The sequence below is a fragment of the Flavobacterium glucosi genome (assembly GCF_048286535.1).
GTDB lineage: Bacteria > Bacteroidota > Bacteroidia > Flavobacteriales > Flavobacteriaceae > Flavobacterium.
This window is the reverse complement of record NZ_JBLVPK010000007.1, coordinates 57,672-115,342: the sequence shown is the minus strand read 5'-3', so window position 1 is coordinate 115,342 and position 57,671 is coordinate 57,672. Positions and strand designations below refer to the sequence as shown.

General features: G+C 32.7%; 45 protein-coding genes and 1 pseudogene (1 of these 46 only partly in view). 45 read left to right on the top strand and 1 reads right to left on the bottom strand.

Annotation, left to right across the window (positions count from 1 at the left end; genetic code table 11):
* The 4 genes from ACNQGD_RS13030 to ACNQGD_RS13015 all read left to right on the top strand — a co-directional run.
* Positions 1–482, top strand: partial view of an RNA polymerase sigma factor gene (locus tag ACNQGD_RS13030; protein WP_417975215.1) — the 3' portion only. 34 nt of this gene lie to the left of the window's left edge; only the last 482 of its 516 coding nucleotides appear in the window; its start codon lies off the left edge, out of view; the stop codon is at positions 480–482.
* A gap of 61 nt (positions 483–543) precedes the next feature.
* Positions 544–1,458, top strand: a complete 915-nt coding sequence (locus ACNQGD_RS13025; protein ID WP_417999581.1) for a FecR family protein — start codon at positions 544–546, stop codon at positions 1,456–1,458.
* Positions 1,445–3,982: a TonB-dependent receptor gene (locus tag ACNQGD_RS13020; RefSeq protein WP_417999580.1), complete on the top strand. Its 2,538-nt coding sequence runs from the start codon at positions 1,445–1,447 to the stop codon at positions 3,980–3,982. Before ACNQGD_RS13025 ends, ACNQGD_RS13020 begins: the two co-directional genes overlap by 14 nt.
* Positions 3,983–4,685: 703 nt before the next feature.
* Entirely contained in the window at positions 4,686–5,171 is a 486-nt protein-coding gene (locus ACNQGD_RS13015) for a cupin domain-containing protein (RefSeq protein WP_417999579.1), read from the top strand.
* 126 nt (positions 5,172–5,297) lie between these two features.
* Here the strand turns inward: ACNQGD_RS13015 and glmM are convergent, their stop codons facing one another.
* Entirely contained in the window at positions 5,298–6,686 is a 1,389-nt protein-coding gene (glmM, locus tag ACNQGD_RS13010) for a phosphoglucosamine mutase (protein ID WP_417997295.1), read from the bottom strand.
* A gap of 119 nt (positions 6,687–6,805) precedes the next feature.
* On the opposite strand from glmM, the gene ACNQGD_RS13005 reads away from it, so the two are divergent.
* The 41 genes and pseudogenes from ACNQGD_RS13005 to ACNQGD_RS12805 all read left to right on the top strand — a co-directional run bounded on the left by ACNQGD_RS13005 (position 6,806) and on the right by ACNQGD_RS12805 (position 57,612).
* Positions 6,806–7,390 carry an acyl carrier protein phosphodiesterase gene (locus tag ACNQGD_RS13005; RefSeq protein WP_417999578.1) on the top strand — a complete coding sequence of 195 codons (585 nt, stop codon included), beginning with the start codon at positions 6,806–6,808 and terminating at the stop codon, positions 7,388–7,390.
* Entirely contained in the window at positions 7,387–9,072 is a 1,686-nt protein-coding gene (gene ggt / locus ACNQGD_RS13000; protein ID WP_417999577.1) for a gamma-glutamyltransferase, read from the top strand. Before ACNQGD_RS13005 ends, ggt (ACNQGD_RS13000) begins: the two co-directional genes overlap by 4 nt.
* Before the next feature lie 14 nt (positions 9,073–9,086).
* Positions 9,087–10,772, top strand: a complete 1,686-nt coding sequence (gene ggt, locus ACNQGD_RS12995; protein ID WP_417999576.1) for a gamma-glutamyltransferase — start codon at positions 9,087–9,089, stop codon at positions 10,770–10,772.
* Between the two features lie 19 nt (positions 10,773–10,791).
* Positions 10,792–11,487 (top strand): annotated as a pseudogene (locus ACNQGD_RS12990) (DNA alkylation repair protein).
* Between the two features lie 35 nt (positions 11,488–11,522).
* Positions 11,523–13,307, top strand: a complete 1,785-nt coding sequence (locus ACNQGD_RS12985; RefSeq protein WP_417999575.1) for a chloride channel protein — start codon at positions 11,523–11,525, stop codon at positions 13,305–13,307.
* An 87-nt stretch (positions 13,308–13,394) separates the two neighbouring features.
* The gene (gene uvrA, locus ACNQGD_RS12980; protein ID WP_417999574.1) at positions 13,395–16,226 is read left to right on the top strand and encodes an excinuclease ABC subunit UvrA; all 2,832 of its coding nucleotides are present in this window, start codon (positions 13,395–13,397) and stop codon (positions 16,224–16,226) included.
* Between the two features lie 115 nt (positions 16,227–16,341).
* The gene (locus tag ACNQGD_RS12975; RefSeq protein WP_417999573.1) at positions 16,342–17,070 is read left to right on the top strand and encodes an LOG family protein; all 729 of its coding nucleotides are present in this window, start codon (positions 16,342–16,344) and stop codon (positions 17,068–17,070) included.
* 188 nt (positions 17,071–17,258) lie between these two features.
* A complete protein-coding gene (locus ACNQGD_RS12970) occupies positions 17,259–20,006 on the top strand; it encodes a gluzincin family metallopeptidase (protein WP_417999616.1) in 2,748 nt (915 codons plus the stop codon).
* 186 nt (positions 20,007–20,192) lie between these two features.
* Positions 20,193–22,601, top strand: coding sequence for an alpha-ketoacid dehydrogenase subunit alpha/beta (locus tag ACNQGD_RS12965; RefSeq protein WP_417999572.1), 2,409 nt, complete (start codon positions 20,193–20,195; stop codon positions 22,599–22,601).
* Positions 22,602–22,723: 122 nt separating this feature from the next.
* Positions 22,724–22,981, top strand: a complete 258-nt coding sequence (locus ACNQGD_RS12960; RefSeq protein ID WP_417997304.1) for a hypothetical protein — start codon at positions 22,724–22,726, stop codon at positions 22,979–22,981.
* Positions 22,982–23,145: 164 nt separating this feature from the next.
* Positions 23,146–23,823 (top strand): peptidoglycan DD-metalloendopeptidase family protein, encoded by a 678-nt coding sequence (locus ACNQGD_RS12955; protein ID WP_417999571.1) that lies wholly within the window; start codon positions 23,146–23,148, stop codon positions 23,821–23,823.
* 2 nt (positions 23,824–23,825) lie between these two features.
* Positions 23,826–24,299, top strand: coding sequence for a hypothetical protein (locus ACNQGD_RS12950; RefSeq protein ID WP_417994932.1), 474 nt, complete (start codon positions 23,826–23,828; stop codon positions 24,297–24,299).
* A gap of 501 nt (positions 24,300–24,800) precedes the next feature.
* A complete protein-coding gene (locus ACNQGD_RS12945; RefSeq protein ID WP_417994943.1) occupies positions 24,801–25,352 on the top strand; it encodes a helix-turn-helix domain-containing protein in 552 nt (183 codons plus the stop codon).
* Positions 25,353–25,360: 8 nt separating this feature from the next.
* The gene (locus tag ACNQGD_RS12940) at positions 25,361–27,397 is read left to right on the top strand and encodes an ATP-binding protein (protein ID WP_417999615.1); all 2,037 of its coding nucleotides are present in this window, start codon (positions 25,361–25,363) and stop codon (positions 27,395–27,397) included.
* Positions 27,397–27,831: a response regulator gene (locus ACNQGD_RS12935; RefSeq protein ID WP_417994931.1), complete on the top strand. Its 435-nt coding sequence runs from the start codon at positions 27,397–27,399 to the stop codon at positions 27,829–27,831. The genes ACNQGD_RS12940 and ACNQGD_RS12935 overlap by 1 nt, the downstream gene beginning before the upstream one ends.
* Positions 27,832–27,927: 96 nt before the next feature.
* Complete coding sequence (locus ACNQGD_RS12930; RefSeq protein ID WP_417999570.1) at positions 27,928–28,752, top strand: CheR family methyltransferase; 825 nt, start codon at positions 27,928–27,930, stop codon at positions 28,750–28,752.
* A gap of 2 nt (positions 28,753–28,754) precedes the next feature.
* Entirely contained in the window at positions 28,755–29,315 is a 561-nt protein-coding gene (locus ACNQGD_RS12925) for a chemotaxis protein CheB (protein WP_417999569.1), read from the top strand.
* Between the two features lie 37 nt (positions 29,316–29,352).
* Positions 29,353–33,132: a response regulator gene (locus ACNQGD_RS12920; protein ID WP_417999568.1), complete on the top strand. Its 3,780-nt coding sequence runs from the start codon at positions 29,353–29,355 to the stop codon at positions 33,130–33,132.
* An 89-nt stretch (positions 33,133–33,221) separates the two neighbouring features.
* Complete coding sequence (locus ACNQGD_RS12915; protein ID WP_417999567.1) at positions 33,222–35,651, top strand: response regulator; 2,430 nt, start codon at positions 33,222–33,224, stop codon at positions 35,649–35,651.
* Positions 35,652–35,856: 205 nt separating this feature from the next.
* Complete coding sequence (locus ACNQGD_RS12910; RefSeq protein WP_417997309.1) at positions 35,857–40,032, top strand: CheR family methyltransferase; 4,176 nt, start codon at positions 35,857–35,859, stop codon at positions 40,030–40,032.
* 224 nt (positions 40,033–40,256) lie between these two features.
* A complete protein-coding gene (locus ACNQGD_RS12905) occupies positions 40,257–41,087 on the top strand; it encodes an ice-binding protein (RefSeq protein WP_417999566.1) in 831 nt (276 codons plus the stop codon).
* Positions 41,088–42,312: 1,225 nt separating this feature from the next.
* Positions 42,313–42,957, top strand: a complete 645-nt coding sequence (locus tag ACNQGD_RS12900; protein ID WP_417995378.1) for a hypothetical protein — start codon at positions 42,313–42,315, stop codon at positions 42,955–42,957.
* A 169-nt stretch (positions 42,958–43,126) separates the two neighbouring features.
* On the top strand, positions 43,127–43,903 hold the full coding sequence (locus tag ACNQGD_RS12895) for a ferritin-like domain-containing protein (protein ID WP_417995377.1): 777 nt from the start codon (positions 43,127–43,129) through the stop codon (positions 43,901–43,903).
* Positions 43,904–43,936: 33 nt separating this feature from the next.
* The gene (locus tag ACNQGD_RS12890; RefSeq protein WP_417995376.1) at positions 43,937–44,737 is read left to right on the top strand and encodes a ferritin-like domain-containing protein; all 801 of its coding nucleotides are present in this window, start codon (positions 43,937–43,939) and stop codon (positions 44,735–44,737) included.
* Positions 44,738–45,329: 592 nt separating this feature from the next.
* Positions 45,330–45,779, top strand: a complete 450-nt coding sequence (locus ACNQGD_RS12885) for a ferritin-like domain-containing protein (protein WP_417999565.1) — start codon at positions 45,330–45,332, stop codon at positions 45,777–45,779.
* 308 nt (positions 45,780–46,087) lie between these two features.
* Positions 46,088–46,282: a hypothetical protein gene (locus ACNQGD_RS12880; RefSeq protein ID WP_315207589.1), complete on the top strand. Its 195-nt coding sequence runs from the start codon at positions 46,088–46,090 to the stop codon at positions 46,280–46,282.
* Between the two features lie 351 nt (positions 46,283–46,633).
* A complete protein-coding gene (locus tag ACNQGD_RS12875; RefSeq protein WP_417997312.1) occupies positions 46,634–46,969 on the top strand; it encodes a DUF892 family protein in 336 nt (111 codons plus the stop codon).
* A 325-nt stretch (positions 46,970–47,294) separates the two neighbouring features.
* Entirely contained in the window at positions 47,295–48,383 is a 1,089-nt protein-coding gene (locus ACNQGD_RS12870) for an alkene reductase (RefSeq protein ID WP_417999564.1), read from the top strand.
* Between the two features lie 58 nt (positions 48,384–48,441).
* On the top strand, positions 48,442–49,503 hold the full coding sequence (locus ACNQGD_RS12865) for a class I fructose-bisphosphate aldolase (RefSeq protein ID WP_417999563.1): 1,062 nt from the start codon (positions 48,442–48,444) through the stop codon (positions 49,501–49,503).
* 242 nt (positions 49,504–49,745) lie between these two features.
* Entirely contained in the window at positions 49,746–50,219 is a 474-nt protein-coding gene (locus tag ACNQGD_RS12860) for a Dps family protein (RefSeq protein ID WP_417999562.1), read from the top strand.
* A gap of 408 nt (positions 50,220–50,627) precedes the next feature.
* Entirely contained in the window at positions 50,628–51,011 is a 384-nt protein-coding gene (locus tag ACNQGD_RS12855) for a hypothetical protein (protein ID WP_417995370.1), read from the top strand.
* A gap of 35 nt (positions 51,012–51,046) precedes the next feature.
* Complete coding sequence (locus ACNQGD_RS12850; protein ID WP_417997316.1) at positions 51,047–51,268, top strand: hypothetical protein; 222 nt, start codon at positions 51,047–51,049, stop codon at positions 51,266–51,268.
* Positions 51,269–51,435: 167 nt separating this feature from the next.
* Positions 51,436–51,891 carry a PA2169 family four-helix-bundle protein gene (locus ACNQGD_RS12845; protein ID WP_417999561.1) on the top strand — a complete coding sequence of 152 codons (456 nt, stop codon included), beginning with the start codon at positions 51,436–51,438 and terminating at the stop codon, positions 51,889–51,891.
* Positions 51,892–51,989: 98 nt separating this feature from the next.
* The gene (locus ACNQGD_RS12840) at positions 51,990–52,748 is read left to right on the top strand and encodes an MlaE family ABC transporter permease (RefSeq protein WP_417994613.1); all 759 of its coding nucleotides are present in this window, start codon (positions 51,990–51,992) and stop codon (positions 52,746–52,748) included.
* A gap of 1 nt (position 52,749) precedes the next feature.
* Positions 52,750–53,526, top strand: coding sequence for an ABC transporter ATP-binding protein (locus ACNQGD_RS12835; protein ID WP_417997318.1), 777 nt, complete (start codon positions 52,750–52,752; stop codon positions 53,524–53,526).
* A gap of 19 nt (positions 53,527–53,545) precedes the next feature.
* Positions 53,546–54,430 (top strand): MlaD family protein, encoded by an 885-nt coding sequence (locus ACNQGD_RS12830; protein WP_417999560.1) that lies wholly within the window; start codon positions 53,546–53,548, stop codon positions 54,428–54,430.
* Positions 54,431–54,629: 199 nt separating this feature from the next.
* Positions 54,630–55,394 (top strand): DUF4382 domain-containing protein, encoded by a 765-nt coding sequence (locus ACNQGD_RS12825; RefSeq protein WP_417999559.1) that lies wholly within the window; start codon positions 54,630–54,632, stop codon positions 55,392–55,394.
* Between the two features lie 170 nt (positions 55,395–55,564).
* On the top strand, positions 55,565–55,783 hold the full coding sequence (locus ACNQGD_RS12820) for a hypothetical protein (RefSeq protein ID WP_417999558.1): 219 nt from the start codon (positions 55,565–55,567) through the stop codon (positions 55,781–55,783).
* A gap of 187 nt (positions 55,784–55,970) precedes the next feature.
* Positions 55,971–56,156: a CsbD family protein gene (locus ACNQGD_RS12815; protein WP_417994607.1), complete on the top strand. Its 186-nt coding sequence runs from the start codon at positions 55,971–55,973 to the stop codon at positions 56,154–56,156.
* A 167-nt stretch (positions 56,157–56,323) separates the two neighbouring features.
* On the top strand, positions 56,324–56,788 hold the full coding sequence (locus tag ACNQGD_RS12810; RefSeq protein WP_417999557.1) for a sll1863 family stress response protein: 465 nt from the start codon (positions 56,324–56,326) through the stop codon (positions 56,786–56,788).
* A gap of 188 nt (positions 56,789–56,976) precedes the next feature.
* On the top strand, positions 56,977–57,612 hold the full coding sequence (locus ACNQGD_RS12805; protein ID WP_417999556.1) for a porin family protein: 636 nt from the start codon (positions 56,977–56,979) through the stop codon (positions 57,610–57,612).
* Positions 57,613–57,671: the final 59 nt, after the last annotated feature.

The window sequence follows — 57,671 nt, the reverse complement described above, 5'->3', positions numbered from 1 at the left end:
ATCACTTTAGAGACTTTTACTTAAAGCATGTGCAATCAGCAAATAATTTTGCATACTACAAATGTGGTGATGACGAAGCTGCATTGGATTTGGTTCAAGATGCATTTACCAAAATTTGGGAAAATTGTTCCAAAATCGACTTTAGCAAAGTCAAAACATATTTATTTACCAGTATTAATAATTTATTTCTAAATAACATAAAGCATCAAAAAGTGGTATTACGATATGCCAAAGATGCGCCTAACTTAGATACAAATAATCAAAGCCCAGAATATTTATTTGAAGAAGAAGAATTCAAACAAAAACTCACAAAAGCTATCGCATCATTAAGTGAAGCACAGCGTGAAGTATTTCTATTGAATCGAATCGATGGAAAAAAGTACAGAGAAATAGCTGAACTGCTTGATATTTCCCAAAAAACCGTAGAAAAAAGGATGTCCGGTGCGCTGCAACTATTAAGAGCCCAAATAGAAAATATATAATTAGCCATTTATCTATAGGGTAATTTAAAAGTTAGTTGTCTTATAAACATAGAGATATAAAATGAAAAAGGAAAAAGAGATATTAAAATGGTTCAACAATGAGCTTTCAAGCAAAGAAATTGAAGATTTGAAACAATCTGAAGGTTTTGATACACATGAAAAAATTGCTCATTATGCATCACAATTGGAAGCCTCAAAAGTAGATGCTCACGTTGCCTTGGAAGCTTTTAAAGCCCGAAATCATTCTAAAAAGAAAACAAAAGTAAGAGCTTTAAACTTCAAAACATTCTACAGCGTTGCTGCCGTTCTGGTTGTTATGTTAACCTCAGCCTATTTTTTGTTTTTTAACAACACTACATCTTTTGAAACTCAAATAGCACAAACAAAAACAGTTACACTACCGGACAATTCTGAAGTGATATTAAACTCCGCTTCAAAATTAACTTTTAACGAAAAAAAATGGGCTGACAAAAGAGCTTTAACTTTAGAAGGAGAAGCTTATTTTAAGGTACAAAAAGGACAAACTTTTAGTGTAAACACAGCTGCAGGAGTTGTTAAAGTTTTAGGAACTCAATTTAATGTAAAAGAACGTAAAAATTATTTTGAAGTGCATTGTTACGAAGGTTTAGTAAGTGTGACTTACAATAATGAAACCGTTAAATTACCTCCTGGTAAAACCTTCCGAGTTATAAATGGTACTATTGAAAATGTTGACGATTTTAATGCCCAAAATCCTTCGTGGATGCAACAAGAATCAAGCTTTAATAAAATCCCTTTAGATCAGGTAATTGCAGAACTGGAGCGTCAATACGATATGAAAATTAAAGTGGAAGGTGTCGATACTTCAAAACTATTTACGGGAAGTTTTACACATACCAATAAAGAAATAGCGCTTCAAGCCGTTACAATTCCGCTTAAATTAAGTTACAAGATTCAAGGCAAAACCATTATATTTTACAACTATGGTGTTAGATAAATGGCTGGTTTATTTATTACTTTCTATTGGCAGTATTTGTTGTGGACAAAATACTGCTAACAAGATTCCTTTAACCGATGTTATTGTTGCCGTCGAAAAACAATTTAGCATCAAGTTTTCGTATGCCGTTGAAGATGTAGCCTCCATTACAATTAACAAACCAAGTGCGTCTTTTACATTACAAGAAACTATTGATTACCTAAACTCGAAAACACTTTTAAATTTCAAGGCTTTAGACGATCGATATGTTACCGTTTCTGTTTTAAACAAAACAATATCAATTTGCGGCATTGTTTTTTCCGATGAAAAGAAATCTCGTTTAGTTGGTGCTTCTGTACTTGTAAACAATATTGAAAGAAGCACAGTCACTGATGAAAACGGTAAATTTAGCTTAACAAATATTCCAACAACTGCAACGCTTACTGTTTCTTATGTGGGTTTTGAGTCCAGGCAGTTTTCAGCTAACGAATTGTTTTCAGCACAAAATAATTGTAAAGAAATTGTTCTTTCCACAAAAAAAGAGGAGTTAAATCAGGTCCTGATAAATGTTTATTTAACGCCCGGATTACAAAAATACCTAGATGGAAGCACGGTTTTAAACACTAAAAAATTCGGTATTCTTCCCGGATTAATAGAACCCGACATTTTGCAATCTATTCAATCGCTTCCCGGTGTTGAAAGTACTAATGAAAGTATTGCTAACATCAACGTGCGCGGCGGAACTAACGATCAGAATTTAGTGCTTTGGGATAATATCAAAATGTATCATTCCGGTCATTTTTTCGGGTTAATATCTCCTTACAATCCTAATCTTACGAACAAAGTTATCGTTAGTAAAAACGGAACAAGCGCTGAATACAGTGATGGCGTTTCCAGTACTATCAATATGTATACGAAAGATCTGGTAACCAATACCTTTTCTGGTGGCGCAGGAATTAACTCCATTAGCGCCGATGCCTTTTTAGAAATCCCAATAACTAAAAAATTAGAACTTCATATTTCAGGACGTCGTTCGATTACTGATTTATATAAATCTCCTACGTATATTAAATACTTTGATCGTAGTTTTCAAAATACTGAAATCAATGCAGATAGTGACCAGAATAATACGTCTTCTGATTTTTATTTTTATGACTATACTACTAAATTACTTTTTGATTTGAATGAAAAACATCAATTTAGAGCGAATATCATTGGCATCAATAACGCTTTGGATTATTCAGAAAGCCGCATTATAAATCCAAACGAAACCCAATCTAAAGCCAGTACTTTATCCCAGAAAAATATTGGTTACGGAGGAAATTGGAAAGCACAATGGAATTCAAAATTAAGTTCAAACTTCATCACTTACTTTTCCAGATACAATATTGACGCTGGGGATTACAGAGTGGAAACAGATCAGCGCTTGACAGAAGCTAATGAAGTACAGGAAACTGGAGTAAAATTAAATACCTATTACAAAACAAATGACAAGTTAAATTTCTTGTTTGGGTATCAATTTAATGAAACGGGAATGTTAAATCAAACCACCGTTAGTGCTCCGTTTTACTCTAGCACTAAAAAAGATGTTTTATTAAATCATGCCTTATTTTCTGAGGTGGAATACAATAAGAATAATACCTATTTTAGAGTTGGATTGCGTTTGAATTATTTTCAAAAATTTGAAAAGCTTTTGGTTGAACCAAGAATAAACATTCGACAAAAATTATCAGATCAATTTGCTTTAAAATTAGAAGGGGAATTCAAAAATCAATCTACTACTCAAATCGTGGATTTTGAAGATGATTTCTTAGGGGTCGAAAAAAGACGTTGGGTATTAGTCAACGATAAAGACATCCCAATTGCAACGAGTAAACAAGGCTCTTTTGGTGTGGAGTTCAATCAAAAGAAACTGAATATTGAGGCTACAGGGTTTTATAAACTTGTAGATGGGATTACGGCTTCTAATCAAGGTTTTTATAACAGCTTTCAGTTTAGTAATGCTCACGGGAGTTATACTGCAAAAGGTTTGGAATTTTTAGCCAATAAAACGGCTCATCAATACAGTGTTTGGGTAAGTTACACGTTTAGTACAAATGACTATGAATTTGATACTTTTGCACCTTCAACCTTTCCTAATAATGTAGATATAAGGCATTCTGTATCACTTGGTTTTTATTACAATATTCTTAAAAATCTAAAAATAGCAGTTGATGGTATTTGGAGAAATGGTCAGCCGTATACAAAACCAATTGAAGGTAACGAAACCATACAAAACGGCAATAATACCGTGGTGAACTATGATTCGCCTAACAATGAAAATTTAAATAATTTCATGCGTTTAGATGCTTCTTTAAATTACAATTTCAATCTGTCGGAATCAATTAAAGCGTCCTTTACTGCCGGTGTAATTAACGCTACCAATCAAGATAATGGTATCAATCGGTATTACAACGTCAATCTAAATGACTCGAATGATGCCGTTCAAGTAGATAATAAATCACTTGGCTTAACGCCAAATATAAGTTTTAGAGTGAATTTTTAATATTTATTTTAACGTGAGTAGATTTACAGTTCTGGCTTTTCAACCTTTAATTATCCGTCAGATTAAATCATAACCTTGCTGTTTTTATACGTTTTCTGAATATGTTTTGTTCAATTATAAATCAGTTCCAAATAAGTTATTACTGACTTAATTTTGAGATAAATTCAAGCTTCGTTTTTTAATTAAAAAACACTTTGTTTCCTTAATTTTCCATTTACTCTTACAGAAACATTTTACTTAACAATGTTTTAATACTACTTTTTTCATTTAAAGTAATTAAATCAAAAAAAATAAATACATTTACTTAACAATCAATACGTTAAATTTTAAATAATCGTATTTTTGTTTAGCTTTTTATCATCTAAAAATATTAGATTTGAAATGTGTTCAAGAGTATATGCAATCCAAATGTTCTTTATAAAATTCTTTTCTTTTAATTCATTAAACAGAATAAAATAATACACTTAAGCACTCCTATCATGAAAAGTTTAAAACCTAGAACTAATTAATCGATAATTATTACCCATAAAAGTGGAAACCAGCAGCCAATAAAAAAAACGGGTGTAGTAGAATAAAAAATGGCAAATATGAAAAAAATAATAGTTCAAAATCCAAAAAGTTTTGAATAATGTTCCCATTTATCTTTTAGTTCTTAATCCCAAATCGAACTTTCTTAAAAAAAAATCTTAAAATAACAGTGAAAATGAAAGCAATACAAAAAACAGCAATCTTGATAGTATTAGGTGTTTTCTTCATAGTTGGGCAAGTTCAGGCACAAAACATGAAAATGGCCGGAAATAATATCATTGTGGCCAATGAGATTAATTGGACAGCTGCGCCTCGAGGTTTGCCACCAGGGTCACAAGTAGCAGTAATAGGAGGCAACCCTGGCGCAACAGAATTATTTACGATGCGCGCAAAAATTCCAGCCAATTATACGATAATGCCGCATTGGCATCCAGCCGATCAATATATTACCGTTCTTGAAGGATCCTGTTATATGGGAATAGGAGATAAATTTGACGAAAAAACAGCAACGAAAATGTCAACAGGAGGATTTGTTGTGATGAAAACTGGCACTCAACATTATTTTTACACCAAAGAAGCATGCGTTATTCAAGTACATGGCATGGGACCTTGGGGAATCGCTTATGTCAATCTTGCCGATGACCCAAGAAATAAGAAATGAATTTATATAAAGAAATGAAAAGTAATTTATTAAAAACAAAAAGTGCTCTTAGATAAAAAGAGTACTCATAAATTTAGAACCCTTTCAAATTTTATTTCGAGAGGGTTCTTTTGTAAAACTGCTGAATTATATTCCGGCAACTGCTTTTATTTCATCAATGATTCGTAATGCCAAAGCATCTGCTTTTTCTTGCGAAGCCGCTTCGGTATATATACGAATGATTGGTTCTGTATTCGATTTTCTGAGATGAACCCAATTTTCAGCAAAATCAATTTTTACTCCGTCAATAGTGGTAATATCTTCATTTTTGTATTTCTCTGTCATAGCAACAAGAATCGCATCAACATCAATTTGTGGTGTCAATTCAATTTTGTTTTTGCTCATGTAATATTCAGGATACGAAGCACGCAAAGCAGAAACAGTCATTTTTTTGTTGGCCAAATGCGTTAAAAACAACGCCACTCCCACCAAACTATCGCGACCGTAATGCAATTCCGGATAAATGATTCCGCCGTTTCCTTCGCCGCCTATCACCGCATTATTCTTCTTCATCAATTCCACAACATTCACCTCACCTACGGCACTGGCTTCGTAATTTCCGTTATGCGCATTTGTCACATCACGCAAGGCACGAGACGACGACATATTTGACACGGTGTTTCCTGGTGTTTTACTCAAAACATAATCGGCGCAAGCCACTAAAGTATATTCCTCTCCAAACATTTCACCGTCTTCACAAATGAAAGCCAAACGATCCACATCGGGATCAACCACGATACCTAAATCCGCTTTTTCTTTGACAACCAATTCCGAAATATCAGTTAAGTGTTCTTTTAAAGGTTCCGGATTATGCGGAAAATGTCCGTTTGGTTCACAGTATAATTCGACTACTTCAACGCCCATTAATTCCAATAATCTTGGGATAATAATCCCTCCTGAAGAATTTACACCATCCACCACCACTTTAAATTTAGCCGCTTTTACAGCATCAACATCAACTAATGGTAAATTTAAGACCTCGTCAATATGAATATCCATATACGCATCGTTAATCATAATAGCGCCTAAATCATCCACATCCGAGAAATCGAAAGCTTCCGCCTCAGCGATTTCCAGAATTTTTAGTCCTTCTTCGCCATTTAGAAACTCTCCTTTTTCATTCAATAATTTCAAGGCATTCCATTGTTTTGGATTGTGAGAAGCAGTAAGGATAATTCCACCTTCGGCTTTTTCTAATGGAACAGCAACTTCAACAGTTGGTGTTGTGGAAAGTCCCAAATCAATTACGTCGATTCCTAAACCAATCAATGTATTCACCACCAAATTATGAATCATGGGTCCCGAAATACGGGCGTCACGACCTACAACAACAGTAATTTTTTCTTTTCCAATATATTTTTTCAACCAAGTTCCATACGCCGAAGCAAATTTAACCGCATCAACTGGAGTAAGATTATCACCTACTTTACCTCCTATTGTTCCCCTAATTCCTGATATTGATTTTATTAAAGTCATTGATTATTATTTTAATTTTTGAAATATAAATTTTAAATTGCTCACAAATATAATAATTGAAGGTTTATAAAAGTCATTTAGAATTCAAAATTCATCATTTAAATTCCTAAATTAGGCGAATGAATTTTCTAGCACACATCTATCTTTCCGGCGATAATGATTTAATCAAAATTGGCAATTTCATGGCCGACGGAATTCGTGGAAAACATTTTGAGAGTTATCCATTCGAAATTCAAAAAGGAATCATTCTGCATCGCGCCATTGACACTTTTACAGATGCACATCCCATTTTTAGACAAAGCACAAAAAAACTACATAAAAATTACCACCATTATGCTGGTGTAATTGTAGATGTTTTTTATGACCATTTTTTGGCAAAAAACTGGACGAAGTATTCCGATGAAAATCTAGAGGATTTTGTAGAACGATTTTACCAATCTTTGCATTATAATTACGAAATGCTGTCAGAACGAACCAAAGGACTAATGCCTATCATGATAAAAGAAAATTGGCTGGTGAGTTATCAAACGGTTGAAGGAATTGAGCATATTTTGACTCAAATGGATCAACGTACCAAAAACGAATCTAAAATGCGCTTTGCCACTAATGAACTTTCAGAATTTTATACGGAATTTGAAAAGGAGTTCACTGAATTTTTTCAAGAATTAATCCTATTTTCGAATACTAAAATAATCACTTTATGAAAAAAATACTATTCCTACTTGCCTTTACCATTTTAGGTTGCAAATCGAATGAAAAAACTGTTGAACCAACTGGTTTAGTAACTTCAAAAGCCATGGTCGTTTCGGCACGGGAAGAAGCTTCGCAAATTGGAGTTGAAATTATGAAAAAAGGCGGAAACGCTTTTGACGCTATGGTAGCGACTGAACTGGCTTTGGCGGTTTCACATCCACAGGCAGGAAATATTGGCGGTGGCGGTTTCATGGTTTTCAGAAAAGCCAATGGCGAAACCGGAGCAATCGATTATAGAGAAAAAGCACCTTTGGCGGCGTCTAAAAATATGTTTCTGGACGAAAAGGGAAATGTAATAGCAGGGAAAAGTAGGGAAACTGCTTTAGCTTCCGGAATTCCGGGTACTATTGCAGGTATATTTGAAGTGCATAAAAAATATGGTTCTTTACCCATAAGTGAAATTCTAAAACCTGTAATTGCCTTGGCAGAAAGAGGCGTTGTTGTTACTAAATTTCAAGCCGAAAGTTTGGCTTATTACAGAGCTTCCTTTATCAAAAGCAATGGTAAGAAGAGTTTGTTTTCTAAAGCATATAAAGAGAATGACACCATAAAATATACCGCTTTGGCAGCAACCTTAAAACGAATTGCCCAAAACGGTCAAGATGAGTTTTACAAAGGAGAAACCGCTCAAAAGCTAGTTGCTTTTCTTGCTAAAAAAGGTGGGAATGCAACATTAGAAGATTTGAACAGTTATAATGCCAAATGGAGAACTCCAATTACTTTTCAATATAAAAATTTAAAAATCACTTCGATGTCTCCACCAAGCAGTGGCGGAATTTGTTTGAATCAAATCATGAAAATGATTGAGCCTTTCAACCTTTCACAAATGGGACACAATAGTGTAAAAACGATTCAAGTAATTACAGAAGCTGAACGAAGAGCCTATGCCGACAGGAATTATTTCTTGGGTGATCCTGATTTTGTTAGACTTTCAGTAAAAGAATTAGTTAGCCCTGCGTATTTAGAAAAAAGAATGAGTAATTTTTCATTTGATAAAGCTTCTAGATCTTCGGATATTGCCCATGGAACAATCAAAGGATATGAAAGCAACCAAACCACGCATTATTCTATTGTTGATGCTGCTGGAAATGCTGTTTCGGCAACGACCACTTTAAATGATAATTATGGTTCCAAAATATATTGCGACGAATTGGGTTTCTTTTTGAATAATCAAATGGATGATTTCAGTGCCAAACCAGGAGTTCCAAACTTATACGGATTGACTGGAAGTAAAGCCAATAGCATTGCTCCCGGAAAAAGAATGTTGAGTTCCATGACGCCAACAATTGTTGAAAAAGACAATAAACTGTTTATGGTTGTAGGTACGCCGGGAGGTTCCACCATTATCACATCGGTTTTACAGACGATATTGAATGTGTACGAATTTGATATGAGCATGCAAGAAGCCGTAAATGCCCCACGTTTTCATCATCAATGGTTACCGGATGAAATTACTTTTGAACCGAATTCATTCGATAAAGAATTGTTAACCAAATTGAAGAAAAAAGGATATTTACTCAATGAAAAAAACAAAGAAATCATTGGCGAAGTCGATGCTGTTTTGATTCTTCCAAATGGAAAATTAGAAGGTGGAGCAGACAAAAGAGGTGATAATAAAGCCGTTGGTTTTTAAATTTTAATATTCGAATGAAAAAAATTATAATTCTATTAAGTGTTCTTTCTATTGGTTGTAAAACCCAAAATGTAATGGTTCAACCTACAGGACTTGTTGCCAATGAAGCAATGGTTGTTTCGGCACGTGAAGAAGCTTCAAAAATTGGTGTTGAAATCATGAGAAAAGGCGGCAATGCTTTTGATGCGATGGTGGCAACCGAATTGGCGCTTGCAGTGGCGTACCCATTTGCAGGAAATCTTGGCGGTGGCGGTTTTATGGTGTATCGAAAAGCTAACGGCGAAATTGGTTCATTGGATTACCGAGAAAAAGCACCATTAGCAGCCACTAAAGATATGTTCCTTGACGAAAAAGGAAATGTTATAAAAGGAAAAAGTACAGAATCTCCGCTAGCCATTGGAGTTCCCGGAACCATAGCCGGCGTTTTTGCTGTTCATGAAAAACTGGGTTCATTGCCTATTGAAGAAATCCTGAAACCGGTGATTGCATTGGCCGAAAGAGGAGTCACTGTTACCAAAAAACAAGAAGACCGATTGGCTGTTTATCGAGCTAAAATTATAAAAGTAAATGGTGACAAAACGCTATTTGCAACTGCTTTTAAAGAAAATGATGTTATAAAATATCCTGCGCTGGCTGCTACATTGAAAAGGATTTCAAAAAATGGCAGAGATGAATTTTACAAAGGGGAAACCGCTAAAACATTAGTTAATTACCTACAAGAAAAAGGAGCCATAATCACTTTGGAAGATTTGGCTCAATACGAAGCCAAATGGAGAACGCCACTCACTTTTGATTATAAAGATCTAAAGGTGATTTCTATGCCTCCACCCAGCAGTGGCGGAATATGTCTGGCTGAAATTTTCAAAATGATAGCACCTTATGATTTGGCTAAAATGGGACATAATTCCACAGAAGCCATTCAAGTGATTGTAGAAGCTGAAAGAAGAGCATATGCCGACAGAAGTTATTATCTGGGTGATCCTGATTTTGTAAAAATTCCATTGAAAGCATTAATGGCTGATAATTATTTAAAACAAAGAATGTCGAATTTTAGTTTTGAAAAAGCCACTTTATCATCGGAAATAAAAGAAGGAAAAGTAAATTATAATGAAAGTACCGAAACTACTCATTATTCAATTGTAGATCAATTTGGCAATGCGGTTTCCGCCACCACAACATTAAACGACGGCTATGGTTCTAAATATTATTGTGACGAATTGGGCTTTTTTCTAAATAATGAAATGGATGATTTCAGTGCCAAACCGGGTGAACCCAATATGTTTGGATTAGTAGGAAATGAAGCCAACAGTATTGCACCACAAAAACGAATGTTGAGTTCAATGACTCCAACAATTGTTGAGAAAAAAGGCAAATTATTTATGGTTGTGGGTTCCCCGGGCGGTTCTACAATAATCACATCAGTATTGCAAACCATATTAAATGTTTACGAGTATCGTTTGAGTATGCAGGAAGCAGTAAATGCGCCTCGTTTTCACCACCAATGGCTTCCGGATTTAATTACTTTTGAGCCTAATACTTTCAATACTAAAACCTTTGAAACTTTGAAATCAAAAGGATATCTTATCAACGAAAAAACAACACCTGTAATAGGAAAAGTGGATGCGATTTTGGTTTTACCAAATAAAAAACTAGAAGGTGGCGCTGATTTTCGAGGAGACGATAAAGCGGTGGGATTTTAGCTCTTCGTCTGCGCTCAGGATGACAAAAAATTTACTATTTATGAACTTTATACTTGCCTTAGAAAACGCTTTTAAACAAAATAAGAATCCGGAGAATGCTTTGTCCATGGCAAAATACATGAAAAATAACTTCCCTTTTTTTGGAATAAAAACAGAAGAACGAAGACGCCTTTTTAAGGAAATTTGGAAAGAAAACAAAGAATAAATTTCAGCAGACGCAAGAGCAATTGCGTTAGCCCTATATTTAAAACCAGAACGGGAATTTCAGTATTGTGCTATTGAAATTTTGATAAAAGAACTTAAAGGAAATTATAAAAAAGAAGACTTACAACTGATAGAAAAACTGATAGGCACCAATTCATGGTGGGATAGCGTGGATACAATTGCTAAATACATTTTAGGAGAATATTTATTAGAATTTCCATTGGAAACCAAAAATGCAATAGAACAATTTTCAAATTCAGAGAATATGTGGTTGAACCGAAGTGCTATTTTATTTCAATTGGGTTACAAACAAAAAACGGACACTACTTTTTTATTTTCAGAATGCATCAAACAAGCTGATTCTAAGGAATTTTTTATTCAAAAAGCAATTGGCTGGGCATTACGGGAATATGCAAAAATAAATCCCGAAGAAGTGAAGGATTTTGTTCTAAACAGTGATTTAAAACCATTAAGTACAAAAGAAGCATTAAAAAACATTTGTTGCGGTTAAAATAGTAGTAATTTGCACCCTTTTAAAAAATTATAATGTTCAAAAAATTTTTATCCAAGTTAGAAACAATAATAGCTTTTGCGCAATCCATGTTAACGCCAAAGCAGTTTATCTTTTTATCGGCGGTTTTAGTTGGTATTTCATCTGCATTTGCCGTTATCGTTTTAAAAACTTTTGCACACTGGGTTTTCTCTTTTGCTACTTATGTCAGTGGAATTCTAAAATTGGGATTCATCAATAGTATTTTGCCCATAATAGGTATTTTACTTACTGTTTTTGTGGTAAAAAGAGTTTTGGGTGGTACTATTGAAAAAGGAACCTCACAGATTTTGTATGCTGTGGCCAAAAAAGCCAGTATTATTCCAAAAAAGCAAATGTATGCCCAAATCGTAACCAGTTCGCTAACTGTTGGTTTAGGAGGTTCGGCAGGTTTAGAAAGTCCTATTGTAATTACGGGTGCTGCTTTTGGATCCAATTATGCCCAAAAATATAAATTAAGTTACAAAGACCGAACTTTATTGATAGGTTGCGGAGTTGCTGCTGGAATTGCCGCAGCCTTTAATGCGCCAATTGCCGGAGTCTTATTTGCTATCGAAGTGTTGCTTGTTGATGTGAGTATTGCTGCATTTACACCCATTATGATTGCCGCGGCAACAGGTGCTCTAGTTTCAGTAATTGCATTAGATGAAGAGATTTTACTTTCGTTCAAACAGCAACAAAGTTTTGACTATCATAACATTGTTTTCTATGTACTTTTAGGTTTGTTTACCGGATTTATCTCGGTTTATTATTCCCGTAATTTTCAAAAAGTAGAACATTTTTTTGCAAAACTTAAATTATCAGCTTATAAGAAAGCTTTGTTTGGTTCTTCGATTTTAGCTATTCTTATTTTTATTTTCCCAACGCTTTTTGGTGAAGGATACGAAAGCATCAAAACATTATCTGAGAATGATCCTGGAAAATTATTGGAAAACACATTATTTAGTAGTTTTCGAGACAATAGTTGGGCTTTATTGGTATTTGTAGGCTTGACCATGATGTTGAAAGTTTTTGCAACTGGAATTACTTTAGGTAGTGGTGGAAATGGAGGAAATTTTGCTCCTTCCCTATTTTTAGGCTCCTATGTTGGTTTCTTTTTCTCTAAATTTCTAAATCTTACCGGATTGACAAAACTACCAATCAGTAATTTTACCATGGTAGGAATGGCAGGGATTTTAAGTGGTTTGTTCCATGCCCCATTAACGGCAATTTTCCTTATCGCAGAAATCACGGGTGGGTATAACTTGATGATTCCTTTAATGATTGTGGCTTCTATTAGTTTTGCAATCTCAAAACGATTTGAAAAACATTCTATGGATGTGAAAAATTTAGCCCAAAAAGGACATGCTTTCACCAGCAATAAAGACACCAATGTACTTTCTACTTTAGACACTAAAGCGATTATTCAAACGGATTATTTAACCGTTTCTCCAGATGAAAATCTAGAAAAATTAGTTGATTTAATTTCACATTCCAATCAAGTAATTTTTGCTGTCGTTGATAACGATAGAAAAATGGTCGGTATTGTACATTTTAATACCATCAGAGAAATCATTTTCAATCCGTATCGCGTGAAATATACTTTGATAAAAGAAGTTATGATTCCGCCCATAGAAATAATATCTCCCGAGGATAGTATGGAAACGGTAATGAATAAATTTGAAAAAGCGAAAGTTGTTTTTCTGCCTGTAATCAAAGAGGGTAATTATTATGGTTTTATTTCCAAATCTCTTGCTCTTGAGGCGTATAGAACCAAACTAAAATCAATGACGATAGAATAAATTTTAATACTTCTTTTAACACAATCTTCTAAAGTGTTCTATCGAAAGAATAAATCAAAATGGTAACTTTGCTTTTTTGCAAAAATTATGCTAGACAAAGACAATACCATTGAAGTTCAGGGCGCTCGCGTACACAACTTAAAAAACATAGATGTTTCCATTCCTCGTGAAAAACTAGTCGTAATTACCGGTCTTTCGGGTTCTGGGAAATCCTCCTTAGCTTTCGATACCATTTATGCCGAAGGGCAACGCCGTTATGTAGAAACTTTTTCTGCTTATGCACGTCAATTTCTAGGTGGCTTGGAACGTCCCGATGTGGATAAAATCGACGGACTTTCGCCAGTAATTGCCATTGAACAAAAAACGACCAGTAAAAGTCCGCGTTCCACCGTGGGAACAATTACTGAGATTTACGATTTTTTGCGCTTATTGTATGCCCGTGGTGCCGATGCGTACAGCTACAATACCGCTGAAAAAATGGTGAGTTATAATGATGAGCAAATCAAAGATTTGATTATTCAGGATTTTACCGGAAAGCGCATCAATATTCTAGCGCCTGTTATTCGCGCTCGAAAAGGACATTATGCGGAACTTTTCCAACAAATTGCCAAGCAAGGATTCCTTAAAGTTCGCGTAAACAGCGATATCCTGGACATTACTCTAGGAATGAAATTAGACCGTTATAAAACACATGATATAGAAATTGTTGTGGATCGGATGGTGATTGATGATACTCCCGAAAATGAAAAACGGTTAACTGAAAGCATCAATACAGCCATGCATCATGGGGAGAATGTCTTGATGGTTTTAGACCAAGATTCGAATGAAGTGCGGTTTTTTAGCAGGAATTTGATGTGTCCGACGACTGGAATCTCCTACCAGAATCCAGAACCAAATTTATTCTCTTTCAATTCTCCAAAAGGCGCTTGTGATCATTGCAATGGCTTAGGAACTGTAAACGAGATCAACACTAAAAAGATTATTCCAAATCCGAAATTATCCATAAAAAATGGCGGTTTTGCTCCTTTGGGAGAATATAAATCCTCATGGATTTTTAAACAATTGGAAATCATAGGCGAAAAATATGGTTTCAAATTGACGGATGCGATAGAAACCATTCCGCAGGAAGCCATGGAAATGATTTTGAATGGCGGAAAAGAAAAATTCACCATTAACTCCAAAGATTTAGGCGTTGCTCGAGAATATAAAATTGATTTTGAAGGGATTTCGCATTTCATAAAAAACCAACATGACGAAAGTGGTTCTACAACTATAAAACGTTGGGCGAAGGAATTCATGGATGAAATAAAATGTCCCGTTTGCGAAGGTTCCCGCTTGAAAAAAGAAGCGATGTTCTTTAAAATCAATGAAAAAAATATTACCGAATTGTGCGATATGGACATTTCGGATTTAACTGCTTGGTTTCTTGATTTAGACAATCATCTGTCTGATAAACAAAAGCGTATTGCCACTGAAGTAATTAAAGAGATTAAGGATCGATTGAACTTTTTAATGAATGTAGGTTTGGATTATTTGGCTTTAAGCCGAAGTTCCAAATCACTTTCGGGTGGTGAAGCACAACGGATTCGTTTGGCTACCCAAATTGGTTCGCAGTTGGTTGGTGTTTTATACATTTTAGATGAACCCAGTATTGGTTTACACCAAAGAGACAATGACAAATTGATTCATTCTCTGGAACAATTACGCGATATTGGAAACTCCGTAATTGTGGTGGAACACGATAAAGACATGATTGAACGTGCCGATTATGTGATTGATATTGGACCAAAAGCAGGAAAATACGGTGGTGAAATCATCAGCAAAGGAACACCCGCTGAAATCTTAAAACATCATACTATCACAGCGATGTACATGAATGGCGAAATGAAAATTGAAGTTCCGACAAAACGTCGGGAGGGAAATGGAAAATTCCTAAAACTGACTGGAGCAACAGGAAATAACCTGAAAAATGTTTCGATAGAATTGCCTTTGGGCAAAATGATTTGCGTGACCGGAGTTTCGGGAAGCGGAAAATCAACTTTGATAAATGAGACGCTCTACCCTATTTTGAATGCCTATTATTTCAACGGTGTCAAAAAACCACAACCGTATAAAAAAATTGAAGGATTGGAACATATCGATAAAGTGATTGATATTGACCAAAGCCCGATTGGTAGAACACCACGAAGCAATCCGGCAACTTACACGGAAGTTTTTACCGAAATCAGAAATCTGTTTACGATGACATCCGAAAGCATGATTCGGGGATATAAAGCAGGACGATTTAGTTTTAATGTAAAAGGCGGACGCTGCGAAACCTGTCAAGGTTCCGGTGTGCGAACCATTGAAATGAACTTTTTACCCGATGTGTATGTAGAATGTGAAACGTGTCAAGGGAAACGTTTTAACAGGGAAACATTGGAGATTCGATTCAAAGGAAAATCCATTTCGGATGTGTTGAATATGACGGTAGATGAAGCGGTTCCGTTTTTTGAAATGATTCCGAAGATTTACAGAAAAGTAAAAACAATTCAGGATGTTGGTTTGGGCTATATTACGCTGGGGCAACAAAGTACCACGCTTTCTGGTGGTGAAGCTCAACGCATCAAACTAGCTGGAGAATTATCCAAAAAAGATACGGGGAATACGTTTTATATTCTGGACGAACCCACAACTGGCTTGCATTTTGAAGACATCAGAGTATTGATGGAAGTGATTAATAAACTGGTTGACAAAGGGAATACGATTTTGATTATCGAGCACAATATGGACGTAATTAAACTCGCCGATTACATTATAGATATTGGTCCTGAAGGAGGAAAAGGCGGCGGACAACTTATTGCCAAAGGAACTCCGGAAGAAATTATAAAAATTAAGAAGAGTTATACTGCACAGTTTTTGAAAAAAGAGTTACTTTAGTATACAGGAGCCCTAGCCCTGATGGAAGTGGCATCCTTTTATGCCGGTGTTCTGCATAAAAGATAAAGCGGACAGCAGGAAATAGCTCCAAAAAACAAGCTTTAAAATAGAGAATATGAGATTAGAAGATTTTGATAATGACGAGGATAAAGTAATCCAAGACAGACTGAAAAGAAAAACCTGGAACGAAATAAGAACCAATGACAGTTGGGCAATTTTTAAGATCATGGCCGAATTTGTGAACGGATATGAAAGCATGGGACGCATAGGTCCGTGTGTGACTATTTTTGGCTCGGCTAGAACGAAACCGGAAGATAAATATTATTTACTTGCCGAGAAAATTGCCTATAAAATCAGTAAAGCCGGTTATGGCGTGATTACTGGCGGTGGTCCGGGAATTATGGAAGCAGGAAATAAAGGCGCACATCTGGGTGGAGGAACCTCAGTGGGATTAAATATTGAGCTGCCTTTTGAACAACATTTTAATCCTTATATTGACAGCGACAAAAACTTGAATTTTGATTATTTCTTCGTTCGAAAAGTAATGTTTGTTAAATATTCCCAAGGATTTGTAGTGATGCCGGGTGGTTTTGGAACAATGGATGAATTGTTTGAAGCGATAACTTTGATTCAGACAAAAAAAATAGCGAGATTCCCTATTATCCTTGTTGGAAATAGCTTTTGGGCTGGATTAATAGATTGGATCAAAACCGTTTTAGTAGAAAAAGAACAAACAGTAAGCGCGGAAGATTTGAATTTATTTAAAATTGTAGATTCAGCAGATGAAGTAGTTGATGTGCTGGATAAGTTCTATAAAAAATATGATTTAACTCCAAATTTTTAACAAAAAGCTGTCTAATCAACAGCTTTTTTTATGTTAATTAGGTACTTTTTATAGTGTTTTGTTTTAAAAAAAAGTATATTTATTTTTTAATAAATTAATATCCGAATTTGAACTCATTCTTTAAAATTACGTTTTATACTCTTGTTTTATTACTTTCAATAAAACAATATGGTCAACATCATTCTGACATAACAGCGGAGTTAAACACGGAGAATAAAACTTTGAATATTCAACAGGAAATTACTTTTTTTAATCCGTCAAGCGATACATTAACCTCGATTGTATTAAATGATTGGAATAACGCTTTTTCTACTAAAAACACTCCTTTAGCCAAGCGATTTTCTGATGAGTTTTATAGAGGTTTTCATTTAGCCAAAGAAGAAGAACGTGGAGGTACTAAAAACCTGACCATTACAGGTGCAAATGAATTAGTTTTATCATGGGAAAGAACAGATAAAAATCCTGATTTAATTGAAGTCCAATTAGCCGAGAATTTACTTCCAAATCAGAAAATTATTTTACATCTAACGTATTTAACTAAAATACCCAGCGATAAATTTACAAAATATGGGTACAATAATAGCGGAATTATTCATCTTAAAGACTGGTTTCTTACCCCAGCGCGGTATGAAAACCATAATTTTATACGAAACAGCAATACTAATTTAGATGATATTGCCAATGCTTATTCAAGTTTTGAAATTGATTTAAAAATACCAGAAAATTTCGAAGTTACTTCTGATTTAAAAAGCAGTAAATCAACTATTAAAAACGCTTTCTGCAACTACAAATTATCAGGGGAAAACAGAACCAATTTCACTCTTATCATAGAACCAAAAACTTATTTTGAAAGTTTTAAAAACAGTGCCGTTGAGGTGCTGACTGATTTAAAAAACAATAAATTGAATACTATTCAAAAAGCAGTTGTAATAGACCGAGTCGTGAATTTTACAAACGATTTAATTGGAAAATATCCACATGAAAAGATTGTTGTTTCTCAAACCGATTACGAGAGAAATCCTTTTTATGGATTGAATCAGCTTCCTTCTTTTATAAGTCCGTTTCCAGATGAATTCCTTTTTGAAATTAAATTTTTGAAAACCTATCTGAATGAATACCTAAAAACAAGTTTACAATTAGACCCTAGAAAAGACAACTGGATCTATGATGGGTTACAGGTCTATGCCATGATGAAATATATGGATGAAAATCACCCCAACATTAAAATGATGGGAAGTGCTTCTAATATCAAACTGTTGAAAAGTTTTAATATTGCCAATATTGGTTTTAATAATCAGTATAGTTATTTCTATATGCTGATGGCTCGAAAAAATCTGGATCAACCTCTTGGAGATTCTAAAAACACTTTAATTAAATTCAACGAGCAAATTGCCAGTAAATATCGTTCAGGATTAAGTATCCGATTTCTGGATGATTATTTACAAAATGGTGCCGTTACAACTAGTATACAACAATTTTACAATCAAAATCAAATCAAACAAGTGTCCAGAACTGATTTTGAAACCATATTAAAATCAAATACAGATAAAGACATTAATTGGTTTTTTACTACCATTATTAATTCCAGAGCTATTATTGACTATAAATTTTCGAATGTAACAAAAACCAAAGACAGCATCACTTTTTCAGTACTAAACAGAACTGGAACTGCAGTTCCCATTCCTGTTTATGGCACAAAAGAAGGAGCTGTTGTTTTTAAGCAATGGCTTGATATTAAAGAACGTGACAGTACTTTTACCATCCAAAGAAACGGTGCCGATAAAATTATTTTAAATTTAAAGAATGAAGTTCCAGAATACAATTTAAGAAATAATTGGAAAAAATTAGAAGGTTTTTTTCCTAATAATCGCCCCGTTAAGTTTGTTTTCATGAAAGACTTAGAAGATCCGTATTACAATCAAGTACTGTATGTTCCCTCCATTTATTTCAACTTGTACGATGGTTTAACTCCTGGATTACGATTGCACAATAAAACTATTTTAGACAAGCCTTTTATTTTTGATGTCAATCCATCCTACTCTACTAAATCCAATAATTTATCTGGATCAGCTTCATTTGTTGTCAATCAAAACTATCGTAACAGCTTGCTATATAATGTAAAATACTCTTTTAGTGGCTCTTATTTTCATTATGCACAAGATGCTGCTTACCTTAGATTAAACCCTATGGTTCAATTGCGGATTCGGGAGCCTAACTTTAGAGACAATAGAAAACAACTGATTCTGTTGCGACAGGTGATTGTAAACAGGGAAAAAAGCGCTTTTGCAATGGACAATGTTCCATCTAATTATTCCATTTTTGATGTACGCTATGTGAATACAAAAACGGAGGTGACGAATCATTTTAATTTTAGTTCCGATATTCAAATCTCGGGGAAATTTGGAAAAATCAACGGGGAAATAGAATATAGAAAGCTTTTTGAAAACAATCGTCAAATTAATTTGCGATTCTATGCCGGAAGTTTTTTATACAATAAAACTGAATCTGATTTTTTTAGTTTCGCAGCAGACAGACCTACTGATTATTTGTTTGATTATAATTATTTTGGACGGTCAGAAAGCACCGGTTTTTACAGTCAACAATTCATCTTGGCAGAGGGCGGTTTTAAATCAAAAATGGATACTCCGTATGCGAATCGATGGATTACCAGCTTAAATGCAAGTGTTAGCGTATGGAACTGGATCGAAATTTATGGAGATATCGGTTTTATTAAAAATAAAAACCAAAATGAAAAATTTTTATACGACAGCGGTATTCGCCTCAACTTGGTCACAGACTACTTTGAATTGTATTTTCCGGTATATTCTAACAACGGATGGGAAATAGCACAAAATAATTATAATGAGAAAATACGATTTATAGTTACTTTTTCGCCTAAAACATTAATCAATCTTTTTAATCGAAAATGGTTCTAATCCAATATAAATTTCATTATACATTAAACTATTCTTATTAAAATGAATTTAAAATTACACATAATAAAAAAATAAAGTTCTTTTTATTAGAATAAATCGCAATAATTAAATTTTATTTTTTTTAATCAATTATGAAAATAGCTAGTTTTTAAGTAAATTTGCCACACAAAGTTATACTTTTTAATTATGATAAAAGAAAAAACCAATACTACATTGACATTTGAAGATTTCAAAATCGAGGTACTGAATGACTATAAATTAGCCATAATCAGTAGAGAATGCAGTCTTTTAGGACGTAAAGAAGTATTGACTGGAAAGGCTAAATTTGGAATTTTTGGTGATGGAAAAGAGGTACCTCAACTAGCAATGGCGAAAGCCTTCAAAAATGGTGATTTCCGTTCCGGATATTATCGGGATCAAACTTTTATGATGGCTATTGGAGAATTAACCGTGCAACAATTTTTTGCAGGTTTATATGGCCATACTGATGTTGAACAAGAACCAATGTCAGCCGGAAGACAAATGGGCGGTCACTTTGCCACTCATAGTTTAAATGAAGACGGAAGCTGGAAAGACTTAACGAAACAAAAAAACTCAAGTGCTGATATTTCTCCAACGGCTGGGCAAATGCCAAGATTATTGGGACTTGCTCAAGCTTCAAAAATATACAGACAAGTTTCTGGAATACCAAATGCTGCTAATTTTTCTAATAAGGGAAATGAGATTGCATGGGGAACAATAGGAAACGCAAGTACATCAGAAGGTTTATTTTTTGAAACCATAAATGCTGCCGGCGTATTACAAGTACCAATGGTAATGAGTGTTTGGGATGATGAGTATGGAATTTCAGTACATGCAAAACACCAAACTACCAAAGAAAATATTTCGGAGATTTTAAAAGGCTACCAAAGAGAAAAAGGAACAAATGGCTATGAAATACTAAGAGTAAAAGGTTGGGATTACGCTGAATTAATTGCTACGTATGAGAAAGCCGCTGATATTGCGCGTGAAAACCACATTCCTGTTTTAATTCACGTAAATGAATTGACACAGCCACAAGGACATTCCAGTTCAGGTTCTCATGAAAGGTATAAAGATGCAAATCGTTTGGCATGGGAGAGAGATTTTGATTGCATACGCCAAATGAAATTATGGATGATTGCTATCAATATTGCATCCCCTGAAGAAATTGATGCAATTGATGCTCAAGCCAAAAAAGATGTTTTAGAAGGTAAAAAAGCAGCTTGGAATGCATTTATTGAACCTATTGTTGAAGAACAAAAACAACTAATTGCATTATTAGAAAAAATTGCTGAAACCAGTAAAAATAAAGATAGAATTTTACAATTCACATCTGATTTAAGCACCATTAAAACCCCTTTAAAAAAGGAAATTCTCGTAACGGCACGTAAAGTTTTACGTTTAATCCTCAGCGAAAGCAGTAAAGAAGAATTGTCGTATTGGATAACATCATATACCGCTAAAACTCAAAAGAATTTTAGCAGCAACTTATTTTCAGAAACAGAATTAAATGTGTTTTCTGTACAAAAAGTGCTCCCGATATATCCTGAAGATGCTAAAGAAGATACGGATGGCCGCATGATTTTACGGGATAACTTTGATGCAATTTTCACAAAATATCCTGAAACATTAATTTTTGGTGAAGATGCCGGGGCCATCGGAGACGTGAATCAAGGTTTAGAAGGAATGCAGGAAAAATATGGAGAATTACGTGTTGCCGATGTGGGAATTCGGGAAGCCACCATATTAGGTCAAGGTATAGGAATGGCATTAAGAGGCTTACGCCCTATTGCTGAAATTCAATATTTAGATTATTTATTGTATGCGATACAAATCATGAGTGATGATTTAGCAACACTACGATACCGTACCATTGGAAAACAAAAAGCGCCATTAATCATACGAACACGTGGTCATCGTTTAGAAGGAATCTGGCATTCCGGTTCTCCTATGGGAATGATCATAAACGCCATACGAGGAATTCATGTGTTAGTTCCAAGAAATATGACTCAAGCAGCTGGTTTTTATAACAGCTTGTTAGAATGTGACGAACCCGCTTTAGTAATCGAATGCTTGAATGGTTACCGATTGAAAGAAAAAATGCCGTTGAATTATGGTGAATTCAAAACTCCAATTGGTGTTGTGGAAACGTTGAAAGAAGGAGCTGACATTACACTCGTTTCATACGGCTCAACATTGCGATTAGTACAACAAGCAGCAAATGAACTTATTGAAGTAGGCATCGATTGTGAGATTATCGATTTACAATCTTTACTTCCATTTGATGTGAATCAAGATGTAGTAAAAAGTATTGCAAAAACAAATCGTCTATTAGTTATCGATGAAGATCTTCCTGGTGGAGCTTCAGCTTATATTTTGCAACAAATTATTGAACAACAAGACGCTTATAACTATTTAGACAGTAAACCGCAAACCTTAACGGCTAAAGCACACAGACCCGCTTATGGAACGGACGGAGATTATTTCTCAAAACCTTCTACTGAAGATATTTTTGAAAAAGTCTATGCAATGATGAATGAAGTTAATCCTTCGAAATATCCAAATTTGTACTAAGAACTACTATCATAAATTGAAATCCTAATCGTAAAGATTGGGATTTTTTATTTTTTTAATTTCAACTATTTTCAAACAAATAAAACAGTATATTTTGAATCAATCCATTATAAAAAATTAAGATGAAAAAAGTAACATTGTTTTTAGGAATCCTATCACTCCTTGCGATTGTTTCCTGCAAGAAAAAAGAAGAAGCTCCAGTTCCAGCAACACAAACTGAAACTTCAAGTGTGGCAACTACAACTATCCCTACTGAAGCAAAAGATAGTACATCGATAAAAGTAGCAACCGATGGTATAAATGTGACTACAAAAGATGGAAAAACTAAAACCAGCGTGGAACTTTCCGGTGGTGAAGCAAAAGTGGAGATCAAAAAGTAATATCTCATTATTATATCAACGAAGTGTTAGAATGTCAATATGAAATTTCATGTTGGCATTTTTTTTAAAAACATTTTCACAATTAAAAGTTATAATGCTACCTAAATTTTTATGTTACTATTTTTTATTTTAAATTTAGAAAATATAAAAAATTCCCAAAAATTATGACCGTACTGGAAACTATCTTAAAAGACATACAAAATGTAAAAGTGATAGACAAATCAATTGATTACAAGCAATACACTCCATTGGATTTATCCATAAAAAATGTAACCTTTACAAAACAGGCTATTGACACTGCAAATGATTTTGAGAAATATATAGACACCTATTTAGACGAAAACAATGCAAAAGTAGCTTTTGGTGGCTATAATGAAATTAGAAATCTTTATAAACGAAGTGATATTTTCAACGATTCTAAAACTGAGGAACGAAATATCCATATTGGTTTAGATTTATGGATTAAGGCCGGAACTCCAGTATTAGCGGCACTTGATGGATTTATTCACAGTTTCAATTACAATACTGGAATAGGCGATTATGGCCCAACTATTATCTTAGAGCATAAAATAGAAAATCAGCGTTTTTATACTTTATACGGCCATCTTTCATTAGAAAGTATCAGCGATATTGAAATTGGTGATGTTTTCGAAAAAGGACAACAAATAGCGACTTTAGGAGATGCATCCGTAAATGGAGATTATTCCCCTCATTTACATTTTCAGATAATTGAAGAAATTTCACATACATTTGGAGATTATCCAGGAGTTTGTAGTGCAAACGACTTAAAACATTACTTAAAAAACTGTCCGGATCCGAATATCTTATTAAAAATTATATAAACATGAAAAAAATAATTATTGTCTTTAGTATCCTTCTGATTATTGGATGCAAATCAAAAAATGTTGCGACTTCTGAACCGGAAAAAGCTAAAATTGAAAAACTTAGTTTATCTGAAGTTAATGAAATTCAAAAGAGTAAAGCTTATGAACTAGGAAAGAGAGTTTTAATGACTTGTAATACCTCTAAATTTAAACCTTTCAATCAGAGTGAAGCTACAGCATCTGTAATCCAAAATACTACCGAAGAACGATTGACAAAAACTTGTACCAGATTTCGCCAATATTATGGGACTTTTATTGATCTTCAATTAGTAGAGATTTATAAAAACAATTTTGACGGAACAACAATTTTTCGCTACAGAGCATCATACTCAAAGAAAGTGGCTAATAAAGAACTCCGTGTTTCAATGAATGAAGAAAATAAAGTTTCCTCCATTAAATCATTAGATTGGACAACCCCCTTCTCGATGAAATAATCTCAAATTCATAAATCAAAAGGTAATATTATTTATAGTTCCCGTCACTATTTTAGCCATTAATGCTAAAGTTCTGAACTTTAAAATATTCATCCTATAGAATTACCAAAAAGTTGCATAAAGGAAAACGATTACCAAAATATTTTTTGCGCGTTGTTGTATCCAAAAAATTTGTTTTTATAGTGCTTTATTCCTATTTCAAGATTATTACAATTACACAAAACTTCAATTTTTTATTAAAACACAAATCACTTCTCTTTCTCACTGTTTATTCGTAAATTTATATTTTATTAAAACAGTAATTAGATAAATCTGCTTTAAAAAAATTCTTTTAAATTGCTTATTTTTTCATCGAACATTCCATTATTAAAGGAGCATCAAAATTAGCAATGTGGGAATTATATAAGTTTTTTTTTTAGTTATATAATTTTTTTTAATAAAGTATATTCGACTTTTACACAATCTGTTAAAAAAAAAAATTTGAAACTATATATAAAATACATGGTCAGTAATCGCTGTAAAATGGCGGTAAAAGAGGAATTGAAAAAACTTGGATTGCACTTCATGGTTGTCGATTTGGGTGAAGTTGAAATTATGGAAAATATTTCAATAGAACAGAGACAACGATTGAAAACAGCACTTTTAGACTCCGGACTAGAATTAATGGATGATAAAAAATCGATGCTAATCGAAAAAATAAAAAATGTAATAATCCAGATGGTTCACCATTCGACTGAAAATATAAAAATTAATTTTTCTGACTATCTGAGTCAACAATTAAACCACGATTATACCTACTTATCCAATTTATTTTCGGAAGTGCAAGGAACTACAATTGAACAATTTATTATTTCCCACAAAACGGAACGAATAAAGGAATTGATTATTTATGGTGAATTAAATATTACTGAGATAGCATGGAAAATGAACTATAGCAGCGTTGCACATTTATCCAGCCAGTTTAAAAAAGTTACCGGTCTATCTCCTTCCCATTTTAAACAATTAAAAGACAAAAGACGCAACCCTATTGAAGACATTGGTAATTTAAAATAAAAAATTAAATCAATTTTAAAATAAATATAGAAACTATAAAAACTCAAGAATCACAATACAGCAGAATTCTTATTGAAGCTAGTTTAGACCCGTTAATTACAATAAATCCTAATGGTAAAATTATGGATGTAAATGAAGCAACAGTAACTATTACGGGACTGAATCGAGATGTATTGATTAATTCTGATTTTTTTAATTATTTTACAGAGCAACAAAAAGCTCGAAAAGTATATCAGCAAGTATTCGAAAAAGGCTCCGTGGCTGATTCTCCACTTACTGTGAAACATAAAAATGGTAAATTAACAGATGTATTATTCAATGGTTCTGTTTATAAAGATGACAAAGGAAATGTCGTTGGAGTTGTTATTGTTGTCCGAGATGTGATGGATCAAAAAAAAATTGCTGTACAGTTCGAAGAAGCACGGGTATTTGCAGAATTGGCAACCGAAATTGCCGAAGAAGCAAAAATAAATGCGGAAAGCGCTACCATTATAGCGGAAAATGCAGTGAAAGCAAAACAACAATTTTTGTCTAATATGAGTCATGAAATTCGTACACCAATGAATGCAATCATAGGTTTTACTAAAGTGGTTTTAAAAACAGAATTGACGCCTAAACAAAAAGAATATTTAAACGCAATTAAAATGAGTGGCGATGCCTTAATCGTTCTCATAAATGATATACTTGATTTAGCAAAAGTTGATGCAGGAAAGATGACATTTGAAAAAATACCTTTCAAAATGAAATCTTCTATATCAGCAATGCTTCATTTATTTGAAACAAAAATTCAAGAAAAAAATTTAAAATTAATTACGGAATACGACAGTAAAATTCCTGATGTTCTTGTAGGTGACCCGGTTCGTTTGCACCAAATTATTTTAAACTTAGTGAGTAATGCCGTAAAATTTACCATTAAAGGAAAAATTACAGTAAGTGTTCATTTGTTACATGAGGACGAAGATAAAGTAATTATTCAATTTTCAGTAATTGATACAGGAATAGGTATTTCAGAAGAAAAGATAGGTACAATATTTGAAAATTTTCAACAAGCTTCAAGCGGTACCTCAAGACTATATGGAGGAACAGGATTAGGTCTAGCCATAGTAAAACAATTAGTAGAACCACAAGGAGGAAGTATTTGTGTAAAAAGTAATATTAATGAAGGATCTACATTTAGTTTTACATTGGGTTTTCAAAAAACAAATGCAGATGCTGAATTAGAAAATCAACTGGTTGAATTAGATACTGAAATAAAAAATATAAAAGTATTAGTGGTAGAGGACATTCCGCTAAATCAATTATTAATGAAAACATTATTAGATGATTTTGGATTTTCCAGAGATATTGCCGAAAATGGTAAAATAGCCATTGAAAAATTAAAAGAAAACGACTATGATATTATTTTAATGGACTTGCAAATGCCAGAAATGAATGGATTTGAAGCTACAGAATACATTCGGAAAACTATGAATTCAAAAATTCCAATAATTGCTTTAACTGCTGACGTTACAACTGTAGATTTAGCTAAATGCAAAGCAGTGGGAATGAATGATTATCTCGCAAAACCCATTAATGAAAGACTATTGTACAGTAAAATTGTTGGAATATTAAAAAAACCAAAACTCGCAACGCTTACTGCTAAGCTTAATGAAAATTTAGAAGAGAATAATCCCAAAGACGCAAAAATAAAATGTATCGACTTAGTTTATCTAAATCAACGAACAAAATCAAATCCAACTTTAATGATGGAAATGATATCGCTATATTTAGTACAAACTCCACCCTTAATTAGTGCAATTAAACAAAGTTTAGAGGAAGAAAACTGGCAATTATTAAGTGCTGCTGCACATAAAATGATTCCGTCGTTTGCCATAATGGGCATGAGTCCTAACTTTGAAAATATTGCCAAAAAAATTCAGGAGTTTGCTATTGCACAAGATAAATCAACCGGAATAGATAATTTAGTGATACAACTTGAAGCTATTTGTATCCAAGCATGTCAAGAATTACAAGAAGAATTTAATATACTCAAAAATACCATATAATGAAAAATGATACTAAAATAAAAATTTTCTTAGTAGATGATGATGCCCTGTTTTTAAAATCTTTAGAAATTGAGTTTTTAGAAAATGCTGATTTTATAGTGGAAACTTATTCCACGGGAGAGCTTTGCATCGCAAATATAAATAACAAACCAGATGTAGTAATTTTAGATTACCAGCTTGACGGTATTGTTGCAAATGCTATGAACGGAATTGAAACATTAGATAAAATAAAAGCTTTCAATCCTGATATTCCAGTTGTAATGTTGTCTTCTCAAGATAAAATTGAAGTTGCCATAAATTGTATGCACCACAAAGCCGTTGACTATGTAGTCAAAAGCGAAACTGCTTTTGTTCGCTTGCAAAAAATAATATCTTCTGTTTTTAAATATCAAAAAATGGAAAAAGAATTAAATTGGTATATGGACAGGATGTAATCTATTGTCAGATTAATTTTATTTAAATTTAATTGATAGGTTTATCCTAATCACTCCTAATTTGGTCAAAATTAAAACCAAAATTGTTTTAAAAAAATGCGTTATAAAGACACGTCAGATTTGGAAATTTCATTGTTGTTGGAAGCTATTTATCGGAAATATGGTTATGATTTCAGAGAGTATTCTCAGGCTCATATCAGACGCAGGATTATGAATAGAATGGCGGTATCCAGATTTGAAGATGTTTCTCAAATGCAATCTAAGGTTTTGAATGATGAAGCATTTGCTTCTGAACTCCTACAGGATTTATCAATAACAGTAACTGAAATGTTTCGTGACCCTCAATTTTATAGGTCATTACGAGAAAATGTCATCCCCATTTTGAAAACATATCCCTTTATAAAAATATGGCATGCAGGCTGTGCTACTGGAGAGGAAGCCTATTCGATGGCTATACTTTTACAAGAAGAAGGCTTGTATGACCGAACAACTATCTATGCAACTGATTTTAATCAGATGGCTTTGAACCGTGCAAAAGAGGGGATTTTTTCGAACAAAATGATAAAAGAATACACTTCTAATTATCAGTTGGCTGCAGGAAAAGAATCCTTTTCAAATTATTATACTTCCAATTATGATAATGTTATAATGAATCAATCATTGAAAAAAAACATTGTCTGGGCCAATCATAATTTAGTGACTGATAGCGTATTTGCAGAAGTACACTTAATATTATGTCGAAATGTATTGATCTATTTTGATAGAAACTTACAAAATAAAGTACAGACCCTTTTTTATAATAGTCTCATACATGGTGGTATTTTATGTTTGGGATCTAAAGAAAGTTTACGGTTTACCGACTTGCATGAGCACTATATTGAGTTAGACACAAAACAACGCATATTTAAAAAGAAATATTAAAAATGTATTATGAAGCAATTGTAATTGGGGTTTCTTCGGGAGGCATGAATGCTTTGAAAATTATATCCTCATCCTTACCAGTAGATTTCAATATACCAATTATCATCGTACAGCATTTAAGCGCACATTCAGATAGTCATTGGATCAATCTTCTAAACGAAAAAAGTCTTCTGAATCTAAAAGAAGCGGATGAAAAAGATAAAATTGAAAAAGGGAACATATATATCGCTCCTCCTAATTATCATTTGCTGATTGAAAAAGATAAAACCTTTTCCCTTACCATAGACGAACGTGTAAATTTTGCAAGACCATCAATCGATGTAATGTTTGAATCGGCGGCTGAAGCCTATACAAATAAATTAATTGGAATCGTGCTTACAGGATCTAATAGTGACGGTACCAAAGGAATTAAAAGAATTAAGGAATGTGGCGGTCTGTTAATTATTCAAGATCCAAAAACGGCTGAATCACATTACATGCCAATGTCAGCAATTGCTGCTATTGAACCTGATTATATTTTATCTTTGGAGGATATTGTGGAGTTACTAATAAAAATAAATTAACAAAAATATAATCCGCATAAATTTTACAAATAATAAAATGAAAATAACCTTAGTAAGAAAAATAGTAATAGGATTTATCGCTTGTGCTCTAGTACTTCTAGGAGTTGCTATTTTCTCTTTTAAAAACAGTGAAAAATTTGTCGCTTCAAATAGCTTGGTAAATGTTTCGAATCAGGTATTATATGAGTTCGAACAAATATTGATGTGTTCCGTTGATGCTGAAACAGGTGTACGAGGTTATGTAATTACGGGCAATGATGATTTTTTGCTTCCTTTTACAACTGCCAATACAAAAGCAATTGAGAAACTTGAAAAAGTAAAGAAATTAACAAAAGACAATCCCAGTCAGCAAAACAATATTGAGAAACTTGCGGAACAACTTAAAATGCGTTTTGAAAATTTAAACACCTGCATTAATCTTCGCAAAAAAGATTTTGAAAAAGCAAGAGTATTTATTGCTTCTGGAGAGGGGAAACACCTACAAGATGAAATAAGAAGAATAATCGATAAAGCTCAGGAATCAGAACGTACATTACTCGTTCAAAGAATACAAGACAGTGCTGACGATGCCAGTAAGTTTAATATTGTTTTTGCTGTTTTATTGTTAGTCATTGTTTTGATTCTTATGGTTGTATACACTATTGTTGTTACAAATTTGAGAGCACTTAAAAACTCTGAGCTAGAAACGGCAAGCAAGAACTGGTTTCTTACAGGTAATTCAGAACTTAATAAAAAATTAATTGGAGACCAAAGTATAGCACAGTTAGCAAATAGTACCATAAGTTTTTTATGTACATACCTAAAAGCTAATATCGGAGCCGTTTACCTATTTAATGACAAAGACAATACCCTAAGGCTTAGTGGAAAATTTGCCTTTTCGTCTTTTAAGGACATTAAAGAAAGTTTTAAATTAAACGAAGGATTGATTGGTCAGGCCGCTTGGGAACAAAAACAGATTTCTTTAACAGATATAGCTGAAGATCAAATTCGCATCACTTCATCCATTCTGGATGCAAAACCAAAAAATTTGCTCATAACTCCTTTTTTAATTGATGGCAAAACGATAGGAGTAATTGAAATAGGCAAGCTTACTAATTTTAACGAAACAGAAAAAGAATTTATTAATGTTTCTATGAATAGCATTGCTATTAGCGTTAATACGGTTCAGCAAGCAGAGGAAAAAGAGAAAAGAGCCGCAGAATTAGTCATTGCTAACAAAGAACTTGCCTTTCAAAACGATGAAAAAGAAAAACGAGCAGCTGAGCTAGGTATTGCCAATAAAGAACTAGCCTATCAAAATAATGAGAAAGAAAATAGGGCTACAGAGTTAGTAATTGCTAACAAAGAACTTGCCTATCAAAATGAAGAAAAAGAAAAAAGAGCAGCTGAGCTAGGTATTGCCAATAAAGAACTAGCTTATCAAAATAACGAGAAAGAAAAACGAGCAGCGGAGTTAGGTATTGCTAACAAAGAACTTGCCTATCAAAATGACGAAAAAGAAAAAAGAGCAGCGGAATTAGGTATTGCTAATAAAGAACTTGCCTATCAAAATGACGAAAAAGAAAAACGCGCTGTAGAGTTAAGCTTTGCTAACAAAGAGCTTTCGAATCAAGCTGAAGAACTGCAAATACAACAAGAAGAACTTAGACAGCTGAATGAAGAATTAGAACAACAAGCTCAAAATCTAAAACAACAGCAGGAGGAACTACAAATGACTAATGAAGAATTAGAAGAGCAAACCCAATCATTAGAAGAGAAAAATAAAGAAGTTGAAGCTTCAAAAAATAATATTGAACAAAAAACCAAACAACTTGAGATTAGCAGCAAGTATAAATCTGAATTCCTAGCAAATATGTCGCATGAGTTAAGAACGCCTCTTAATAGTTTGCTGATTTTATCCAAAGATTTGTCAGAAAACAGGAAGAAAAACCTAGACGATGTTCAGGTTGAAAGTGCCGAAATAATTTATAAGAGTGGTCATGACCTTCTAGTACTAATTAATGAAGTATTGGATCTATCCAAGATTGAAGCCGGAAAAATGGCCATAAATATTGAAAAAATATTCTTGAAAAATTTCACTGATAATCTTCTTCGCGATTTTAAACATCAAGCGGAGCAAAAAGGACTAACGATACTTTGTAGATTGGATGCAACATTACCAGAATTTATCCACACCGATTCTCAACGTTTAAATCAAATATTAAAAAACCTTTTATCCAATGCTATAAAATTCACCGAAAAAGGAAGTGTAATCATACATATTGCCCCAAATACGAACACTACTTTGAATATTTCTATTATTGATACAGGCATTGGAATATCTGAAGACAAACAAACAGCCATATTTGAAGCTTTTCAGCAGGCCGAAGGCGGAACTTCCAGAAAATATGGTGGTACCGGATTAGGGCTTTCTATTTCTCGAGAACTTGCAAAACTACTGGAAGGAGAAATAAAAGTAAAAAGCAATTTAGATAAAGGATCTACTTTTTCGCTTATTATTCCCCTGGAAATACACGCTGCTCCACAAGAGTCTGTCAAAGAAATTCCGTTAAAACCTGTTTTGTATACCCCACGCGCCGAAAATGACATCATTTACCTGAATTATCCAACCATAAAAGACGATAGAGATACAATAATCGCTGATGATAAAGTAGTTCTCATTATTGAAGATGATCAGAATTTTGCTGCTATTCTTTTAAAACAAGCCAATAAAAAAGGATTTAAATGTTTGTCAGCTGCATCTGGCGAAGATGGTCTATTGCTTGCTTCAAAATATAAACCTCAAGCAATCATTCTCGATATGGGATTACCAGGAATAAAAGGGAAGCAAGTGTTGCATGAATTAAAAATAAACCCTTCCGTAAGACACATACCGGTACATATCATATCTGCAAATGACCGCTCACTGGAACCCATCAGAGAAGGTGCGGTAGAGTACTTAATGAAACCTATATCCAAAGATGGTCTGGAAGAAGCTTTTAATAGAATTGAAAATTTTGTCAATAGAAAAATTAAAAACCTATTGATTATTGAAGATAGCGAAAACTCCAGAAAAGCAATGAAAACACTCATTGGCAATGGTGATGTAAAATGTTATGAAGCTGCTACAGGAAAAGAAGCTTTGGAATTATTTGAGCACAATCACATTGATTGTATTATTCTAGATCTTGGATTACCTGATATGACTGGTTTTGAACTTATAAATAAACTGGAGGATATAAAAGGCCACAACTTACCCCCTATTATTGTTTATACCGGAAAAGAACTTACAAAAGAAGAAAATAATCTGCTGCACAAATATGCGGAAAGCATAATTATAAAAGGTATAAAATCCGAAGAACGATTGCTGGATGAAACGGCCCTTTTCCTTCACCGAACGATCAGTAATTTACCAAAATCAAAACAAATGATTATTAATAATTTGCATGATAAAGAAGCTATATTTCATTCAAAAAAAATATTATTGGTTGATGATGACATGCGAAATGTTTTTGCACTATCAAAAATATTACAAGAACGTGGAATGGAAGTCATAAAATCAGAAAACGGAAAAAATGCATTAAATATGCTGGATGTGCATACTGATATTGATCTGGTATTGATGGATATTATGATGCCCGAAATGGATGGTTACGAAGCAATGATACGAATACGATCTCAGATTAAATTTAGAAACTTACCAATAATTGCCCTTACCGCAAAAGCGATGAAAGACGATAAACAAAAATGCATTGATGCAGGTGCTAACGATTACATCACAAAACCTATTGATGTAGAACGCCTACTATCATTGATGCGCGTATGGTTAAGTAAATAATAGAACGTCATTGCGAGATGGTCCAATGTCATTAATCTAAACTTGTTTGTTGCTATTTCAACATTCAACCTTTTATTTTAAAATTGAAAATGAAAATAAATAGCCCTGTTAAAATTTTATTGGTAGATGATCTACCCGAAAATTTATTTGCCTTAGAAGTAATTCTTTCTGACGAAAATTATTTATGCGTAAAAGCAAATTCCGGTAATGAAGCCTTAAAAATTCTGCTGCATCAACAAGATTTTGCCATCATATTAATAGACGTGCAAATGCCGATGATGGATGGATTTGAAACCGTAGAACTAATTCGCCAAATTGAAAAACTTAAACATGTTCCGATAATCTTTTTAACAGCCAGTATGGATAATTCCATACAAATTTCCAAAGGCTATCAGGCTGGTGCTGTTGATTATATGATCAAACCGCTTTCACCAGAAATATTAAAAGCAAAAGTGGCTGTTTTTGTAGATTTGCATAAAAAAAATCAAGAATTATTAGTTCAGGCAGAACAATTGATAAAACTTAACACCGATCTTACTGCCCAAAAATTACTTTCTGAATATTCACTTAGTCTTATTGAAGCCAGCCATGATCCATTATTTGCTATTAGCCCTAAAGGAAAAATAACAGATATGAATAATGCATCGGTAAAAGTAACCGGTATATCACGTAAAAAATTAATTGGAACCAATTTTTTTGATTATTTCACTGAGCCACAAGAGGCCCGCGAGGTATATCAAAAAGTATTCGAAAAAGGATCTGTTTCTGATTCGCCACTAATACTTCGTCATAAAAAAGGAAAATTAATTGATGTATTATTTAATGGATCAGTGTATAAAGACGATAAAGAAAACGTGCTGGGAGTAGTAATTGTTGCTAGAGATGTTACTGAGCAAAAAAGAATCGCCAATGAATTAAATGAGGCTAAAATTTTTGCTGAATTAGCTACCGAAATTGCAGAAGAAGCAAAAATAAATGCAGAAAATGCCGTAAAAACAAAACAGCAATTCTTATCAAATATGAGCCATGAAATTCGTACACCGATGAATGCAATCATCGGATTTACAAAAGTGGTTCTCCGAACAGAAATAACAGATAAACAAAAAGAATATTTAAACGCAATAAAAATAAGTGGCGATGCCTTAATTGTGCTCATCAACGACATCCTAGATTTGGCAAAAGTAGATGCAGGTAAAATGACATTTGAGAAAACACCTTTCAAAATGAAATCTTCCATTTCAGCCATGCTTCATTTATTTGAGACAAAAATCCAGGAAAAAAACTTAAAATTAGTAAAAAAATACGACAATAAAATTCCTGATGTTCTGGAAGGAGATCCTATCCGTTTGCATCAAATTATTTTAAATTTAGTTAGTAATGCAGTCAAATTTACTGCTAAAGGACAAATCACTGTCAGCGTTGATTTATTGCATGAAAACGACTATCAAGTAATTCTCGAATTTGCCGTTACTGACACTGGAATTGGAATCTCCGAGAAAATAATAGGAACAATATTTGAAAATTTTCAACAGGCAACCAGCGAAACTTCGCGATTGTATGGTGGAACTGGGCTGGGACTTGCTATTGTAAAACAATTAATAGAACCACAAGGAGGTAGTATTCGAGTAAAAAGTACTATTAACAAGGGTTCCACATTTAGTTTCACATTACCTTTTCAAAAGACTGATGCTGGTGCAGAATTGGAAAATGAGTTGATCGCGTTAAATTCAGAAATGAAAAATATAAAAGTACTAGTAGTTGAAGATATTGCTCTCAATCAATTACTCATGAAAACACTACTAGATGATTTTGGATTTGACCGTGACATTGCTGAAAATGGTAAAATAGCTATTAAAAAACTTAAAGAAAAAGAGTATGATATCATTCTGATGGACTTGCAAATGCCAGAAATGAATGGATTTGAAGCTACAGAATACATTCGGAATACTATGAATTCAAAAATCCCTATTATTGCTTTAACGGCTGATGTTACTACAGTTGATTTAGCTAAATGTAAAGCAGTAGGAATGAACGATTATATTGCAAAACCAGTTGATGAAAGACTCTTATATAGTAAAATAGTGAACCTCTTAACAAAACCTAAACTTGCAGAAGTTACTGAGAATTTAGAACAAAAAAATAATTTAACGAAAAAAATAAAATATATAGATTTAGTTTATTTGAATCATAGAACAAAATCAAATCCAAAATTAATGATGGAAATGATTTCGCTATATTTAGCACAAACTCCACCTTTAATTAGTACAATAAAACAAAGCTTAGAGGATCAAAATTGGCAATTATTAGGAGCCGCAGCACATAAGATGATTCCATCTTTTTCAATAATGGGAATTAGTCCGGAATTTGAAAAAATGGCAAAAAAAATTCAGGAATTTTCGACAGCAAAAGAAAAAAATGGAGGAATACATGACTTGGTGCAACAACTTGAAGAAGTCTGTTTGCAGGCATGTACCGAATTAGAAGAAGAATTTCAAATCATTAAAAATGCCATACCATAAATGTTGTCAATCTGTTACCTGTTCACATTCCATAGCCATTTATGTAATAACTTATAAATCATTACTATTTTTAATTTTATAAAACATATTTTCTTACTTTTAAACAAATATTCTATCTCATTTTTTATCAATAAGGTATCGTGAAGTCCTGGATTTAACAAAAAATTGTAGTTAATCCTATAAATTATAATACATCTTTAATATTATGAAATTAGCTAAAAAATCCACGCCCAATAAATTAACACTGGAAAAAGAAGCCCCAAAAAAATCTTTTACTGTGGTAGCCATTGGTGCCTCGGCAGGAGGACTCGAAGCTTTTAGCATTTTATTAAAAAATTTACCTGCTGATACCGGTATGGCATATATTTATGTCCAACACCTAAGTCCTGATCATAAAAGTTTACTGACTTCCATTTTATCTAAGATAACTAAAATGAAAGTGCAGGAAATTGATAACATGGAAAAAATGGAACCCAATAATATTTATGTAATTCCACCAAATAAAGTTATTGAAGTAATTAACGGACATATACAATTGCTTCCCCGCATTAAAAAAAACATTCCTAATCTCACGATTGACTTTCTCTTTTCCTCACTGGCTGAAACCCATAAAAAAAATGTTATAGGCATAGTACTTTCCGGATATGCCAGTGATGGTATGATTGGACTTAAAGCTATTAAAGATGCTGGAGGAATAACTTTTGCACAAGATGATACGGCTCAAGCCAGCAGTATGCCCAAATCTGCTATTTCTTCAGGAGTTGTGGATTATATTTTATCCCCACAAGAAATTGCCTCCGAATTAGTTCGTCTCTGCAAAAATGGTTTTCCCAGAAATGATGGTGACGAAAAAAAGAAAGAAGTTGTTGTGCAAAATAATAACTTCGATATAAATACCATTTTTGAACTTTTACTCAAAGAAACCGGTGTAGATTTCAGCCACTATAAAATGCCGACCATAAAAAGGCGCATAAACCATAAAATGCACCAATATGGAATAAAAACAATACAGGAGTATGTAAAACTTTTGCTCAAAAAAAATAACGAAATTGAAATTCTTTATACAGACTTATTAATTAATGTAACTAGTTTTTTTAGGGAAACAGAAACCTTTCAATTTTTAAAAACTGATCTCTTAGCAAAACTTTTAAATAGCAAATCCTCTGACGAAACAATGCGAATATGGATTCCAGCCTGCTCTACAGGACAAGAAGCATATTCTATTGCAATGATTATAGTCGAACTGCAGGATAATAAACCAAACAAAATACCGATACAAATTTTTGCAACTGACCTAAGCGAACAGGCAATCAATAATGCCCGTAAAGGAGAATATAGTCAAAGTGAATTAGATTCTATTCCAAAAGAGTATTTGTCCCGTTTTTTTACTAAAGTAGGTGACAATTATCGCATTATTAAAGAACTCCGGGAAATGTGCATATTTGCACCTCACAATATTTTACGAGACCCGCCTTTTTCGCGTATGGATTTTGTTAGTTGTTGTAATCTTCTTATTTATTTCGATTCAGCCGCCCAGAAAAAAGTCTTTGCATCCCTACATTTTGCATTGAATGATGGAGGTTATTTAATGCTTGGTAAAGCCGAAAGTATTGGGACTTCATCTCAACTTTTTACTTTAATAAATAATAAATTCAAAATCTATTCTCGAAAAAATAATTTGGGTGTGAGAAAAATACTTGAATTAACACCTCGTTTTACGCGTACAAACATGTCAAGTAAAAAAACAAATACTCCTTCTAAAAACATAAGTGTAAACCAAGAAAATCTTGAAAACGCAATTGATTCAACGCTTCTTTCCAGTTATATGCCTGCTTGTGCAGTCGTCAACAAGGATATGGAAATCCTTCAATTTAGAGGGCCGGTATCCTCCTACTTAGAGCATGCTTCCGGTAAAGCCAGTCTTAATATTTTAAAAATGGCCCGGCCAGAATTTGCTTTTGAACTCCGTAATGCTATTACTAAAGCAATCGAAACAAAGCAATGCGTATCAAAATCCGGTATTGAAATAAAAATAGAATCCGTTTTACGATTCATGTCTTTTGAAGTTTGCCCCTTAAAAATTGATTGGGAAGAACCACTGCTGCTGATTGTTTTTAAACCTCAGGAACAAATCGAGAAATTTATTGAATCAGATTCTGACAAAAAACACACACTTAAAGACTTAAAAATACAAAAATTAACTGAGGAGCTGAATGTTACACGTTCTGAGATGATTGTTATCATTGAAACGCAAGAAACTATTTATGAAGAATTGCAGGCCGCAAATGAGGAGATCGTTTCCTCAAATGAAGAATTCCAAACATTGAATGAAGAGCTTGAGACCTCAAAAGAAGAAATTGAAGCCACTAATGAAGAGCTTATTTCTACTAATCAGGAATTACAAATGCGTCATGATTTGTTAATAGAATCGCATGAATATTCAGAAGCAATTATTGCCACTATTCATGAGCCAATGCTTATTTTGAATGAAAATTTTCATGTAATATCAGCTAATAAATCTTTTTATAAAAAATTCTTGGTTGATAAAGAAGAAACCGAAGGGAAATTATTATTTGATTTAGGAGATAAACAATGGAATATTCCAAAACTTCGTGAGGAACTAAATGAAATCATTTCCAAAAATAATAGTTTCGAAAATTTTGAAGTGACCCACACCTTTTCTGCAATTGGAGAAAAAATAATGTTGCTTAACGCTCATTTAATTATTCAAAAAACAAATAAAGAACAATTAGTTCTTCTTGCCATTGAAGACATAACAGATCGTTCTCGTTATTATCTTAAAGAAAAATATTCGCTTAGTCTTATTGAAGCAAGTCTTGATCCATTGACAACGATAAGTAATGAAGGAAAAATTACTGACATGAATCAGGCAACCGTGACTATTACAGGGATATCCCGTGAAAAATTAAAAGGGTCTGATTTTTTTGGATATTTTACGGAACCAGAAAAAGCCCGTGCTGTTTATCAGCAAGTATTCGCCAGAGGTTTTATTACCAATTCACCGCTCAGACTGCGTCATAAAAGTGGTAAATTAACGGATGTATTATTAAATGGATCGGTCTACAAAGATGATAATGGAAATGTGCTCGGTGTGGTTATTGTTGCCAGAGATATAACGGATCAGAAAAGAATTGAATCCGAATTAATAGAAGCAAAAGTATTTGCAGAGTTGGCCACTTTGATAGCGGAAGAAGCAAAAAGTAAAGCCGAAGAAGCCACACGAATTGCTGAAGATGCGATGAAAGCAAAACAACAATTTTTGTCAAACATGAGTCATGAAATCCGGACTCCTATGAATGCAATTATTGGATTTACCAAAGTGATCTTAAAAACCGATTTGTCAGATAAACAAAAAGAATATTTAAATGCAATCAAATTGAGTGGTGATACCTTAATTGCATTGATTAATGACATACTCGATTTAGCAAAAGTAGATGCCGGTAAAATGACTTTTGAAAAAAAACCATTCAAAATGGCCGTTTCCATAGCTTCAATGCTTCAATTATTTGAAACAAAAATTCAAGAAAAAAATTTAAAATTAGTCACAAATTATGACATAAAAATACCTGATGTTCTCTTAGGAGATTCTATTCGATTACACCAGATTATTTTGAATTTAGTAAGCAATGCCGTGAAATTTACTTCCGAAGGAAAAATTGAGGTGAATATTAATTTATTATTTGAAGATGAAGAAAAAGTAATTATAGAATTTGCAGTTACCGATAGCGGAATAGGCATTCCTGAGGACAACATTGATTTAATATTTGAAAATTTTCAGCAAGCTGCTAATGGAGCTTCGAGTCTTTATGGTGGGACTGGCTTGGGACTGGCTATTGTGAAGCAGCTAGTAACATCCCAAGGAGGAAATATTCGTGTCAAAAGTAAAATTAATGAAGGGTCTACTTTTAGTTTTACTTTGCCTTTCCAGAAAACAAAAATCCCTACTGAATTAGAAATTAATTCAGACGAAACACATATATCTCAAAAAAACATTAAAGTATTAGTTGTAGAAGATATACCACTTAACCAGCTATTGATGAAAACAATATTGGATGATTTTGGCTTTGAACGTGACATTGCTGAAAACGGAAAAATTGCAATCGAAATGCTACAAACCAAATCCTATGATATTATTTTAATGGACTTGCAAATGCCTATAATGAATGGATTTGAAGCCACAAAATACATTCGTAAAACTTTGAATTTAAATATACCTATTATTGCCTTGACTGCCGATGTTACAACAGTTGACTTGGAGAAATGTAAAGCCGTGGAAATGAATGATTATATCGCTAAACCCATTCATGAAGAACTATTATTTAATAAAATTATTGAGTTAACTAAAAAAACATACGAATAATACTGTATCTGACAAATATAACGGAGCCCGATTTACACAAATCCAGCACTATTAATCTTCAGGATCAAGAGCCTACGGATACGGTTTCTGATATTAAATAATTCTTTTTTTCTAATAAGGGGCTTAATGCTATAACTTTTGTCAGTAATAGTATAACATATTTAAAAATCAAGGGTTCATCTTTGTTTTGTGATAATTACGTCACTAATTAAACAAACGAAGTTATGAAATTTAAATATGCATTGCCTACTCTAGCGGCACTACTTGTAGTTTTTATGTCTAGTTGCACTAACGAAATAGCAGAGGACTTAACCTCTGATACAGCTGCAGTTGGAAAATCAGATCGTTCAGCTTCTGATATATATGCAGTTAATGAAACTTATAATACAGACTCAAAAATTAGTTCACTGACTGGAGTAAATCTTGGTATTGCTGGAGACTTTGCTATCTTGTCAAAAACAGGAATTACCGATGTATATAAATCAACCATTACAGGTGATGTTGGCTCAAGCCCAATAACCGGCGCCGCTATATTAGTTAGATGTACAGAAGTAATAGGAACCATATATACTGTTGATGCAGCAGGACCACTTCCTTGCAGTGTAACTAATGCGACAAAATTAACAGCAGGAGTTGGGGATATGCAAACAGCATACACTGATGCTGCCGGAAGAACTAACCCTGATTTTCTAAATTTAGGTGCAGGGAATATTGGCGGAAAAACACTTACACCAGGTTTATACAAATGGACAACTGCACTTAACATTCCAACTGATATAACTATTTCAGGCAGTTCAACTGATGTTTTTATTTTCCAAGTAGCAGGAACCCTTAAATTAAGTTCTGCTGTTAGAATGACATTAACAGGAGGAGTACAAGCTAAAAATATTTTCTGGGTCGTTTCAGATGCTGTTACATGTGGCACCAGTAGTCATTTTGAAGGAAACATATTAGGAATGACCGGTATCAATTTACAGACAGAGGCAACAATTAATGGAAGATTGCTGGCACAAACTGCTGTAACACTTCAAATGAATACGGTAAAAAAACCTTAATAAATGCAAGAAATAAAAATCTCAAAAGAGGCTCTTGTACTATAGGAGGGCACTGAAAAACTACCTATAAATAAAAGGGCTTAAACTTTAAATCAGTTTAAGCCCTTCTCTTTGCTATATTTTCATACTTAAAAGTTTTCAAACTTGATTAAGCGATTCTCAGAGCGTTTATTCCGTTTTCCCATCAAGATTTTGTAGGAATTTTTTCTAGCGAGACTTTTTCAGTGCCCTCCTAATCGGGCAGCCTTTTTTTTTCCTTATCCTGTTCTCATATAAACGCTGTTAACTAAATCATATTATTTAAGTAACAGCATTCATTACCATTTATGATCATCAGGGTTTGTAAAACGTTGCGGGCTTCCGAAAAGATTTTTTTTAAATGTACATACATGCCAGATTAAAACAATCTGACAACACTCTAACCGCATTTTAATGTCGTGTAAAAATAATAGCCTACCGATTATTGTTATGAATAAAATTGATTTAAGTGGGTTATAACGCCACGATTTGCTTTGGAAACGTGCGAGCCTGCATTTTCATAGATAATTTTACTCAGACCTCACAATCATGCACCTATATACTTGTGGGGCCTTTTTTAATCAAAACTTTTACAAAATATTAAAGCCCGTTAAAAGAATACCTACAAAATAACATACTGTTTACAGACAAAATATTAACAAAAGAACAACCCATAATTAATTTTTGCCTTAAAAAGTTAGACCTTAGTTTTGAGGTAGTTACCATTTTATACTGTGTTTTTTTGTTTTAAAACATATTTCATTGAAAATCAAACGAATACACAATTAAACGTTTGTTAAATTTTTATTAATATTTTGACAGTCAAGTACATACATATGTTATAATTTTCGTAATTTTAATTTTCAAAAAAAACTTCGTTAGAATAAGTGGAATTTGAGATGAGCTAAAAATAAGTTCATGTAAAATTTGAACTTTTGTCTGACAATTGATAATTTTTAAACAGAAGAAAAAAACGCTTGAAAACCCCAGATCGAGCTTAGCAAAACATAAGTATACAAAATTATCGCATTGCGGTAATGATTTGTTATTTACAAATTGGAGAACCGTTACCAGTTCTAAAGTAACCTATGCATAATAATATTTTTATACGTCAGTACAGGAAGTTATAAACCTACCTCAGTTAAAATTAAACGTAAGTATTTCAGATTTTAAGATAACATTTATAAACAATTTAAAAATACTAGAGATGAAAAACACAGTAGCAATTTTTTTACTGATTCTCTTATCAGGATTAGGAAATTTATCGGCACAGGACAAAATGACTAAATCTAAAAATGCAATGATGATGCCCGATGTAAAAAACTGGCCAGAAGCTTCGAGAATGGCGGTAAAAGAAATCACGGACAAATATGGCAAACCTGACGGTGTTACGAATAACGAATTAATTTGGTTGAAAAAAGGTGTTTGGAAAAAAATCTGCGTTGAAAAAAAAGAAAGTAAACACAGTTTTCCAATTGAGCATACTGATATGATGCAAACCACCATACATTATAAAGTGCCGGTAGATATAATGGACGAGCTTGGTAAATTCGATGGAAGTGTAACTTTTGACCGTACGCAAGGAACTATGAGTGCACGCTGCGATCTTGAAGGAAATAATTTCTTAGCGTTAAATTTAGCTAATGATATAATTATGGGTAAAAAATCTGTTGAAGAGGCACGAAAAGCATATGGAGATATTGTAAAAGAAAAAATGAATGGAGGTAATCCAATGTATATGCAAAAATTAACTTTTGTAGTGCAGGAAAACACTGCAGATGCCGATATAAATACTACTGGATTGACTAAAGAGGAAGTCATGAAGAATATGAAAAAAACAGATGAAAAATAAACGAATTATAAATCAATAACCAATCACATAAATTTAAACTTATATAAATAATTATATTTCTAACCCGTTGGACTGTTTTAATTATTTAAGTTTTAATAATCTTCCCAAAACTAAAACACCTACTACATGATTAATTAATTTTATTGTTAACCTTTTAATTGTTTAAATTATGAAAAATGTAGTTAAAATTCAAAAAGTAGACCCTTCCTTGACAGACAGGAGGAAATTTCTCAAAATCAGTGGACTCACTATTGTGGGTACAGGCTTATTATTAGCCGGCTGCACTAAAGATGATGACAGTATGCTTAGCCCTAATGATAGCAGCTTAACATCAAGATTTGGTGGAGGTCATTTTCCTGGGATAAAAGGTGGTGTATTTGATTTAGGAGGAAATGATTTAGGAATATTAACCTATGCCTATGCTCTGGAACAATTAGAAGCCGATTTTTATACTAAAGTCGTAAATGCTAGTGGATTTACAACAAATTTTACCCCCGAAGATCAGCAGGTGTTGACTGATTTGTACTATCATGAAGTCATACACAGAGAATTCTTTAAAGCGACCTTAAACGCAGCACTTCCAAACCCAAAAAAACAATTACTTCCTGAATTAGCCTTTGATTATGGCGGTTTAAATTTTAGTAGTCGAAGTCAGGTTTTAGCTACAGCTAAAGCATTAGAGGATACTGGAGTTGCAGCATATAATGGTGCGGGAAGATTAATCACAAATCCTGAATATTTGCTGTTAGCTGGAAAAATAGTTTCGGTAGAAGCGAGACATGCTTCTGCGATCAGAAGTTTAATTAATCCCAATTCCAAAGATTTTGCGGGTGATGATGTAGTAGATCCTACAACTGGCCTGGATGTTAAGAAAAATCCTTCGGAAGTCCTCGCCATTGCTGATGGATTTATTACAACTCCATTCACTGCATTATACTTACCGTAAACAATTAACAATTAACATTTAAAAATAGAAATTATGAACATATTAAAATTTATAGAGTCTTTTGCTAATGAAGATTTAATGCAAAGTAAAGGCTCCAGAAGAGAAAGTTTTGGACAATTTGGTCAGTTGGGAAAAAATTTAGCTTTGGCATCTATTCCATTTGGATTGTCAACATTTACCAGTTCTGCCTATGCTGCGGACATCAGCCCAACGCCAAGCACCCCAACTGGTGCTCTACAACTTGCTCTGACATTAGAATACCTGGAAAAAGAATATTATCTCCTAGGATTACAATCGGGAGTTATCCCTACTGGCGGAAGAGATGAAAAAGTTTTTATGCAAATATCAGACCATGAAACAGATCATGTTACGTTTTTAATAAACGCACTCGGTGGCCCTGGAAGCCCGAATGTTGTTGTAAAACCGACATTTGACTTTACCGTTGGCGGACTTTTTCAACCCTTTAGTGATTATGCGACATTTTTAGCATTGGCACAAGCTTTTGAAGATACTGGCGTACGAGCCTATAAAGGTCAAGCCGGAAATTTAATTTCAACACCTGATTTGCTGTCTGCAGCTTTACAGATTCATTCAGTTGAAGCACGTCACGCCTCTGAAGTAAGACGATTACGCGGACAAAAAGGATGGATTATTCGCAATGATCGTGGCGGTTTACCAGTACAGGCCCAAGCTGTATATAATGGAGAGGAAAATACAAATCAAGCAGGCTTTAATACGGCAGCTTTATTTGGTGTTGATGCTGGCACAGAATCATTTGACGAGCCGCTATCAACTCAGGAAACGGTTTCGATAGCAAATTTATTTATTGTTTAATAAAATTTGTGACTCTAATTTAAAAACCATCTAAAATGAATTTAGATGGTTTTTTATAATTATAGACTTTTATGAAAATTGTTTTTCACAGACAAATAAGCATTGTCTAATAAGTAAATGCTATTTTCTATTTTTCTTGTTAACATCAAAAAAGAAGTCCTGTTTAAATGCTGTTAAACTATTCTAAAAATGGACTTAACTTTCTAAAAATAAAGTACTTAACTCTATATTGTTAAATTTATTTTATACCTTTAATTTTCAAAAAAAATAAAGGAAAACTAAAATAAACATTCCCGTAAATACAAACCTAAATTTTAGGGCATAAGGGATTGTTAATTAATAAGTAATAAAGAAAAGATGCTTTAAAACTCCAAATTTAACTTGGTAAAACTAATATAGGGTCTGAAATTAATGGAGATTTTTATTCCTACATATTTTATAAATATCCTTATTTAGTTTTATTGCCCAATTATAAATCATTTTTTAAAATTCTTAGATGGTTTAAAATTTTCTATAACTTGATTTAAAAATAAATAATAATAATAATAATAATAATCTGAATTCTTAAATATAAAATTTAAAACATAAAAAGATGGATACTGAAAAATCAATTGACGTACTAAATTCCCTAATCCAAATCAATAACGATAGAATTGAGGGATATGAGACCGCTTCAAAGGAAGCTGAAGAATCAGACTTAAAAATATTGTTCTCTCATTTTACTGAAACGAGTCTAAAATGTAAAGCTGAACTTGTCGCAGAAGTAGAAAGATTAGGTGGAAAACCCACAGAGGGAACAACTACATCAGGTAAATTATATAGAGTATGGATGGATATAAAATCAGCTCTTACCGGAAGCGACAGAAAAGCTATAGTTAACTCCTGTGAATATGGAGAAGATGTTGCAGTTCAAACCTATAACGATGCATTGAGTCATAATAAGGATCTAACTCCAGAACAAATAATGATGATAAAAGAACAACATGATGCTATAAAAGCAAACCATGATAAAATTAAAAATTTACGGGATTTGATGGGTTAGTCAAGTAATGATTTATATTAAAAAAATATGCGGTAAAATAAAGCGTTTTCTCCGTATATTTTTTAATACTACTCTTTCATTAGGGCATGACTTTACTGATATTGGCTATTTTAAGTGTGTGAATGATGTAACTTTTACTGACAATTATGTAACACTTTTCGAGTCTAACCAAAATACATTTGCTTTGTAATTGATTAAATAACAAATGTTTGAAAAAATAAAACTCAAAGCATTTTCTTTTAATTCAGTAGACTTCGAAAGTTAAGCCTGAAAATAAGTTACAAAATTAATCTTAAAAAAATAAAATTATGAATCTTAAAAGAATCTTTGGAGCATTACTTACGGCACTTGGAATAGGTGGACTTATTTATACTGCAATATTATTTGCTGGAACATCTGGCGACATGACAGATGTTAAATCATTAATTATTTACGGTGTACTTGGAATTATTTTCTTCGTTTCAGGAATCAGCTTGGTTCGTACAACAAAAGACGAATCATAATTATAATTCTGTTTTCCTTACTATTTTTGATGCTCAATACCTTTCAAATGAGAAACAAAATAATTTAGATTACCTTTTTATGTTTATTTTCTTGATAATATATTAAAAATTCCTCGAACGAATTAAAACTATAATCGTTATAATTCATAATACCACTAACTTCTCTCTTCTTTTTTATAACAGTCGAGAGAAGTTATTTAATACGATACAAAACACCTCATTTTGTCAATCAATTCCTTCTTCTATTAATGCATCTGTGAATATTACAACTCATTCAAAAAATTATGTAATGAAATTTAGATTTAAATACAGAACTTTACTTAACAAGTTTAAACAATTAAATAGAAACAGATGAAAAGTACAACCACCAAAACAATTAAAAAAGTAAAGTTGCAAAAAGGTAAAGGAAATTCAGAAAATACTGTACCCGAGAGAAAAGAAAATTGCCGTAACGTTTATGTAGAGGAATTAAAAGAAATCTACTTTAATGAAAAAGCATTAATACTATCCATTCCTGTAATGATTAAGAATGCAGCTACTGATGAATTAGTAGATGCGCTCAAAATACATTTGCAATTTACAATGGATCATCTAAAACGCTTAGAAGATTTTTTTTGCTCTATAGGCGAAACCGATATTATACTAAAATATGACGCAATGTATGGGTCAATTACCCCAAGAGAATAAATAAATTAGTAAAAGTCCCTAAGCATACAGCAATACTGCTATTTTTATTTTGTTAGATAGTCTATTTTCTGGTTGGCCAAGTTGACGAAATAGCATCAATAACATAGGGGTTTTAAAACCAGTCGCCTTAGACCAACAAATTATACACGAGCTTGATGCTGTTAATCAGAACATTTTAAAAGGCAAAAGAATCTAACTTAATTTTTGAGATAAATTTCACAATAAATTCATTTAAAACATCTTACAATTTTATCTATTTCGTTTTCCTACAGACAAATCATTACATATAATTATCTTTATATCAACTTTTTAAGGTTTAAAAAACATGAAAACAAATCCATTATTCACACCAAAAAAAATAGGCGCTATAGATTTAAAAAATCGAATTGTTATGGCACCCATGACTCGATGTAGAGCAATTGGAAACGTTCCTAATGATTTAATGGCAAATTACTATCAGCAGCGAGCTAGTGCCGGATTGATTATAACCGAAGGAACTTCACCGTCTCCTAATGGTCTTGGATATGCTCGAATTCCTGGAGTTTTTACTTCGCAACAAATTGAAGGCTGGAAAAAAATCACTAGTGCAGTTCATGAAAAAGGAGGTACAATAATCATTCAATTAATGCACTCCGGAAGAATCAGCCATCCGCTTAATATGTCTAAAGAAGCTCAAATACTAGCTCCATCACAAGTAAAAGCAGCCGGGCAAATGTGGACAGATTCACAAGGACTTCAAGATTTTATAGTGCCAAAAGAAATGACCGCTCAAGACATTTTAAATGCAAAACAAGAATATGATACCGCAGCAATAAATGCTGTATTAGCAGGATTTGACGGGGTCGAATTACACGCGGCTAATGGGTATTTACTAGAAGAATTTCTTTCCCCTGTAAGTAATATAAGAACCGACAGTTACGGTGGAAGCATTGAAAACCGATGTCGTTTTATTATTGAAGTTGTTACTGCTGTGGCTCTGTCCATTGGAAAAGAAAAAACCGGTATTCGTTTATCGCCTTACGGAGTAGCAAGTGATATGCCACATTATCCTGAGATAGATGCTACTTATGATTATTTATCTAAAGAACTCAACAAGCTAGGCATTGCATACATTCATCTTGTGGATCATTCTGCTATGGGAGCACCAGAAGTTCCCTTGGAAATTAAAAAATTAATCCGTCATAATTTTAAAAATACCCTAATCCTTTGTGGTGGCAATAACAAAGAAAGCGCTGAAGAAGCTATTGAAAGCGGACTGACTGATTTAGTCGCTTTTGGTCGTCCGTTTATAAATAATCCTGATTTAGTGGAACGATTTGAAAACAATTGGCCTTTATCTCAAGACCTCAATATGGATTTATTTTATACTGCTGATGAGAAAGGTTATACTGATTATCCCGTATACAAAGGCTAATAAAATAATCTCATTAGGTACTAAAACATTTTTTTTGAAGCATTCTAAATGAAAGAAAATGAAAGCCATAGCCCAATTATTAGCTTTATTAGGTAATGAAAAAGACTTTTTATTGAATCATGTTTGTAAAGCAATTTCCAAAGATCAAATTCATTTGCCCAATTCTTCTTTTATAGATACCGTTTTTTTACCAAGTAATCGAAACGGACAAACGCTTCGAAGTTTGACACAATTATACCATCATGGCCGACTTTCGGATACAGGTTATGTTTCTATTTTACCCGTAGATCAAGGAATTGAACATACTGCCGGAAGTTCATTTTCTCCAAATCCCATTTATTTTGACCCAGAAAATATTGTGAAATTAGCTATTGAATCAGGTTGCAACGCAGTAGCGTCTACTATGGGAGGACTTGCAATGTTATCGAGAAAATATGCGCATAAAATTCCATTTGTGGTAAAAATTAATCACAATGAACTCCTTACCTATCCCAACAAATACGATCAAATACTATTTGGGAGTGTTCGAGACGCTTGGAATATGGGAGCTCTAGCTGTAGGTGCGACAGTTTACTTTGGTTCTGCCGAATCTGACAGGCAAATTATGGAAGTAGCAAAAGCTTTTGAAGAAGCGCATAATTTAGGTATGGCAACCATTCTTTGGTGCTACTCAAGAAATGATGGATTTATTAAAAACGGCGTCGATTACAATACCGCTGCTGATATTACCGGTCAAGCCAATTACTTAGGTGTTTCTATTCAGGCTGATATCATTAAACAAAAGTTACCTACAAATAATGGTGGTTTTACTGCGATAAAATTTGCAAAAACAAATCCAGATATGTATTCCAAATTAGCCAGTAATCATCCCATTGACTTGTGCCGTTATCAGGTAATGAATTGTTTTTCTGGCCGTATCAGCATGATTAATTCCGGAGGTGAATCAAAAGGCAAAACTGATTTGGTCGAAGCCATAAAAACTGCCGTTATAAATAAACGAGCTGGTGGAGCTGGAATGATTATGGGTCGAAAAGCTTTCCAGCGCCCCTTTGGCGAAGGCGTAAACCTCATAAATGCTGTTCAGGAAATTTATCTGGCTAAAGAAGTTTCTATTGCTTAAAACATCGATTTACAAATTAATAAAAAGCTACACAAAGAATCTAAAACATTGATTATAAATATTTTAATTAAATTCAAGGTGTGAATCATGTAACTTATTTTTACAATTTTATAATACTTTTGGAAAGGAATAAAATCACCTTTGTACTGTAGAATACTTTCTTACTTATTGCATATAATTTCAAAAAAATATATAAAGGCATTAAAAAGTAGCAATCATTTAAATAATAAAATATAGAAAACATGAAACTACAAATTGGAATTTCACAAGAACATTTAAAAAATAGCATTTCTATCCTATCGTCAATTTTAGCGAATGAAATGACACTGTATGTTAAATTACGAAAATTTCATTGGAATGTTTCCGGCGAAAGTTTTATGGAATTTCACAAACTATTTGAAAACCAATACACACAACTGGAAGCTTCAATAGATGAAATTGCAGAACGCATCAGCAAATTAGGAGGAAAAACTATTGGGACAATGAAAGAGTTTTCAGATTTAACCATAATCAAAGAATCGCCTAATCATTACCCATCTCAAAAAGAAATGGTTAAAGAATTACTAGAGGATCATGAAACAGTTATTGTTCATCTTCGAAAAGATGTTGACACAACGGCTGAAGAAAATAAAGATGCCGGCACGGCTGATTTCCTTACAGGTTTGATGCAAGCACACGAAACAATGGCTTGGACACTAAGAAGATATTTAGAATAATAAAAAACATAAAAAATGGAAAATTCAGAAAACGAAGCTTATTCAGCGTCAAAAAGTCATTGTAGAGTTGGTAAAATAACTCCTAAAGAAAGTGAAGAAGATAAATCTACAACAAAAGTAGATTCATAAAAATAATAAAGATAAGTTGGTTTTTTTGGGTTTGGTTAAGGGCTATTGTTTTTACAATAGCCCTTTTTTGTATTATAATTATTACTGTTTAAGAAGGGATTGTGTCAATTGTTTATTCAAATTAATCTTGATTGGTAATGCAATTTAAAAAACATGTAAATTATATAACCTTTACCCAAAGTAATGTAATGTTTTTTAGAATTAAATAGCTGAACTTTAATATATTATAATTTAATTAATTATAAAAACACTTATATCACATACCACAAAAAAATAATCATGAAAACAACCAAGAAATTAGGCATTTGGATGGATCATTCCATAGCTCATGTTATGGAATTTACTTCTAAGCATTTTGAAATAGAAACTATTGAATCTAAACTTAGCAATAAAGATAAAATTGCATGTTTAGCAACATCTGAAAACTCAAATTTCAGTAAAGAGAAAAAACAACTCTTTGAGTACTATAAAAAAATTGGAGAAACCATTAAAAACTATAAACGCGTAATTCTCTTTGGACCAAGTGATGCAAAAATAGAACTGTTTGATCTTTTAAGTGAAGACATCCGTTTTTTAAAAATTAAATTCGAAATTAAAAACACTGATAAAATGGACGAAAATCAGCAACATAATTTTGTAAAAGAATACTTTTCACAAGCATAATTAAAATTATATATCAATTAAAAAATTTTAAAAAAATGAAAATAAGAACTATAGGAATCGCTATAATTATTTTAGGAATAATAATGTTATTGTATACCAGTTTCAATTATGTAACTACTGAAAAAGTAGTTGCTATTGGTCCAATTCAAATCAACAAAGAAGTTAACCATCCAATAAAATGGTCTCCAATTATAGGAGCTGTACTTGCTATAGTAGGTGTAATTTTAATCGTAGCGAGCAATAAAAAAGAAAGCTAATTCTGATACATACAAATTCAAGTTACTGAATGTGTGAATAATGCAATATTAAATAATAGTTATGTAACACATTTGTTTGCAATCACAATGACTTTTGTTAAGCGGATAATTTAAAATAAAATGTAGCAAAATATAATCTAGTTTAATTACTATTAAAATAGAATAAGATGAATAAAGAGAAATCAATTATAGTATTAAATAGTCTTATTGAAATTAACAATGATAGAATTCTAGTTTATGAAACTGCAACAATACTGACCGTAGAAAGTGATTTAAAAGATTTATTTTCTGAATTCCAAAAAACAAGTGAATTTTTTAAAGCTGAATTGGCAGATGAAGTTCAAAAAATGGGTGGAATTCCTGTGGACATAATTAAAAAAAATAGCTTTTTTGTGAGGCTTTGGATAAATTTCAAATCGAGCCTTATTGATAAAGATAGAGAAGATATTTTGAACACTCTTGTACACAAAGAATTCGTAGCCATAAAAACGTACAAGGAAGCCTTGGCAAGTAATTTTGATTATCTAACCTCTGAGCTTCTAATTATTCTTAAATCACAGCAAATTTTATTAACTGCGCATCATGCTAAGGTGAAAAAATTAGGCGATTTAATGTTGTTTTAAATAAAAAAATATCTAATTTACTTTAAATCAGCACTTAATTTGCATACATAAAAATACAATGACTAATGAATAGTATCGTAACAGCCAAAAAAGAAAGCATAATAACCTACTTGAAAGAAACTTTCAATGATGTAGGCAAGATTACATTGTTTGCAATGCGCTTTTTCAAAGAAGTGATTAAACCTCCTTATGAAATCAAAGAGTTCTTAAAACAGTGTTACGTTATTGGGTATAAATCTTTACCATTAGTAACTATTACAGGATTTATAATGGGTTTAGTTCTTACGTTGCAATCAAGGCCTACACTGGCTAAGTTTGGCGCAGAATCCTGGTTGCCAAGTATGGTCGCTCTTTCTTTAATCCGAGAAATAGCGCCCGTAATTACCGCTTTGATTTGTGCCGGTAAGGTATCATCCGGTATTGGAGCTGAATTAGGTTCTATGAAAGTAACGGAACAAATAGATGCAATGGAAGTTTCGGCTATAAATCCATATAAATATTTAGTTGTTACAAGGATTTTGGCTACAACCCTTATGATTCCGCTTTTAGTGATTTTTGCAGATGGTATTGGGATTATTGGAGGATATGTAGGTATAAATATTCATAGTGATGTTAATTTATACCGTTACATCTCTCAAGTTTTAGAATCTATTACATTTTTAGATATTTTTCCCGCTACTATGAAAACTTTTTTCTTTGGTTTTTTTATAGGTATGATTGGCTGCTATAAAGGTTTTAATGCTGCTAATGGAACTGAAAGTGTTGGAAAAGCAGCTAACTCTGCTGTAGTTACTGCATCGCTTACAATATTTATTATTGATATGCTTGCGGTACAATTAACCGATTTATTTTTCTAAAATGATACAAGAAACAACAACAATAGCTCCTGCTTCTATTTCTAAAACGAATGTTCCAGTTATAGAAATCAAAGAACTTTATAAATCCTTCGGGAATAATGAGGTACTTAAAGGAGTTACTTTCTCTGTAAATAAAGGAGAGAATTTAGTGGTATTAGGAAAATCAGGTTCTGGTAAATCAATAACTATAAAATGCTTGGTGGGTTTAGTGGTCGCTGATGAAGGTGAAATAAATGTATTTGGCACAGATATCACAAAAATAGACAACAATGAGCTTAATGAAATTAGAGTTCGCATCGGTTTTCTTTTTCAAAATGCTGCATTGTATGATTCGATGAGCGTCAGAGAAAATCTAGGATTTACCTTAAAACGACACGCTAAAAATTTATCTGCTGAAGAATTAGAAAATCAAATAAAAGAGGTTTTAGAAAGCGTAGGATTGGGCGAGGCAATTGATAAAATGCCTTCGGAATTATCGGGAGGAATGCGAAAAAGAATAGGACTAGCAAGAACTCTTATTCTGAAACCGGAAATAATTTTATATGATGAACCTACCACTGGATTAGACACAATAACGTCAAGAGAAATCAGCGAATTATTATTAGAAATTCAAAAAAAACACAAAACATCTTCGATTATTATTACACACGATATGGCTTGCGCAAAACACACTGCTGATCGATTGGTGATTTTGAAAGATGGTGTAATACATACCGAAGGAACTTATGAAGAATTAGAAAAAAGTGACGACGAATGGGTTCGTTCTTTTTTCATATAACCATTAAAAAAAGAAAAAAATGAATAAAGAATCTGGATACCAATGGAAGTTAGGAATGTTTGTAATTATAGGGTTGGTACTTTTTGTTACAACAATTTATTTTGTTGGGAAACAAAAAAATCTATTTGGTTCTACATTTGAATTAAATTCAAAATTTAATTCGGTTAATGGACTCGAAGTAGGTAATAATGTTCGCTTTTCCGGTATCAATATAGGTACAGTGGAAGAGATTGAATTTCTTACGGATACCTCTGTGGTAATTAAATTAGTCATAAAAGAAGAAGTTCGTAAATATATCAAGAAAGATGCAATTGCAAGTATCAGTTCTGATGGTTTAATGGGTGATAAAGTGCTCACCATATCCTCTGGTAAAAACTCTAATATAATTGTTGAAGACAACGATAATATAGCTTCAAAAAAAGCAATAGAAATGGATGATTTAATGGTCAGCGTAAAAAAGAGTGTCGATAATGCCGGTGTTATTACGGCTCAACTTGCCCAATTCAGTTATAGCATGAACAATGGAAATGGAGCTTTGTCTAAATTAGTCTCCGATGAGGAATTTGGTAACAGTATAAAAAACATGATTGCTAATCTTGAAAATAGTTCCAATGAATTTAAAAAATTTACTGTCAAAATGAATGATGGAAAAGGAGCACTTTCAAAATTAGTGAGTGATGAAAAAATGGGTCGAATGATTGATTCTACTTTAACAAATGTAAAAACAGGAACCGAAGGACTTAATGAAGTTATAGAAGCTGCAAAACATAATTTCCTATTAAGAGGCTATTTCAATAAAAAGAAAAAAGCAGCGGATAAAAAGCTGGATGACTTAGAAGATCAGGAAGAAATAGAAATGAAAAAGGAATTAAACATAGGTGCCAAATTTGATACTATCAAATAGTTTTTTGAAAAATATTTTTGAATAATGATATTATAAAATAGTTACACTAAAGCGTACTATACTAAGAAAATACTTGTTTTTAAATACCTAAAAGTGAAAATGCTACAACTTTATAATAAAGTTATATAACATTTGATTTTCAAGCACCTGGTACCTTTACAAAACTATAAATATTTTGAACCTCTAAATTAAAATGAAAATGAAAAAAATGAAATTTATTCTGTCTTTCATCATGCTTGGATTATTAATTTATTCATGCAACAATGATGATACCAATGCGAGTTATCCGTATGCAGTAAGATTAACTGATGCACCCGGACCTTACGATGAAGTGAATGTAAACATACAAGGTGTAGAAGTTATTGGTGAAGATGGCAAAACTGTAGCTCTTAATGTGGAAAAAGGAATTTATAACCTACTTGAATTTTCTAATGGTGTCGATGTATTACTTGCAACAGATTCACTGGAAATTTCTTCCGTTAAACAAATAAGACTTATTCTAGGTGCTGATAATACAGTAGTTCTAGATGGTGTAAGTTACCCTTTGAGTACGCCAAGTGCAGAGCAAAGCGGATTAAAACTTAAAGTTAACCAAACGCTTCAAGAAGGAATATTGTATACTGTTCTTTTGGATTTTGATGCCAATAAATCAGTGGTGAAATTAGGAAATGGCGGGTATCAATTGAAACCAGTTATTAGAACCATTGAAAAAGCAATTAGCGGTTCTATAAAAGGCAAAATTACTCCAATAGGAACTATGGCAGTAGTTGAAGCAACTTCCTCAACAGCTGTAAGCTATACGAGTAATGTAAATGTAAATGGTGATTTCTTAGTAATGGGACTTCCTCCTGGAACATACACCATTACCATAACTCCTGCTCTACCTTCATTGCCTGTAACAAAAACTGACATAATAGTTACAGCGGGTATTGCAACTGACATAGGAGCTTTTATTATATTATAATAAAATTGTTTAAAATGTTGCTTTTTTAAATAAAAACAGTATTTACGTACCACCTTATAAATCTAAAATCATTAAAAAACATCATTGAGAATTGCGATGTTTTTAATGATTTTATTTTTTAGGTTCAAATAAAAAGTCCCAATCAAAACACCCTTAAAATTTTATTCATCATGAAAACAGAAAAAGAACTTAATGACGCTATTCTTAAAATTACAATGAAAATACGAAATGAATATCCTGAATTATCCAAATATTTATCTGAGATGCCTATAACTATTCCTGAAATTTCAAATCCTGAAATAAATATTAAAACACTATCGGATTATTACGAATCATTAGAAAATATTTTGAAAAAATACAGTCCAAATCACAACCATAATTCAAATTAATAAAACTGCTTATTGACATGAATACAAAAAAGCAATTTGATTATTCAATGAAAATAATTTGTTGTTTCATTTTTTATAAAATCAGTGAATAAAACAAATTATTCATAAAGTTATATAACTGATTTAATACCTAAACGTGCCAACTTTGTAGAGTGAAAATTATTTCGCATACAATACACAAAAAAAAATGAATTCAGTAGAACTAACAGGAAATTGGGAAGAGCAAAAAGGAAAATTAAAACAAAAGTTTGCAGCTCTTACTGAGAATGATTTACTTTTCACAGTATGTAAAAAAGAAGAAATGATTGGAAAAATCCAAAGTAAATTGGGAAAAACCAAAGAAGAAATTCTTAAAATAATACAGTCTACTTAATAAGTATATTTCAATAAACCTTGTTTGCCCCTATTATTACATTGCCTATTTTTTATTACCGTTTCATAATTCAAACTAGCAGTATTAAACAACGTTAGTTTGAATTATCAAATGGTTAGACACAAATTTCCTAGTCACATCAAAAACTTAATATTAAAACTACAAAAATGAAAAAAACTCTTTTTACCCTCGCAATAACAACTTTTATGGCTGGAACTGTTTTAACCGGTTGTCAAAATACTTCGAAAAAAGAAGAAGCTGCTTTAGATAATGTAGAAGACGCAAGAGAAAATCTTGATGACGCAAAAGAAGAATTGTCAGATGCGAGAAAAGTAGCTACTGAGGAAGAATGGAATACTTTCAAGGAAAGTACCGATGCAACAATTGCTCAAAATGAAATGAGAATCGCAGAGATGAAAGCCAGTATGAAAAAAACGGGCAAATCAATCGATGAAGAATATGCTAAAAAAATTGCTATTTTAGAACAAAAAAATAATGATATAAAAGCTAAGATTAAAACGTATAAAAATGATACGAGTAGTGATTGGGAATCTTTTAAACAAGAATACAATCGCGACATGGATGAACTTGGTCAGGCTTTGAAAAACTTGACAGTAAACAACAAAGAGTAAATAAATAGGACGAGTTTTTTAGCTCGTCTTTTTTTGTCTCATCATTTTTAGATTTAAAAAACATCCATAAAATATTTATTAAATAAATCATTTAAGGTGTGAATAATGTAAACTTAACCAAAAGTTTTGTAACAAACTTAAAGCGTAGGATGCTGATATTTGTAGTACAATAATTCAAAAAAAATAAAATGAAAAATTCAAAAAAAATAATTTTTGCTTCATTAGTGATAACATTCGTTACTTTAACGAATGCTAATGCACAAGACAACACTCCGAAATTTGGTGTAAAAGGAGGTGTAAACTTCTCTAATTTGTATACTGAAGATGTTGATGACAACAATGTTTTAACCGGTTTTAATGTTGGTTTTTATGCCAAATTACCTATTTCCAATACGATCGCACTGCAACCTGAAATTTCTTACACAGGAAAGGGGGCTGAGCTAGTTTACAACAACGCTTTTGTGAGTGGAACTGCTCAATTTAAATTAGATTATATTGAAGTACCCCTTTTATTAGTAGTTAATGTAACCAAAAACTTCAATATTCACGCAGGTCCTTATGCCGCTTATATGGTTAGTGCTAAAACTACAAATAAGTCTGACAGCGGTAGTTATAATTTTGAAGACAATATTGACACGGATGATTTTAACAAGTTTGATGCTGGTCTTGCCGGTGGTGTTGGGATTGATTTAGAACCAATTAGTTTTGGAGTACGTTACAATTATGGATTGACTAAAATTGGAAAAGAGGACTCATCAACTAGTTTTAGCTCTCCAGATGCTAAAAACAGTGTTTTGAGTTTCTACGCTGCTTTTGCTTTTTAAGCACTAGTAAAAAGGTAATCTTAATTTTATCATAAATACACATAAAATACTGTATAACA

Excerpts from the sequence above, each read along its gene's own strand:
- ACNQGD_RS13025 (WP_417999581.1), top strand. The coding sequence starts at position 544 with ATGAAAAAGGAAAAAGAGATATTAAAATGGTTCAACAATGAGCTTTCA.
- ACNQGD_RS13020 (WP_417999580.1), top strand. The coding sequence starts at position 1,445 with ATGGTGTTAGATAAATGGCTGGTTTATTTATTACTTTCTATTGGCAGT.
- ACNQGD_RS13015 (WP_417999579.1), top strand. The coding sequence starts at position 4,686 with ATGAAAGCAATACAAAAAACAGCAATCTTGATAGTATTAGGTGTTTTC.
- glmM (WP_417997295.1), bottom strand. The coding sequence starts at position 6,686 with ATGACTTTAATAAAATCAATATCAGGAATTAGGGGAACAATAGGAGGT.
- ACNQGD_RS13005 (WP_417999578.1), top strand. The coding sequence starts at position 6,806 with ATGAATTTTCTAGCACACATCTATCTTTCCGGCGATAATGATTTAATC.
- ggt (WP_417999577.1), top strand. The coding sequence starts at position 7,387 with ATGAAAAAAATACTATTCCTACTTGCCTTTACCATTTTAGGTTGCAAA.
- ggt (WP_417999576.1), top strand. The coding sequence starts at position 9,087 with ATGAAAAAAATTATAATTCTATTAAGTGTTCTTTCTATTGGTTGTAAA.
- ACNQGD_RS12985 (WP_417999575.1), top strand. The coding sequence starts at position 11,523 with ATGTTCAAAAAATTTTTATCCAAGTTAGAAACAATAATAGCTTTTGCG.
- uvrA (WP_417999574.1), top strand. The coding sequence starts at position 13,395 with ATGCTAGACAAAGACAATACCATTGAAGTTCAGGGCGCTCGCGTACAC.
- ACNQGD_RS12975 (WP_417999573.1), top strand. The coding sequence starts at position 16,342 with ATGAGATTAGAAGATTTTGATAATGACGAGGATAAAGTAATCCAAGAC.
- ACNQGD_RS12965 (WP_417999572.1), top strand. The coding sequence starts at position 20,193 with ATGATAAAAGAAAAAACCAATACTACATTGACATTTGAAGATTTCAAA.
- ACNQGD_RS12960 (WP_417997304.1), top strand. The coding sequence starts at position 22,724 with ATGAAAAAAGTAACATTGTTTTTAGGAATCCTATCACTCCTTGCGATT.
- ACNQGD_RS12955 (WP_417999571.1), top strand. The coding sequence starts at position 23,146 with ATGACCGTACTGGAAACTATCTTAAAAGACATACAAAATGTAAAAGTG.
- ACNQGD_RS12950 (WP_417994932.1), top strand. The coding sequence starts at position 23,826 with ATGAAAAAAATAATTATTGTCTTTAGTATCCTTCTGATTATTGGATGC.
- ACNQGD_RS12945 (WP_417994943.1), top strand. The coding sequence starts at position 24,801 with ATGGTCAGTAATCGCTGTAAAATGGCGGTAAAAGAGGAATTGAAAAAA.
- ACNQGD_RS12935 (WP_417994931.1), top strand. The coding sequence starts at position 27,397 with ATGAAAAATGATACTAAAATAAAAATTTTCTTAGTAGATGATGATGCC.
- ACNQGD_RS12930 (WP_417999570.1), top strand. The coding sequence starts at position 27,928 with ATGCGTTATAAAGACACGTCAGATTTGGAAATTTCATTGTTGTTGGAA.
- ACNQGD_RS12925 (WP_417999569.1), top strand. The coding sequence starts at position 28,755 with ATGTATTATGAAGCAATTGTAATTGGGGTTTCTTCGGGAGGCATGAAT.
- ACNQGD_RS12920 (WP_417999568.1), top strand. The coding sequence starts at position 29,353 with ATGAAAATAACCTTAGTAAGAAAAATAGTAATAGGATTTATCGCTTGT.
- ACNQGD_RS12915 (WP_417999567.1), top strand. The coding sequence starts at position 33,222 with ATGAAAATAAATAGCCCTGTTAAAATTTTATTGGTAGATGATCTACCC.
- ACNQGD_RS12910 (WP_417997309.1), top strand. The coding sequence starts at position 35,857 with ATGAAATTAGCTAAAAAATCCACGCCCAATAAATTAACACTGGAAAAA.
- ACNQGD_RS12905 (WP_417999566.1), top strand. The coding sequence starts at position 40,257 with ATGAAATTTAAATATGCATTGCCTACTCTAGCGGCACTACTTGTAGTT.
- ACNQGD_RS12900 (WP_417995378.1), top strand. The coding sequence starts at position 42,313 with ATGAAAAACACAGTAGCAATTTTTTTACTGATTCTCTTATCAGGATTA.
- ACNQGD_RS12895 (WP_417995377.1), top strand. The coding sequence starts at position 43,127 with ATGAAAAATGTAGTTAAAATTCAAAAAGTAGACCCTTCCTTGACAGAC.
- ACNQGD_RS12890 (WP_417995376.1), top strand. The coding sequence starts at position 43,937 with ATGAACATATTAAAATTTATAGAGTCTTTTGCTAATGAAGATTTAATG.
- ACNQGD_RS12885 (WP_417999565.1), top strand. The coding sequence starts at position 45,330 with ATGGATACTGAAAAATCAATTGACGTACTAAATTCCCTAATCCAAATC.
- ACNQGD_RS12880 (WP_315207589.1), top strand. The coding sequence starts at position 46,088 with ATGAATCTTAAAAGAATCTTTGGAGCATTACTTACGGCACTTGGAATA.
- ACNQGD_RS12875 (WP_417997312.1), top strand. The coding sequence starts at position 46,634 with ATGAAAAGTACAACCACCAAAACAATTAAAAAAGTAAAGTTGCAAAAA.
- ACNQGD_RS12870 (WP_417999564.1), top strand. The coding sequence starts at position 47,295 with ATGAAAACAAATCCATTATTCACACCAAAAAAAATAGGCGCTATAGAT.
- ACNQGD_RS12865 (WP_417999563.1), top strand. The coding sequence starts at position 48,442 with ATGAAAGCCATAGCCCAATTATTAGCTTTATTAGGTAATGAAAAAGAC.
- ACNQGD_RS12860 (WP_417999562.1), top strand. The coding sequence starts at position 49,746 with ATGAAACTACAAATTGGAATTTCACAAGAACATTTAAAAAATAGCATT.
- ACNQGD_RS12855 (WP_417995370.1), top strand. The coding sequence starts at position 50,628 with ATGAAAACAACCAAGAAATTAGGCATTTGGATGGATCATTCCATAGCT.
- ACNQGD_RS12850 (WP_417997316.1), top strand. The coding sequence starts at position 51,047 with ATGAAAATAAGAACTATAGGAATCGCTATAATTATTTTAGGAATAATA.
- ACNQGD_RS12845 (WP_417999561.1), top strand. The coding sequence starts at position 51,436 with ATGAATAAAGAGAAATCAATTATAGTATTAAATAGTCTTATTGAAATT.
- ACNQGD_RS12835 (WP_417997318.1), top strand. The coding sequence starts at position 52,750 with ATGATACAAGAAACAACAACAATAGCTCCTGCTTCTATTTCTAAAACG.
- ACNQGD_RS12830 (WP_417999560.1), top strand. The coding sequence starts at position 53,546 with ATGAATAAAGAATCTGGATACCAATGGAAGTTAGGAATGTTTGTAATT.
- ACNQGD_RS12825 (WP_417999559.1), top strand. The coding sequence starts at position 54,630 with ATGAAAAAAATGAAATTTATTCTGTCTTTCATCATGCTTGGATTATTA.
- ACNQGD_RS12820 (WP_417999558.1), top strand. The coding sequence starts at position 55,565 with ATGAAAACAGAAAAAGAACTTAATGACGCTATTCTTAAAATTACAATG.
- ACNQGD_RS12815 (WP_417994607.1), top strand. The coding sequence starts at position 55,971 with ATGAATTCAGTAGAACTAACAGGAAATTGGGAAGAGCAAAAAGGAAAA.
- ACNQGD_RS12810 (WP_417999557.1), top strand. The coding sequence starts at position 56,324 with ATGAAAAAAACTCTTTTTACCCTCGCAATAACAACTTTTATGGCTGGA.
- ACNQGD_RS12805 (WP_417999556.1), top strand. The coding sequence starts at position 56,977 with ATGAAAAATTCAAAAAAAATAATTTTTGCTTCATTAGTGATAACATTC.